The following is a 42,746-nucleotide window of genomic DNA, read 5'->3' on the forward strand; positions in this document are numbered from 1 at the left end:
TTATATATAAAATATTAATATTCAATATCAAAAATAAACCACTAAGAAAGTAACAATAACAATGAAATTTTATACTATTTTAAACATTCTATTTATAAGCTTTATGTTGAGCGCTTGTGCTGTTTTACAAAAACCATCTCCACTTCAAGAAAATAAAGATTTTTATATACTTGATACTCATACTCAAAAAAAGATTTCTTTTGAAGATATGATTTTAGAATTATTAAAAGCAGATGTGATACTGCTTGGTGAAAAACACGATGAAACAAAACACAAGATAAGTCAAGTTATGATTTTTAATGCTTTAGAAGGAAATTTAAGTTCTCAAAATATAAGCTTTGATGTGGCTTTAGAAATGTTAGCAAGCACAGAGCAAAATCACTTAGATAAAGCTTTTAAAAATAAAAAAACCATTAAAACCAATGAACTTACTAATGCGTTAAATTGGGATAAGGGCTGGAAATGGAAAGATTATGATCAATTTGTCAATGCAGTTTTTTATTCAAGAGCAAAAATATTAGGCGCAAATCTTTCACGCTCAGAAATTACAAGTATTTATAATGGAGTTCAGCCTTTAAAGGGCTATGTTTCAACCACAAATGAAGTAAAAAAACAAATTTTTGACATTATATCCTTAAGTCATAAATTAAATCCTCAAGAAAATAAAGAATTACTAGATAAATTAGTAGAAATTCAACAATTTAAAGACAGGCGAATGGCTGATGTATTGGTTCATCATACAAACAAGGTTTTATTGTTAGCTGGGAGCTATCATACAAGCAAGAAAATAGGAATTCCTTTACATATACAAGATTTTAAAAGTGATAAAAAAATAGTCGTGGTGAATTTAAACTATGGAGAAAGAGATTTAAAAGACAGTGATTATACTTTTATTTATTATTAAAGGAGAATAATGAAAAAATTAAGTTTATTTTGTGTTATGGGTTTATGTTTTGCTAATTTTGCTTTTTCTGAAGAATTGGAATTTGATAGTCTTGAAATTTCAGGCTCAAAAATCAAAAACGATGAAAAACCCTTTGTAACTCCCGGAGCAACAAGCACAAGAGATAATTTAAATTCAAACACTCAAAGTATAGATTCTATAGTGCGTAGTGTTCCTGGTGCTTATACTCAAGTAGATCAAGCACAAGGGGGAGTTTCAGTAAATATTCGCGGTATGACAGGACTTGGAAGAGTAAATACACAAATTGATGGTGTAACTCAAACTTTTTTTGGTTCTGCAAGTGATGATAGCTTTCATGGGCAAATTGGAACTTCAAGTTTTACAGCCCCAATAGATAAAAATTTTTTAGTCGCCTTAGATGTTAATCGTGGAACTTTTAGCGGGGCAAATGGGGTTAATGCTTTAATGGGTTCGGCTAATTTTAGAACTATAGGTGTAGATGATATAGTACAAGAAAGAAGAGTTTTTGGTTTTTTGGGAAAATACTCTTATGGTAGCAATGCTATAGGACCTAATTTTATGGGTGCTATAGCAGGAAAAACTATGTTAGAAAATAATGCTAATTTAGGCATTTTATTTGCTTATAGTGGGCAAAATGTTTCTCAAAATTATAAAATTGGAGGTGGAGGCTATATAGGCGATCAAAAACCCCCATTTGACACTGATGATGATGGCATTCCAGATGATAATTTAGCAGCACCTATAAATCCAAACAATCTTTATAATCAGCCTAGAAGTCAGCTCTTTAAAGTAGAATACAAATCTGATATCAGTGAGGCGATTTTAAACTATAGAGCTTATAATAACAATCTTGCGGGTAGAAAGATTACAAATGATACTTATCAAATTGACTATCGTTTAAATCCTGATTCTAATCTTTTGGATTTAAAATTTTTATTTGCTTATAATGACGGAAAGCAAAAGTATAATCAAGACAAGACTTGGGGTTATCACGATATGAGTAGAATTAAGACTAAAAATCGAGCGGTAACTTTTGATCTTAGCAATACCATGAATAAAGAATTTTCACAAGATTCAAATTTGTATTTTACTTATGGGGTTAATATTTTAAATAATCATTATAGTAATGATTTTCCACAAGATAGAGTGCTTTTGCCTTATATTTTGACTAGTTTTTATCCTAAAGGAAAACAAGATATTAAAACCTTTTATTTGGATACGAGTTTTACAAAGGGAATTTTCACCCTAAATTCTAATGTCAATTGGATCAATGCACAATTAAGTGGATATAAGGGAGTTTGTAGTATGGCTAATCCTTATTGTCAGCCAAAAAATGCGACAAATTTAGAAAAGGATTACAATAATTTTAATTATTCTTTAATGCTTTCAGCAGATATCCATCCACTTTTTAATCCTTTTATTTCTTATTCTAAAAGCCATAGAATCCCAAATGTCCAAGAGTATTTTTTTACCCATGATGCAAGTGGGGAGCATAATATGAACACATTTTTAAGGGCTGAAAGTGCAAATACTTATCAAATAGGTTTTAATTCTTTTGCACATGAAATTTTAAACAATAATGATACTTTAGGTTTTAAAGTGCTTTATTATGATACTAAGGTAAAAAATTATATTTATAATAGAAGATATTGGCAAAAAGCTGACAATGCTATTTTTATTATGCAATTAAATGATGATGAAAAAGCTAAATTCCACGGAGTTGAGCTTGAATTCAAATATGATACAGGATTTTTTTATTCTATACTATCTTATACTTATCAAAAATCCAAGCATAAATTTTCAGATACAGAATCTTTAGAAACAGGTGGAGCGCAATCAGGCCAAAGCCAATTTGCCCAACTTCCAGAGCATTATGCTAATCTTGATATGGGTGTAAGATTATTTGAAGAAAAACTGACTCTAGGAGCTCTTGCCAAATACACAGGAAAAGCAAAGAGAGTAGCTCCTGTAGGCAGTTTGGAAGATGATCCAAGTAATCCTGATGCTATAGCTCCGCTTAAAACTACAGATGAATTACCAAAAATACCAACTATCGTTGATCTTTATGCAAATTATAAAATTTTGAAAAACTTTACAATCAAAGCAGAGATACAAAATTTATTTGACAAAAACTATATGGATGCGCTTTATACTTATAATACTGGTGATAGTCAAAATGCTGGAGGGTTATTTAATCCTATTTATATTTATAATAACTCTGCTCGCGGTCGTACTTTTATAGTAAGTTTTGAATATAAATATTAAGGAATATACAAATGTTAAAAAAAATGTTTTTATTTTGTTTTTTATTGTTAAATTTAAATGCAACAGATACAAATTTATCTTTTGATTCTTCTAAGATAGAAACCAAAGCACCTAAAATAGAGCTTTCTCTTTCTAGTCTTTATCAAAATGCTGATGAGGTGGTAAAAGGTGTTATTTATATATTGGTTTTATTTTCCATTTTAGCATGGGCAGTTTTTATTTCCAAGCTTATGCAATTTTATTTTATGAAAAAAAATTTAGACTCATCCATACAAAAGATAAAAGAATTAAAAAATCTCAATGAATTAGATCAGACAAAGGATTTTGCAGGTGTTTTATCTTTAGAAATTCAAGATGAGCTTGAAAAAAGTGAATATAAAAATGATCACATAAAAGAGCGTATAGAATTGCGTTTGCAAAATACCATCTCAAAGCAAATCACAGCAAGCAAAAATGGCTTGAGCTTGCTTGCGAGTATAGGTGCTAGCGCACCTTTTATAGGGCTTTTTGGAACAGTTTGGGGGATTATGAATGCATTTATAGGTATAGCAAATCTTGGCAATGCTTCTTTGGCAGTCGTTGCACCGGGTATAGCTGAAGCCTTGTTTGCTACAGCTTTTGGCTTGATAGCTGCTATCCCTGCGGTGCTTTTTTATAATTATCTTACAAGAAAAAATTTAAAACTTATGCACCATTTAGATGAGCTTGCAAATTTTGTCTATATACTTTTTCATAGGAGTTATTTTAATGATAAAAACTGAAATGGCTCACAAAGAAGAGGAGTTAAGTGAGATCAATATAACTCCTTTTATAGATATTATGCTTGTATTATTGATTGTTTTTATGGCTGTTACTCCTCTTATCACAAGTTCTATCAAAATAGAATTACCCAAGAGTTCGCAGCAAGCAGAGGATAAGCTTAAAAATCCCATCATACTTTATTTAAATACTGATAATACTTTGGCTATTAATGATGATAAATTAAGCCTAGAAAATCTTTCAAGTGCTTTAGATATAAAAACCAAAGGCAATAAAGAAGAAATTATTTATTTTCATATCGATAAAAGTGTAAAGTATGAAGATATTATGCAAGTAATGCAAAAATTAAAAGAGAATGGCTATGGAAAAATAGCTCTTTCAAGTAAGAAGGTGGATTAATTATGAAATCTGGTATGATTTTTGGGTTTGTGTTAAGTTTGATATTACATGCTTTAGTATTAATATTTTTCCTTTTTTCTTTTTATACTCAAGAAAAATCAAGTGGTGTTGATTTTAAACAAGGATTAGAATTTACTTCCATTATGATGGTATCAGAGCTTCCTATTGGAGAATTAAAAGAAGTTTCGATTGATCAAAAAAAGAGTAATTCTCAAGATAAAAACAAAAAACAAGATGAAAAAATGAGTCTTAACTCCCAAGATAAAAATGCTGTATTAAAAGCTCAAAAAAAGATAGAAAAACAAGATGAAAATCAAGCCCAAAAAGAAATAGCTAATGCAAGTGAAAATTCAAAATTTAAAAATGAATCACTCAGTGCTCCGCTACAAAGTAATGAAGATAAAACACAAACTATAATAAGTGGCAATGCTAAAGAACAAATTAAAAGCTATCAAGCCTTGCTTATGGCTCATTTGGCTAAATTTAAAAAATATCCTCAAGAAGCGATAATGCAAAAGCAAGAAGGTGTTGTAAGAATTCGTGTGAGTATCGATGAAAGTGGAAATGTCCTAAGTAAGGAGCTTAAAAAATCCTGCCCTTATGCAGTGCTTAATGATGAAGTTTTAAGTTTATTTAAAAGAGCTTCTCCATTGCCAAAACCACCTAAAGAAATGTTGAAAGATGGTGAAAAAATCAGTTTTGTTATGCCTATTGATTACAATATTAAAGACTATTTGGGCAAAAAATAAACTCTTGATTAAATAAAATTGATTAAAATTTTCGTTTTGAGATTAAGGCGGTGGTATGTTTTCTTCGTTTTTTGCAAGTAAAAAATGGGCTTTATGGGCTTATTTGGGGCTTTTTTTGCTTTTATTTTTCTTATATATGCAAACAAGCTTAAATGTTGCAATCAATTCATGGTATAGTGATTTTTATAATGTTTTACAAAAACCAAAAATAGAGCTTTTAGATTCTAATACAACGCAAAAGGCGGAAGAGAAATTTGAAAACAATGCAAGTTTAATCCAAGAGGCCAATCAAAAAGCACAAGAAAATTTCCAAAAAGCTAATATTATCAATAAAGGCGCACTTTATTATTATCAAAGTTTATTGGAATATTTTTTTAATTCTAGGGCTATGATTGAAAAAGAAAGCTATTCTGCGAGTGATTTTTATGCTTTGATTTTAGTATTTTTAGCTATTGCTATTCCTTATGTTTTAATTGCAACGATTAATATTTATTTTGCTAGTGTTTACGCCTTTAAGTGGCGTGAAGCTATGACTTTTTCTTATTTGAAATTTTGGAAAAATAAGGATGATAACATAGAAGGAAGTTCGCAAAGAATTCAAGAAGATACTTATAATTTTTCTAAAATTGTAGAAAGCTTAGGACTTAGTTTTATAAGAGCTTTAATGACTCTTGTAGCTTTTATACCGATTTTATGGACTTTAAGCGATGTTGTAAGCAAGGCTTTATTTGCAAATTTAAGTGAGAATTCTAGCTTTTATTTTTTAAAAAATATCGATGGCTTGCTTGTTTATGTTGCGCTTTTGATTTCTTTAGGGGGATTAATCGTATCTTGGTTTGTAGGGATTAAACTACCAGGACTTGAATACAACAATCAAAAAGCTGAAGCAGCTTTTAGAAAAGAACTTGTTTATGCTGAAGATAACCGCAAAGAATACGCCAAAAATGAAACCATGATAGAGCTTTTTACAGGACTTAAATTCAATTATAAAAGACTTTTTTTGCACTATGGATATTTTAATATTTGGTTGATTTTATTTGAGCAAATGATAGTTATCGTTCCATTTTTAATCATGGCCCCAGGACTTTTTGCAGGAGCTATAGGACTTGGTATTGTAATGCAGATTAACAATGCTTTTAATCAAGTAAGAAGTTCTTTTAGCGTTTTTATCACCAATTGGACAACCATCACTCAACTTAGAAGTATATATAAGCGTTTAAAAGAATTTGAAAAAAATATCGAATACGCGAAAAATAAAAATCATTTATAAAAATATCTGAATTTGCTAAAAATTATTAAGGCGATGAAAAGTAAAAAGGCTGTGAAGATACATAAAAATTCCCAGCCAAAACTTTCATAATAAAAACTTGGCAATACAGAACCCAAAGCACCCCCACTATAATAAAATGTCAAATAAATTCCATTAGCCAAGCCCTTTTTATCCGCGATCGAATTTAAAATCCCTGAAAATATACAATGACTTATAAACATTCCGCTACAAAATACAAACATAGCAAAAAAGGCAAAATAAAAATTCCCTACTATCATACAAAAACAACCCGCTATAAAAACCAAAAACCCAAATATAGCTGTGCGAATTTTTGAGCCTAAAATTTCTATGGTTTTACCTATAAGTAGTGAGCTTATTACTCCGGTTAAAAATCCCAAATAAACAAGTCCAATTTGTGTTTGAGTGATATCTTTTATACTTTCTTTAAGATGAAAAGGTAGAAAACTTACTATACTTTGAAAAGAGAAAAAGATAGTAAAAACACAAAATAATATCACCATAAATCTAAGCTCTTTAACAAAGGGTAAAAAATCCCTCAAGGAAGTTTGTGTGTTTAAGCTTATAGGATGTTCTTTAAAAAATAAAAACAAAAAACCACAAACCATCATCAAAATGCTAAAAAAATTCAAGGCAAAATGCCAAGAAAAGAGATCACTCAAAAAGCTCCCAAAAACCCTTCCAACAAAACCACCAAAAGTTGTAGCACCTACATAAATGGCTGTATTTTTTTGTATATTATCGCTTTCTAAGCGGCTAAGCAAGGTAAGAAGTGCTGTAAGTATGGCAGGTATACAAAGAGCTTGTAAAAATCTAAGAAATAGAAAAAAATAAAAATTATCGTTTAAGTTCCCAATAATACCAAAAATAGAACATAAAAACAATGAAACAACAAGAATTTTCTTTAAGGAAAAAATTTCAAGTAAATAACCATAAACCAAAGGCGCAACAGCCAGGGGAATAAGTGTAACACTGATTATCCAAGAAATTTGGTGCAAATTTACATGAAAATAATTAGATAATAAAGGTGCTATAGGTTGTGGAGCATAGACAATAGATAGGGTTAATGTAGCACAAAAAATAATCAGAATTTTAAGCATTTTCATGTCTTAAATTAAACTCCAATGCAAATTAATTTTAGCTTAAAAACCATTTTTAAGCTAAAATTTTACTTTTAATTGTGTATAATTAAATATTTTATTTATAAGGAGTTTTTATTGGACCCCAGTCAGGTTTTAGATTTAAACCAAACTTTACCTACAGCGTCTTTTGATGCAGGATATTCTATACTTATGGTTGTCATTGCACTAGCTTTAGTGCTTTTAAATGGCTTTTTCGTTTTGTCTGAATTTAGTATTGTTAAAGTGCGTCGTTCAAAACTTGAAGAAATGGTTAAGGAAAAAAAAGTAGGTGCTAAAAAAGCACTAGAAGTTACTTCAAGACTTGATACCTATCTTAGTGCTTGTCAGCTAGGAATTACTTTAAGTTCGCTAGCCCTTGGTTGGATAGGTGAGCCTGCTATAGCAAAAATGTTGGAAATTCCTCTTGCAAATCTTGGATTTAATGGAGTTATTATCCATACTATAGCTTTTATTATCGCCTTTAGTATCATCACTCTTTTGCATGTGGTTTTAGGCGAGCTTGTTCCAAAAAGCATTGCAATTGCTATTGCAGATAAAGCTGTACTTTGGGTGGCAAGGCCTCTTCATTGGTTTTGGATACTTTTCTTACCTTGTATTAAAATTTTTGATTTTCTTGCGGCTATAACCTTAAAACTTTTTGGCATCAAACCTGCCAAAGAAAGCGAATTAACCCATAGTGAAGAAGAGATTAAAATCATAGCAAGTGAAAGCCAAAAAGGCGGTGTTTTGGATGAATTTGAAACTGAAATTATCCGTAATGCGGTTGATTTTTCAGATACTGTTGCAAAAGAAATCATGACACCTCGCAAAGATATGATTTGTCTAAATAAACAAAAAACTTATGCTGAAAATATGCAAATCATTTGCGATCATAAGCATACGCGTTTTCCATATATAGATGGTTCTAAAGATACTATTTTAGGTATGATACATATACGAGATATAGTGCAAAATGAGCTTAGTGATAAGAGTGAAAATTTAGATACTTTTGTTAAGCCTTTGATTTTAGTTCCTGAAAATATTAGCATTTCAAAAGTTCTTGTGATGATGAATAAAGAGCGTTCTCACACTGCACTTGTGATTGATGAATACGGTGGAACAGCTGGAATTTTAACCATGGAAGATATCATGGAAGAAATTATCGGTGAGATTAAGAGTGAAAATGAAGAAGATAGCTATAAAAAACTTGCTGAAAATATCTATGAATTCCAAGGTCGTTGCGATATAGAAACCGTTGAAGAAATGCTTTTGATAAGCTACGATGAAGATTTAGAGCAAGTAACGATAGGGGGTTATGTGTTTAACCTTTTAGGACGCTTGCCTGTAGCGGGCGATCGCATTGAAGATGAGCTTTGTTACTATGAAGTTAAAAAAATGGATGGTAATTCTATAGAGCGTGTTAAGGTGGTTAAAAAAACCAACAAAGATGAAGAATAAGCCTTTTTGGCTTATTTCTTTCTATAAACTTTATTTTTAAGTTCTATACACTCAAAACCTTTTTTGTCTAAAGTTACTATACGCAAATGTCCCCCATCATCTACTTTACCTTCGCACAAAAATACTCTTTTTTCTATTTGCACAGGCAATTTTGTGCGGTTTCTATGTCCAAAGATTTGATAAACATTGTCTTTTGTAAATTCACAAAACTGACTTGCTACTTTTTGACTCTCTTCATAATTTCCTACGCCATAAATAAAATCATAACTTGGCATAAAGCTTATTTGATAAGCCTTAGAAGGTAAAAGATTTACCCCGCCATGCGAGCAAAAAACTTGTTTTTCATGAAATTTATAGTACAGACATTCTTTTAAGTAAGGATAAAACTTTCTAGCATCCCTAGGCGTGAGTTTTTCTTTTCTAAAATCTTTGAGTGTATTTTCGTTAAATTCTTTAGAGCTTGATAGTTCTCCATTGGCCCATTTTATCAAATGTCTTTCGTGATTTCCTTCAAGTAAATATACATTCTCTCTTTCGCAAATTTTAAGCAAGAATTTTAAGACCTTGCCATTTTCTATGCCTCTATCGATATAATCCCCTAAAAAGATATAGCATTCATCATCTTTGAGCTCTTGTAGATATTCTTTTAAGATGCTAAAGCAGCCTTGAATATCGCCTATGTGGTGAATTTTCCTATACTTACTAAGATTAGGCATTTGATAAAGGCATTTTTTCCAATCATTAGGATTTAAAATCGTATATTTTTTAGGAATTCTTTCAAGCAGGTGATGGGTTTTTTTTAAAAGTGATTGTGAGACTATATAGCCACGCTCTTTGGCTTTTTGCTCGTTTTTTCTAAGACATTCTTCTAAAGAGCTTTTAAAATCTATAATATAAATATCATAGCGATATTGCTTAGCTAGTTCTTTATAAACCTTAAGGGTTTCATTATAAGCGTTAATGATGCAAAATTCACCTTTTTGCATACGCATTTCTAAAAATTGGAGTAAAATTTTATATAATTCTTCATCATTTTTTAGATTTAAATTTTTATATTTACTTACGATTTTACTTACACTTCCTGAAAGCAAACGCAAAGAATTTAGATCAAGAGTGTAATCTTTTAAGCGATTTTCTTTGATAAATTCTTCTTGTCCTGCGTAGTAATTCCCCCTTAAAATAAGTAAAATACGCAAATTCTTTCCTAAATTTTCTTTAAAAATTCAGTCTTTAGTACAATAACGCCAAATTTATCTACTTTAGCTTCAATTTCATTTTCTTTAGAAGTAAGTTTGATATTTTTTATCGTTGTTCCGCGTTTTAAAGTAGTGCTAGCACCTTTAACCTTTAAATCCTTTATCACGCTTACACTATCTCCAGCATTTAATTCTGTTCCATTTGCATCTTTAGACATTTTTTTCCTTTTTAAATTTTTATATCATTGTATATTTTATCATCATTTTCTAAGATTTTTCTTGAGCTAAGCGCTTCTTTTTGATATAGATATTGATGGATTCTACACCCAAAGAAAAAGCCATAGCAAAATATACATAAGTTTTTGAAATATGAAAATCCAAACCTTCGGCAACTAAAGTTACACCAACTAAAATCAAAAATGCTAGAGCTAAAATCTTAATCGTTGGATTATCATCAACGAAATTTGAGATACTTTTGCTTGCAAGCATCATTACAAAAACAGCTACAACCACTGCAATCATCATAATTTCTATATTATTAACCATACCTACAGCAGTAATAACCGAGTCGAGTGAAAAAACAATATCTAAAACAGCAATTTGTATCAATATGCTAAAAAATCCTCTTTTAGCTCCCTCTTTTAAAACCTCTTCATCGCTTTTTTCTCCGGCATTATCGATATCATGATGAATTTCTAGTGTGGATTTTGCTATCAAAAATAATCCACCTAAGATCAAAATAATATCCCTTCCTGAAATTTCTTGTGAAAATACGCTAAAAAGCGGAGTTGTAAGTTTCATAATCCAAAATAAAGAAAGGAGCAATAACAAACGCGTAATCATCGCCAAACTTAAACCAAAAATTCTTGCTCTTTGTCTTTTTTCCTTAGGGAGTCTTCCTACCAAAATAGCGATAAAAATGATATTATCTATCCCTAAAACAATCTCTAAGCCAATCAAAGTCGCTAGAGCGATCCACATTTCAGCACTAAAAATCCACTCGAACATAAGCTTCCTTAAAATTTGAAATTTTTTAAAGTGTAATTTTATAACTTCAAAGCAAATATTAAATATTTTGATATAACATATAATTAAATTTTTACAAGGAAAAACAATGAAAACATTAGAAGATATTAAGGCTATGAGTTATGAGAGCAGCTCGCACTTGTGGAGCAAATAATAATGATTTTTCTATTTTAGATTATTTATTTGATGAGTATGGCTTAAGTCTAAAAGATCCTAAATATAATTTTCGCTTTGCAGATATGAAATATATCAAAGAAGCTAATGATAAATATATTGTAGTAAGATATATGGAAGATAATCCTAGCATTTACAAAGAAGCTTTAATCTATAGGTATATCCTAAAAGTTAGAAATCCAAACCCCCAAATTATCCAATACCTAGCAAATCATGGAGCTAAATTTGAAGTGTATCGCGAAGATACAGGCTGGTCTCCTATACATTTTTGGGCTAGTAATAATGATTATAAATTTCTAGAGCTTGCCATCAAAGGAGGGGCTAATGTGGATATGGAAGAATATGAGTTTGAATCAATCTATAAATATCAGGATACACCCTTATTTGAAGCAGTGAAAGAGTCAGGAAATTACAGAACCGTGCAACTTCTAATAGAGCTTGGAGCTAATGTTAATTTTGTTCCCTATTTAACGACACCTTTAGATCAAGCCGAAGGAGCTAGAAATAGAAAACTTTTAAAAGCTGCAGGTGCAATGACTTCCGATCAACTTGAAAAGAAATTTAATATCTTTTATAAGGATTATGAAGATCGTAATGAATATTGTGATTTATTAAATGAAGCTATAAGAAAGGATAAGAAAAAAGAAAACCTACAAAAAAATTAAAGGAGCAACAATGGAAAATAAAAAATTTATTAGATGAAGATATGCAACAAGTATTTGAATACTATCTTAAAAATGATAGTTATTTAAAAGGTGCCATAGATGGCTTAAAAAAACATGAAGCAAGAGCTTTTATAGGCAATGTTTTAAGCTATGAATATAAAAATCTAGTGGAAAATGGTAATTTAAAAGTTGATGAACAATATAAAGTTACCTTACCACCTAATCTAATCACTGTTTTAGAATACGATAAAAAAGATTTTGAAGGTGCAACTCTTAAAAATTTCATTGATGATGTAGAATGTGAGTTAAGTGATTGGGAAATTGAGCTTTATGATGATCCTCACTTTTATGGATATGATGAAGATGAGGAGGGATATGAAGATGATGAAGATGATGAAAAAATGAGTGTAGATGAATGGGTAACAGATCAAGTAAGCGATGTTAGAGATTTTTTATATGCTTTAAAAAATTTTAAAAGTAAATACCGATAAAACACTCAAGTAAATTTAATTTTCTAAAATTTAGCGATAAAATATCTTAACTTAATGACAATTTTCAAAAATTTCTACTACACTTAAGGGTAAAATTTCATGCTCTAGGCCATGAATTTTTGCTTCAAATTCTTCAAAGGTTAAATTTTGTTTTTCAAAAGCCTTTTGAGCGATGATTTTCCCTCCATCTAATTCTTCATTTACCCAATGCACACTCACTCCAGCTACTTTCATATCGCTTTCATAGCTTTCTTTGATAGCATGAGCTCCTTTAAAAAGGGGTAGTAAAGATGGATGAAGATTAATTGCTTTGATATTTTTTGTAAAAACAGGGCTTAAAATTCGCATAAATCCAGCCAAGATAGTAAGATCTGCTCCGCTTTCTTTGATTTTTTTTACCAAAATTTCGTCAAATTCTTCTCTGTTTTTATAATCTTTGTGTTCAATGATCACGCTTTCAAGGTCAAAGTTTTTAGCTCTTTGTATCCCATAAGCATCTTTTTTATTGCAAAGACAAAGCACGACTTCATAAGTGTTTTTACCTATAGTTTTTTTATGAAGTTTTTCTAAGATATTTTGTAAATTACTTCCATTTCCACTAAAAAGTACCGCTAATTTTACAAGCATTTTAATCCTTTTATAAGTTTTATTGCATCAAAGCTGTTTTTGTTAAATTTATATTTTTTAGCCACAAGAGCGTGTGCTAAACAAGCATTTTTAGCCGCTTCCAAAGCGCTGAATTTTACCCCTAAAAGCGTAGCTATCATACCGCTTAAAACATCGCCACTTCCACCTTTTGCTAAAGCTTCATTTCCCAGATTTACAACAAAGATTTTTTCTTTTTGTATGATGATAGGATTTGCACCCTTTAAAACAAGAACACAATCATAATTTTGTGCAAATTTTTTAGCATAAAAAAAGCGATTTCTTTGCAAATCTTCTATACTTAAATCCTCATCAAAACACATTTTATAAAGTCTTATAAATTCTTTTGGATGTGGGGTGATGACTACATCTTTTCTACTTAGATACCAAAGCACAGCTTCACTTAAAAAGCAATTTGCATCCAAAACCAAAGGAATATTTTGCAAAATCTCATCTTTTAAAATATCTAAATTTTCAAGTCCCATACCTAAGGCAATGGCACTTGCATTGTTTTCAATCTTTTCTTTTAGCATTAAAAGAGGTGAAAAACTTTTTTTTGCGACTAAGGATACAAGCCCACTGCCAAAATTTAAAGCTCCAAGTCCTGCTAGGGTTCCTGCACTTGCACTAGCTATTATATAGATATGACCGAAATTTCCTTTATTGGAGCTTGTATTTCTTTCTATGGTTTTTAAATCTTTTTCTTCAAGTAAAAAAGCTTTGGAATCAAGACTAAATTTTTTAGCATTAATACCTAGGTTTGCGAGTTTGATTTTGCCTACAAATTCTTTAGCAAAATCCTCAAGCAAAATTTCTTTTAAAGCTCCCATACACTGCGTGATATCAGCTTTAAAACAAGGAGTAAAACCCAAATTTGTAGGTATGTCACAAGCTATTTTTAAAGCTTTACTTTGATTTACCTTTTCTAAAATTTCTTTTGTTTTTTCATCTACTTCGCGGTTTGTTCCTGTGCCTAAGATACAATCAACAATAATATGAAATTTTTTAAATTTAGGCTCTTTTTTTGCAAATTTAAGACCAAAATTTTTTAAAATTTGCTCTTGTTTTTTAAAAATTTCATTTTCTTTAAAGCCTAGTTTATAAGCTTTTGCATGCTTTAAATTTCTTAAAGCTACTAGGCCATCAGCAGCGTTATTGCCTCCGCCCAATAAAAAAAGTATTTTTACTTTCTTTATCTTGTATTGTTTGCGAATTTTTTTTGCTTCTTTTTTAATAAGCTTAGCTAAATTTAATCCTGCGTTTTCCATTAAAATAAGCTCATCTAAGCCTTTATTTATAGCATTTTGTTCTAAAGTTTTAATATCATCAGTAATAGTTTTCATAATCTTTTTTCACCAGAAAATAAATATTTTTTTCTCGCTCTTCTTCAAATTTTTTCATTTTGGGTAAAAATTTCTGAATTAAAGCACGAAAATTTTTAAAGCCATAATTTTGCGGATTAAAATCAGAATATTTGCGGTTCATATTGGTGCGAATTTGCGCGTATTCGGCGCGTCCTTTTTCATCGATGAGTTGTTCTGTGATATTGATCAAAGCTCTTAAATAATCCTTGCTTAAAATATCTTCTTTTTTGTTTTCATCTTGATCAAGGTAAAAAAACTCACTAAAAGCGTTTACATAAGATTTTATAGACTTTTCAAGACCCATTCCTATAACTTGCTTTTTGTTTTCTCTTAGCTTTTGAATGAGCGAGGTATAGTCACTATCGCTAGAAACAATGACAAAAATATCAATATCTTTCTCATAAAATATACTCATAATTTCAGTGATTAAATACATATCACTTGAATTTTTATTTGCTGCGAAATTAAACTGCTGCATAGCGATTAAAGAATACTCAGCAATTTGCTCTTTCCAAGCTTGAATATTTTTTTGAGTCCAATCTCCATAAATACGCTTGATAATTATTTCACCATAATCCGAAGCGATATCAAAAATACTTTTTGCGTATTTTGCGGGTATATTTTCCGCATCGATAAAAATAGCTATGCTTTTATTTTCCAATTTAACTCCTCATCCTAAAACTCAAAGCTTCTAAAATATGATTTTTACTAAGAAGTTCTTTTTCTTCAAAATCTGCAATAGATCTTGAAACTTTTAAAATTTTATTTAAAGCTCTTTGTGAAAGATTATAACGCGAAATGGCTAAATCCAAAGTATCCTTGGCATCTTTTTCTAAAATACAAAATTTTTGCAATTCTGTATCGTTTAATTTGCCATTAAATTCTTTTTGGCCGCGTTTTTTGCCAAAGATAAAAGCCTTTAAAATTCTTTCACTCATTTCTTTTGAATTTATACTTGACTTATCATCTTTGCTGATCTCATCCATAGCTACATAAAGATCAATTCTATCCATAATAGGGGCTGAAATGTGATTTTTATATCTTTTAATCTCATTTTCACTGCAAACGCAAGACAGATTTTTAGAAAATAAATTTCCACAAGGACAAGGATTTTGAGCGGCAACAAAACTGAATTTGGTTTCATAAGTGGTTTTTGAATTGACTCTTGAAATATGAATTTTATGATCTTCTAGAGGTTCTCTTAGACTTTCGATAATCTGTTTGTTAAAATGAGGAAATTCATCAAAAAATAAAACTCCACCATTAGCTAGAGCGATTTCACCTATCTTCGCATTTTTTGCTCCACCACCAAAAATACTAGCTCTTGTAGAGGTATGATGAGGGTGTCTTAAGGCTCTTTTTTGCGTAAATTCGCAATCTTTAGAATTTAAAGACATATAAGCATTTTGCATTAAAACCTCATTTAAACTTTGTGGAGGCATGATTTCAACAAGGCGTTTTGCACACATACTTTTGCCACTTCCTGGACTTCCTTCAAAAAGTATATTGTGCATACCTAGTGCTGCTATCAAACAAGCTCTTTTAGCTTTTTCTTGTCCTTTGATATCTTTAAAATCAAGTTCAAAATGATGATTTTTAATAAAAATTTCATTTTCTATAATCAAAGGATTTGCAAATAAAGGATGGCTTTGGGTGAATTTGAATTTCTCATAGTTTTTTTCTTTAAAAAATTCAATCACTTCATTTAAATGCTCAAGTCCATAAATTTCTAGATTGGGTATCATAGAAGCTTTTAGAGCTATATTTTTTGGGACTACAACTTTTGCACTTTTTACCTTTGTGGATAAAAATAAAAGTAAAGAAAAAAGCTCATTGGTGCTTTTGATACTTCCATCAAGACCAAGCTCGCCTACCACAAAAAAATCATCAAAGTCTTCATTTTGCAACAATATAAGCGTAGCGATAACTAAATCAAAATGAGAACCTTTTTTTGGAATTCCTGAAGGGCTAAGATTGATGGTGATTTTTTTAGCAGGAAATGAAAAATTGCAAGTTAAAAGTGTGGCTTTGATACGCTCGATACTTTCTTTAATTGCAATATTTGCAAGTCCGACTATGCTTAAATTAGGTAAGCCTCTTGTAAATGTAGACTCTACATCGATGATATCTAAATTCTCATCAAAGCTTACACATTTTAATTTTTTCATTTAGATTTTTTTTGATTTTTAAGTTTCTTTTTAAATTCTTTATCAAATTTTTGTCTTTTTAAAAAAGAAATCTTTTCTATAAATAAATGACCATTAAGATGATCATTTTCATGCTGGATGGCCACAGCTAAAAATCCTTGAGCTTCTAATTCTTTAAAATTTCCAAAGCGATCTTGATATTTAAGCAAGATATGATTATAACGCTCCACTTCTTCAAAGAAGTCAGGCACGCTTAAACAACCCTCAGTGCAGGTGATTTTTTCTTCACCTAAAGGAATGATTTGCGGATTTATAATTTCTAGCAAGTCTTCTTTTTTCTGCTCTTCATTTTCATCTAAAATATTTACGATCAATGCACGAAGTGGGATATCTACTTGTATAGCAGCCAAACCCACTCCTTGACTAGCAATCATAGTATCATACATATCATCAAGCAGGGTATGAAGTTCTTGATCAAATTGCTTTACAGGTTCAGAATTTAAAAAAAGTCTAGAATTAGGATAAGTGATAATTTTTCTAACCATAAACAACCTTTATTTAAACGATTTTACTCATTTAAAACTTTTTTCTAAAACCTTATCGATCAAACCATACTCTTTAGCTTCTTGTGCTGACATGAAAAAATCTCTTTCTGTATCTTTTGCTATTTTTGCAACTTTTTGCTTAGTATTTTTTGCCAAAATATCATTAAGTATAGTTTTGAGTCTTAAAATTTCTTTGGCTTGAATTTCAATATCTGTGGCTTGACCTCTAGCTCCACCTAAAGGTTGATGAATCATAATACGTGAATTAGGCAAAGCAAAACGTTTTCCTTCTGCGCCACAACTAAGCAAAAATGCTCCCATAGAAGCAGCTTGTCCTATACAAATCGTACAAACATCAGGTTTGATATAGTTCATAGTATCATAAATACTAAAACCACTTGTAATTACACCACCTGGAGAATTGATATAAAGATAAATATCTTTTGTAGGATCTTCAGCTTCTAAAAAAAGAAGTTGTGCTACGATAGAAGCGGCAAGTTCATCATGAATTTCACCACTTAGCATAATAATTCTATCTTTTAAAAGGCGTGAATAAATGTCATAACTTCTTTCACCACGACTAGATTTTTCAATAACATAAGGAATAAACATTATTTATCTTCTTTCTCTTTTTTGCTCACTTTTTCCGATTTTTCTGTTTTTGGCATAAAAATATCATTAAAAAGTTTTTCTTCAATTAAAGCCATTTTCACAGCAGGCAAAGCTCCTTGTTTTTTATAGTTTTCTAAATGCTCTTTTGGATTCATACCATAGCGATATGCTTCAAAATAAATCGCTTGAATCAATTCTTGATCATTTACTTCAATCTTACGCAATTTTGCAAGTTCATCAATGATAAAAGTAAGTTTTACACTTTTTTGTGCTTCTTCTTTAAAAGAATCACGTTTTTCTTGATATTTTTCTTTACTTGCTTTAAGCTCTTCAATTTCTTTTTCGCTAAAAGTATTAAAAGCCGCACGCATCTGCATATCAGTTTCTTGTTCTACTATGCCTTTAGGTAAATCAAAATTATATTTTTCAATCAAAGCATCTGCAAATTTGCCTTTTAATTCATCATTTACAAGTTTGAAAAGTTTTTCATTTTTGATTTGCTCTTTTAATTTTTCATCTAAAACTTCAACACTAGCTTTTTCTTCTCCTGGTAAAAGTTTTTTAAGCATTTCATCATCAAGTTCAGGCAATTTCAATTCTTGAATTTCGTGTAATTTTACTTTAAATACCGCATCTTTTCCAGCTAAATGTGCTGCGCCGTATTCTTTAGGAAAAGTTACTTTTATATCTTTTTCTTCTCCGCTTTTCATTCCTACCATACCTTCTTCAAAGCCTGGTATAAATTGTTTAGAACCTATTTCTAAAACATAATTTTCAGCTTTACCCCCATCAAAAGCTTTCTCATCTACAAAACCTTCAAAATCAAATTTTGCAAAATCACCCTCTTTTAAAGCTCTTTTTGTTTTTATAGCTTCAGGAGTAGCAAAACGCTTTAAAAGTTCATCTTTTTTCTCATCAATTTCTTTTTTACTTACTTTTGGAGTTTGATATTCAGGGATGAGTTTTTCATAACCCTCAAGTTTGATTTCAGGTTTAAAAGAAAGTATTAATTCAGCAATAATTTCTCCATCCTTGCGATCAAATTTTTCAAAATATGGTTCACCCACAAGCTCTTTTACTTCTTTTTTTAATTCTTTTAAAGCACTATCAACAGCAGATTTAAAAAGATTTTGTTCTGCATCTTGAGTTAATTCTTTTTGGTATCTTTTAAGCACAGCAGCAACAGGAACTTTTCCTGGTCTAAAACCATCCATTTTTACATTTTTAGAAGCTTTTTTAGCCAAATTTTCCACTTCACTTTTAATCATCCCTGAAGGAATTTTTACACTAGCAGTCGCATTAACAGAGTCTAATTGCTTTGCTTTTACTTCCATAACATTTTTCCTTATAAAATAAAATTTGCTTTAATCATAGCAAATTTTTCCTTATTAGTTGCATAAAATTTTAAAGCATTTTATGTTAAAATGAGCCAAGAAAAAAATACGGAGAATAATTTGCAAGAAAAATTTGAAAATTGCATAAAAACTATGCTTGAAATTATGGGGGAAAATCCAACTAGAGAAGGACTTGTAAAAACACCTAATCGTGTTTTTAAAGCTTATGAGTTTTTAACAAGTGGATATAAAAAAAATGTCAAGGAAATACTAAATAATGCTTTATTTGAAAGCTCAAATAACGAAATGGTTCTAGTGCGTGATATAGAATTTTACAGTCTTTGCGAGCACCATCTTTTACCTTTTTTTGGCCGCGTGCATGTGGCTTATATCCCTGACCAAAAAGTGGTTGGGCTTAGCAAAATTCCACGTCTTGTAGAAGTATATGCGAGAAGACTTCAAATTCAAGAACAACTTACCGAACAAATTGCTGAAGCTTTGATGGAAAATGTTGGTGCAAAAGGTGTTGGTGTGGTTATAGAAGCAAGACATATGTGTGTAGAAATGCGTGGGGTGCAAAAAGCAAATTCTACCACTACCACTTCGGCTCTTCGTGGACTTTTTTTAAAAAATGAAAAAACACGCGAAGAATTTTTTTCACTCATTAATTCTCCTAAGCAAGTTCGTTTTTGATGAATTTAGAAAAACTTCGTTCTAAGCTTGGCAAAGAAAATTTAAGTGCTGTTTTTGGAGAGATCACTAAAATTTCTGCTACAAGTATAGAGGTTCGAGGACTTAAAACGGGTGTGGGTGATATCATTAAACTTGTTTCAAATGAAAATGAAAATTTAAACACCTTAGCTATGGTTGTTGAAATCAAAGAGCAATTTAGCTATCTAAGCCCTTTTTCTTTCATAGAAGGTTTTAAAATAGGCGACCGTGCTTTTATAAGTGATGCAGGAATGCAAATAGGCGTTAGTGATGAGCTTTTAGGAAGAGTGGTGGATCCTTTTATGCGCCCTAAAGATGGCAAGGGTGCCATAGAAGCAACTAAATATATGCCTATCATGCGTGCACCTATTGATGCGATGAAAAGAGGACTTATAGAAGAGGTTTTTCCTGTGGGAGTTAAAACCATAGACGCGCTTTTAACTTGTGGCGTGGGACAAAAATTAGGCATTTTTGCAGGAAGTGGCGTAGGAAAATCTACTCTTATGGGTATGATAGTTAAAAATTCAAAAGCTCCTATTAAAGTCGTCGCACTTATAGGCGAAAGGGGGCGCGAAATTCCTGAATTTATACAAAAAAATTTAGGTGGAAAGCTTGATGATACAGTGATTATCGTTGCAACGAGTGATGATAGTGCTTTAATGCGAAAATATGGGGCATTTTGTGCTATGAGTGTGGCTGAATACTTTAAAGAACAAGGTAAAGATGTACTTTTTATCATGGATAGTGTAACGCGTTTTGCTATGGCGCAAAGAGAGATAGGACTTGCTCTTGGTGAACCCCCTACTACAAAAGGCTATCCTCCAAGCGTTTTAAGTCTTTTGCCTCAACTTATGGAAAGAACAGGAAAAGAAGAAGGTAAAGGAACTATAACAGCATTTTTTACCGTTTTGGTTGATGGAGATGATATGAGTGATCCTATCGCCGATCAAAGCCGTTCTATCTTAGATGGGCATATTGTTTTAAGTCGTGAGCTTACGGATTTTGGAATTTATCCTCCTATTAATATACAAAATTCAGCCTCAAGGGTAATGGGCGATATCATAAGTCCTGAACACAAACTTTGGGCTAGAAAATTTAAACGCTTAAATTCGCTTTTGAAAGAAAATGAAGTATTACTTCGTATCGGTGCTTATCAAAAGGGTAGTGATAAGGAGCTTGATGAAGCTATAGCTAAAAAGGAATTTATGCAAAAATTTTTAGGACAAAATCCCGAAGAAAGCTTTGAATTTGAAGAAACTATAAGACTTTTAAGTCAAATTGATGCTAATGTCGCTCCTAATGCTATGCAATAAAATATCAACATGGGAAGTTCTAACGCAACACTGCCTAATCCAAACCTTAAATAATCTCATTTTGCATCAAAAAAATTTCAATCCATAAAAACAAATCAATACCTAACCAAACAAGGTATTGATAAGCATATCCATTCAAATCTTTTCTTTGAAAGTAAAATTGAATTTTTTGCTATAAAATACCAAAATTCTTTCTAATAAATTCTCTACGATTCTTTTATCAATAGATATAAAAAATTTAGAAATTCTATTTATAAACTTAATATTGTTATAATTTTTTAAAATTTCATTCTCTTTAGGATATAAAATAATGAAAAAAATATTCCTTCTTTTTATATTTTTAGGACTTTTTAATTCCTTTCTTTGCGCTAAAACCTTACAACCAAGTGAAAATCTAAATTTACCTTTAATCAGCGTAAGCATAGCCCCACAAGCTTTTTTTGTTAAAAAAATAGCAGGTGATACTCTAAATATAAACATCTTATCCACAAATACACACAAGCCAAAATCCAAATCAAACCCTATGAAAAAGCTTGAAAAAAGTGAGCTTTACTTTACCATAGGCTTAGAATTTGAAAAGAAATTAACAGATAAACTAGAACAAAAATTTCCAAAAGTTAAAATCATAGACATGCAAAAAGATACTCCTCTAGCTAAAACTAGTTCTAGCAACTCCAAAGAAATTTTAGATCCTTTTACTTGGCTTGATCCCATTTTAGTTCAAAACATAGCCTTAAATACCTATAATGCTCTAGTAGAAAAATACCCTCAAAACAAAAGCTTATACAAGCATAATTTAGATAAATTTTTAACAGAGTTAGATGTCTTAAATTTACAGATCTCTTCAAAATTACAAAAAGTAAAAAATAAAGAATTTATAACATATCATCCCGCTTGGTCATATTTTGCCAAGCGTTATGATCTTGTGCAAAATCATATAGAATTTTTAGGAAAAAAACTAAAAAGTAAAGATATAAAAAATTTGGGTGCGTTGATTAAAGAAAAAAATATTAAAGTTATTTTTGTACAGACTCGTTTTCCTGAAAAAACAGCAAAAACTTTAGAAAAAGAATACAATGTAAAAATTTACAAGATAGATTATTTATCTTATGATTGGGAAAATGAACTTTTAAAAACAGCAAATGCTTTTTATGAAAATTTATAGTTAGGTTTTTTAATGCTTTTTTTTGAAATATCAAATCTTAATTACGCTTACAATAACGAAACAATCTTAAAAAATATCAACTTAAGCTATGATAGTAAAGATTTTCTTTCTATCATCGGCCCTAATGGTGCGGGAAAATCTACGCTTGTAAAACTCATCCTAGGGCTTTTAAAGACTAAAAAAACTATCAGTTTTCATGGGATTAAAAAAAATGAAATCGGCTATGTCCCTCAACACACTCTAGCTAATCCTAACTTTTGCCCAAGGGTTATAGAAATCGTTTTAATGGGACTTGTCAATAAAAAAATTTTTGGTTTTTATAGTAAAAAAGATAAAAACAAAGCCTTAGAAGCTCTAGCAAGTGTAGGTATGCAGGATTTTTGGGATAGAAAAATCAATGAATTAAGCGGAGGTCAAAAACAACGCGTTTTTATTGCTAGAGCTTTAGTCGATGAATGTAAAATGCTGATCTTAGATGAGCCTACAGCAAGCGTTGATAGCAAATCCGCGATTCAAATTTTTGAACTCCTAAGTTCTTTGCATGAAAAGGGCATAGGAATTTTACTCATTTGCCACGATATCAATCTCGTGCTTGCTTATAGTGATAAAATCGCGTATTTAAACAAAGAACTCTTTTTGCATACCAATACCAAAGAAAAAGACAAAAGCGTATTTTTAAAACACCTTTATGAAAATCATTCGCATTTTTGCGATGTAGAAATGAGTTTAAATTCTTGCTTTTGCGATGAAGAAAATTGTGAGAAGAAAAAAATTTGTGAACAAGAATTTGCAAGAAGAAATTTAAAAAAATCAAATTTTAAAAAAGAAAATTTTTGTTTGAAATTTTCAAAGGAAAGCCATGTTTGAAATTTTAAATTTCACCTTTTTTCAAAATGCTTTATTGGCTGCGGTTTTAGTCAGCATTGCTTGTGGAGTCGTAGGTACGCTTGTGATGATAAATCGACTCTTTTCCATAGCAGGAGGCATCACGCATGGGGCTTTTGGGGGTATTGGTATAGCGTTTTATTTTTCTTTGCCTATATTGATCAGCACAGGTATTTTCACGCTCTTTTTAGCCTTTTTGGTAGCATTTTTATCGAAGCATTATGAGCACAGAAGCGATAGCATAGTCGCTGTGATTTGGGCTTTTGGGATGGCTTTTGGGATCATACTTATAGATTTAAGTCCAGGTTATAGCACGGATTTGATGGCTTATCTTTTTGGAAATATTTTAGCAGTAGGAATGCAAGATCTATGGCTGATGGCGATAGTAGATGGGGTGGTGATTGTTTTAATGCTTTTATTTTATAGACAATTTGAAGCTTTAAGCTTTGATGTCGAATTTGCAAAAGTGCGAGGGATAAATACAAGCTTTTTTCATTATCTTTTAATCGCACTTATGGCATTTTGCATAGTGATTTCTATACGCCTTGTGGGGATTATTTTGATCATGGCTTTACTTAGCATACCTAGCTTTATAGCTGAAAATTTTACAAAAAAACTAGGTTTAATAATGATTTTAGCAAGTGTATTGAGTATGATTTTTTGCATTTTAGGGCTTATAATAAGCTATTATTTTAATCTCTCAAGCGGTGCTTGTATCATAGCTGTAGCTTGCTTTGGCTTTTTGATACACTTGCTAGCAAAGTTTTTACTAAAAAGGTAAAGGTGCAAAAATCACTTGCACTTTTATATTTGTTTTCAAAGGGCTATTATCATTTAAAAATGCCAAATGCTCATTTGCATTGAATTCTAATTCTTTTATTGTATTTTGCAAACTCATCGTTCTTTCACATAAAGGATAGATCAATTTAATATCATGAATTTTAAATTTACAAGCATAAGCAAACATTTGATACAAATCACTTTGCGCTATGCCATGCTTTTTATCTTCATTGCTATCTGGAATTTTCCACTTGGTATCTAAAATCGTTTCATTTTCTATATACAAATCAGGCTTTAACATAAAGCATTTTTCACCCTTTTTTGAGATCAGGTATTTTCCGCTGCTTTGAGTTTTGATATTTTGAGTCGGATTTGCTTTTTTTAGCATATGAGCTACATAATCTTCAAAAAGTTTTTCCATAGGAAAAAGCAAGGCAAAAGCTTCATTTTTGCCCTTATAAGGTGCAAAAGTTTGATTTTGCAAAAAGATCTTACACCAAGAAAGTAGATTTTCATAATAATCAAAATGTCTTGAAATTTTATAAGTGAAATCTTTTTCATAATTTGTAGAAAATCCCACCTCATCAAACATTTCCAAAGCTTTGATGATTTTAAATTTATGGTGAGTGGTTTTGGATTTTAAAAGATTGAGAGTGGATTTTATAAGGCGATTGGGCGCAATATCGAGCATAAATTCATCACTTTGAGTGAAAAATCTTTCTTTATGAACTAAATTTTGTTTTAAATGTTGGCTAAATTGCAATTTTCCTTTAAGAAAATTTCTATTTTCTTCAATGCTTATATAATCCTTTTTCAAACCCTTTTTATAAACCCCGTCCAATTCGTCCAAAAACATTGCGATAAATACCTCTAGCAAAGGCATTTTAGAAATTTGCAAAGATGAAATTTGGGATTTTTTAAAAGGAGAATTTTTTAAGGTTTTTAGCATATTGATTAAAAGGGTTTTGGGATTGAAAGCAAAATCCTCTCCATAAAAATTCTCACTGGTTTTAGCTTGACTTATTTGATTTAAAATATAATTTTTTAGTAGTTTTTCTTTCGAGATAGTAGATAATTTGCACTCTTTATCTTTATAACCGTCCAAATTTGTACATTTTGGTAAAATTTCTAAAACTCCACTTTTGGTTTGGATAATGCCTACATAATTTTTAGCTGTTAGGGTGTTTTTGTTTTTAAAGCCTAGAAAATTTTCATTATTTTTAGCAAAGTCTTCTAGCTCTTGATAGAATTTTTTAGCCTTTTCTTTGAAAATTCCTTGCAAATCTTCTTTAGAAAAAGCTTGGTGCTCGATGATGGAAAAGGTGTTATTGTTTATCATTTTTTGATTGATTTTCCCCATCATTATAAATAGCTTGATAAGTTTTTATATCGTTCCAAATTTTATTATCAAATGAAGCAATATTATAAATAATCTTCTCGCTATCTACATTGTCCAAATTTTTTATTTTTTGTAGATATTTATCATCTTTTTCACATTTTTCAATCATACCATTATCATTTAAAACTGCGCTAATTAAAGCATAGTCATTGTAAAAATACTCTTGCAAAAGCGGGATGATTTTATTTTGAAAAATACTTTTTAATTTTGAGATACTTAAAACATACCAATCTTCTTCATATTCATCTGGTTTACACCAATTATCTTTATTAAATTTAACAGCTTCACTCATAAAAAATGCGTGTCCTATGGTTTTTTCCCTATCCAATAAAAACTCAATTCTTTTATTTATACTTATTAAAATATTTTGAAGTATCTCTGCAAAACCTTCTGTTTTAGCATCATCTCCTAAATAATCTTCATCTTTATTTGGATTTTCTACATCTTTGCAAATAAAAACATTCTTAAGCAAATCAGGATCAGGCATCATCTCTACAAATTCAAATCTTCTTCTTAAGGCTGTATCAAGAGAAGTGATACTTCTATCAGCTGTATTCATAGTGCCTAGGATATATACATTTTTAGGTACTCCAAATTTTTTACCGCTAAGGCAAAGTAACTTTTAATTCCTCGCTTTCACCTATCCTTTTACTAGGTTCTATTAAGGTGATAAGCTCACCAAAAATCTTACTTACATTACCACGATTGATTTCATCAATGATGATTATGTAAGAATTTAAAGAATTGCTACTAATTTTATTATCTTCGGTTTTTAATACTGCTTGTTTTTCATACTCTTTAAATTTATTTACCAAATTAAAATAATAAGTATGAGTTCTATCAGCATAATCTCTATCAAATACTTTTTTAAACATTTCAACAGCGCTATTAAATTCAATATTAGATTTTAATAATGTTATAAATGTAGACAAACTTAATTTAAAAATACCGTCAAACCTTTCTACATCTTCACTATAAATTTCAATTGTATTATTATTGAAGCTATTGATAAAAAAATTTCCACCTTTTGTTTTGCTAATAGGCTCATTTGTTTCTAAAAGTCGATTTAAAAATTTTTCAACTTTTTCCCGTAGCTTTATCTTTTCTCTCAACTCTTCTGTATTTAAATTGCTATTTTCATAATTTTCCAAAGCCCTATTACATATATCTTTAAAAATTCCATCTTTTATTTCATATTGTATTTCTTGTGAATTTGCTTCATTATTCATCATAGGTTTTATACCCTCGACAAATTCTTCATATCCATAGCTTTGATGAAAAGTTGTAAAGACTATTTGTCCATTTTTTACATACTCATCAAATTTAGCTTTTTTCTCATCTCTACTTTCTAAATTTTCACCCAAGATTTCCAAGGCCTTATCTATAGTATGGTAAGTTTTTCCTGTTCCTGGAGACCCATAAAGAATTTGATTTAAAGATAGATTTTGATTTTCGCTTAGTATCTTTTCATTTTCAAAATGCTGTTCTTTATAAATTTTTTCATTTTCGCTTAGCTTGATTATGCTAAGGTTTGAATTATTTAATATATCTTCAAACAATGGTTTAGCATAGCTTGAATCTTCTTCAATTTTACCTAAAACGCTATATCTTAAAAACCTTTCCAAAGAATATGTTCTAATAATATTATCAACACTGGCAATAACTTCTATTTTTTGATTTTTTATTTCTACCTTAAATTCTTTATCTCCGCCTCTTGTTTTTAAATACTTAACCATATCTTTTGAGGTATATTCTTTATAGGCATTGACATATTTTACAAATTCTAAATAATGGGAATTAATGCAAGCATGCGGACATCCATTACCACTTTTATTATTGTATTCTTGCAACAATCCTTTTTTTAATTCAAATAATAATTTTTTTAAAAGTTCTATAGAGTTTATTTGAAATGTATCAAAATCATCTCTATTAACGATATTTAGTCTTTTGCATTCTTCAATTATCCCTTTTGTAGCTTTGATATATTGATCAAAATTCTTTAGTCTTTTTTCTAAAAATGCTCTAAAGTTTTCTTCATTTGATTCTTTTATTTGGGTTTGTATTTTTTCTCCATTTGAAAAATTAAACTCGACAAATTTCATACCATTTCCTTTCAATCCACAATCGCAAAAAATTTACAATTTTTATAATATCTATGAAAATATTCTCCATCTTTGTGCATATTTTTCAAAGTAACCAAAAATAGGAATTTTCCATTTATAACCTCGACTTTTTGTATGAAATTCATCTATCAATCTACCCTCTTGATAAACATACACACTCATACCACCATTTTTCACAACTGCTTCTTTAAATTCATCCTCATCTTTTGGAAAATAATAATACACATTACCATTTTGATCTGCCTTACTTATTTTCCAATCGTATTTATCTTCTAGCATTGTATGCCTTTTGAATTTTTGTGTTTAATTTTAATTATATAAAAGATAGGTAAAAATTTAAAAATCTAAATTTTTACCATTGTATGAAGGTTCTGGCTTTTTTAATATCGCTAAATTTTAAAGTAGTTTTTTCTTGATTTTCTAAATTTTCTAAAGTGATATTTTCATCCTCTACGCTGATGATTTTTGCTTCGATTTTTTCTTTTTCACCTGTTGTGATTTTTACAAGCTCATTGATACTTTTTGCAAAATGCTCTATCTTGCTAAGTTTTCTCTCAAGTCCTGCTGAAGATACTTCTAAAAAATACTCCCCACTTACAGGTGGTTCCACATCGAAAATAGGTGATAAAATTTCACTAAGCCTTGCACAATCATCCAAATTCACACCCCTTCTTTCACCCTTTTCATCTAAGGGCTTCATCACATAAACGCGGTAAATTTTCTTGCCATTTTCGCTAGTTAATTCGCTATCATAAAGCTCTAAATTCACTTCTTTGCAAAGGGCTTCAAGATTCATTTTTATCCTTTTTTATTTTTTCAAAAAGTGCATCCATATGGTTTTGATACTCAAGCCTATCATCAAATTTAAAATGAAAATTCGGACACCTATACCAACCCTGCTCACTCATGCAGTAATTTTGCAAAGCTCTACTTGCCTTTTTTAAAGAAGATAAAATTTTTTCTTGCTCATGAACATTAAAAAACATCTTATCAAGATACACAAAAGCATCATATCTGCCTTTTTTACACTCTACATCCACTACACACAAATTTTTCAAATTTTCATCATCTAAATTTGCTAAAGCTTCAGGGATCAGCTCTTTTAAGATACTTTCAGTGCGTAGTTTTTTAATCTCACTTGGGTTCATAGACTTGCTTGTTCCTCTACTTCTTTATAGCTTTCTATATAATCACCCACTCTCATATCATCGCACCCTTCTATACCTACGCCACATTCATAGCCTTTTGCCACTTCTTTAGCATCATCTTTAAAGCGTTTAAGTGAGCTTACATTTCCCTCATAAACCACAACTCCATCACGGATAAGGCGAATTTTAGCCCCACGGTTAATCACCCCTTCGGTTACCATACAACCTGCAATTTGTCCGATTTTTGGTACATTGATCACTTGTCTAATCTCTGCTTGTCCAAGTTGTTCTTCAGAGATGATAGGGCTCATCATACCACCTAGCAAGGCTTTTACATCATCAAGTAGATTATAAATAACATTATAAGTTTTTATTTCCACGCCTTTATCTTTAGCACGCTCTTTGATCTCTCCGGTTGGGCGTATATTAAAGCCTAGTACGATGGAGTTTTCACTTGCACTTGCAAGCTCTATATCGCTTTGCGTGATCCCCCCTACTCCACTGTGTATGATATTGACTTTAATTTCATCATTTCTAAGCTTTTCTAAGCTTGCTTTTAAGGCTTCTAAAGATCCTTGTACATCAGCTTTTAAAATAACAGGCAAGGCTTTTAGATTACCTTCTTTGATCTTAGCTCCAAGCTCATCAATGCTAACTTTAGTGGATTTGCTAAGTTCTTTTTGGCGGTTGTATTCGTGGCGCTTGTTAGCATACTCTCTTGCTTCTTTATCACTCTTTACTGCGATTAAAATTTCACCCGCATCAGCCACTTCACTAAGCCCTACGATAACACCACATTCACCCGGTTTGATCTCTTTTAAAGCCTTGCCTTGATCATCGCTCATTGCGCGCACTTTTCCATAAGCCTCGCCTGCAACCACAGTACTTCCTACAGTAAGTGTTCCATTTTGCACGATAATAGTAGCTACCGCACCACGCCCTTTTTGCACAGAACTTTCTATAATGCTTGCTTTAGCAAAACTTTTTGGATTGGCTTTAAGTTCTAAAATATCAGCTTGTAAAAGCACGATCTCAAGTAAATCTTCAATCCCCATTCCTGTTTTAGCCGAAACTCCTACAAATTCATAAGATCCGCCCCATTCTACTGGCATAATTTCCATTTCTGCGAGTTGAGTTTTTACCATATCAGGATTTGCCGCTTCTTTATCCATTTTATTAATAGCAATAATAATAGGCACACCTGCTGCTTTAGCATGATTTATCGCTTCTTTGGTTTGTGGTTTTACCCCATCATCTGCGGCTACAACGATGATTACAATATCAGTGATACTTGCACCCCTTGCACGCATAGCAGTAAAAGCTTCGTGACCTGGAGTATCGATAAAAGTAATTTTACGCCCGTTTTTTTCTACCATATAAGCACCCACGTGTTGGGTAATACCCCCTGCTTCTCCACTTGCAACGCGTGATTTTCTGATATAATCTAACAAAGAAGTTTTACCATGATCAACATGCCCCATGATAGTAATCACCGGTGCTCTACTTACCAAATCTTTCTCATCAACTTCTTCTTCATAGTCTTTTACATAATCAAACTCATCTGCTTCGTTGATGATATTGATCTCTATACCAAATTCAGCAGCTAAAATTTCAATCGCATCTTCATCTAAAAAATCATTTTTAGTTGTCATCATACCCAGCATGAAAAGTTTTGAAATCACTTCACTCACGCTTTTGCCTATCTTATCTGCAAATTCATAAACACGAATTTCTTTTGAAATTTCTACGCTCGAAACCGCTTCATTTTCTTTTTTCTCAACTTTTTTAGGTGGTTTTTTACGACTTCTTCTTTGAATTCCACCCTCAAGCCCAAGATTTGCTGAATTTCCTACTGCTTGACGCAAAAAGTTAGGTGGTTTTTTCATAGTATTTTGTGGTTTTTCTTGTTCTTTTACACTAAAATCAGGTAAAACCACCACATCTTCATCTTCTAAAGAAATATCAGCAAAATCATGGCCTTCTAAAAAGTCCATTTTTTCAGCACTTTCTTTCTTAGTCGCTACAAAAGGCTTTTTCTCTTTTTTCTTTTTCTTTAAATTTTCATCCGCATTTGAAAACATGGTTTTTAAGCTAAGACGCTCATCATTTGAAGGAGTGCTAGCCTTTGGCTCTTCTTTTTTCGCAGCTTCTTCTTCATCTTTTTTCTTTTTGACAATCACAAGCCCTCTTCTTTTAGCTAGAGTCGCACTCGCTAAACTCTCTTGAATGTTTTCTTTAGGCTCTTCAGGAGTTTTTGGCTCAGGCTTTACTTCTTCTACGACTTTAGCTGGAGCTTTTGTTTCTACTTCTTTAGGTGATTTTTCTTCTTTTTTTTCTTCTTTGGGTGCAGCTTTGGCTTTTTTTACAGGATCTTGTTTTAAATTTTTCTTGAAAGCCTCGGGTATAATTTTAGTTTGTATATACTCATAAATTCCTGCTGCAACTTCGGGTTCTACAGCATTAGATGCGGTTTTGATATTCAATCCCAATTCATTTGCTTTCTCGATAATTTCTTTGCTATCATAGCCTAATTCTTTCGCAATTTCATGAATTCTAATTTTTGCCATTTAAAACTATCTCCTTTAAATTCTGCTGAGTGATTTTTGTATTTAAATTTTTGCAAGATTTAAAAAATGCTTTTTGCAAGACTTTGCCTTCACTCAAAATACAAGTCTCACACAAATAAACACTGCGTCCAAAAGCAAAGTCTTTATAAAGCTCACCTTGAAAATGTTTAAATCGATGCATATTTTTTTGTAAATATCGATTTTTACAGACTATACACATTCGAATGGGCTCATGTTTATCTTTTACAAAATTATATCTTTTTTTTTCTTCTTTTAGCAAATTTTAAAGCCTTTATTATCAAATTCTAAACAAAGAATTTTAAAATTTCTAAATTTTTGCTCCATTTTTTGAGCTAAATGCTTTGCATCATCCTTGTATGCTAAATTAAAAAAGCTTGAGCCTGAACCCGAAAGCGTACTCATTAAAGCCTTATTTTCAAGAGCAAATTTTTGCACCTCAAAAAGCTCGGGTAAATTTTGCATTCTACGCGTTTGGTGTAATAAATCTTTACTAGCAAGAGCGAGCAAATCATACTTTTTTTCTAAAAAACAAGCCGTAAGAAAAGAAGAATGACAAAGATTAAAAACACAATCTTTCAAACTTAAATTCGAAGGCAAGGCGTTGCGACTTTGTTCTGTACTCATCGCCACATTAGGTATAACCACAACAGCATTTAAATTTTCATCCAAATCTTTTTTTATACTGAAAACTTTTTCATTTTCTACCATGGATACTACAAAGCCCCCAAGTGCTGCAGGAGCTATATTGTCAGGATGATTCTCGTATTTTAACGCTTTATTTAAAATTTTCTCTTTTTCTGCTTTAAAACCTGCCATCTCATAAGCACTTGCAATAGCACCGATAATCACTGCTGAAGAGCTGCCAAGTCCGCGAGATAAAGGAATGGCATTATCAAAAATAAATCTAAAATGATCTTTTCTACCACTTAATCTTTGATAAATTTCATTAAAAATACTTACAAAAATATTATTTTTTTTAAGGCTTAAATTCTCGCTTCCTTCACCATTGACGCTGATACTAAAAAAATTTGACTTCTCGATAATAGTATGATTAAAAAGTGCTAAACTCAATCCCAAACAATCAAACCCAGGGCCTAAATTTGCACTTGTAGCAGGTACTAAAATTTTCAATTTTTTTCCTAAATTCTTTAAATTGCAGATAAAAAGTAAAAAGGTAGATTATCATCTTTTTTATTAAGCTTGCTTAAATTTGGAGGTAAAAAAAACTCTCCAGCTGTATTTTCCTCGAAGATGATCTCATCTTCTTTTTTTACAAAACACATATTTTTATGAGCGGCAATGGGTTGATTGTTGTTAAGCTCAAAGGCACTGATAGCAAAAAGAGGGATATTTTTCACTATACTCAAAGTCCTAAGACTTACATAAGAAATTTTAATCCCCATATAAGAGCCTGGACCATTGGCATAAATGAATTCATCAAAGCTAAATTCTTTTAGCAAAATCTTTAAAATTTTGGGTACAAACTCGCTTGCCTTTTCTTCACTCTCTATGCTTTTTACAAGTTTATCATCTTGATAAATCCCAATCATCAAAGGCTTAGATAAGGCATTAAGCAATAATGAATTTTTTATGCAAAAACCTTTTCATAAGCTTTTTCATTTGCTTTTTCAAGGGTCACTATCTCATAAGCATCTTTATCTTTTAAAACTTCTTTAGTAAGTAAATGATTTAAATGATGGCTTCCAGCATATGAAATATAATCTCCAAAAACACGGTACCCAAGCAAAGTCAAATCTCCAATCGCGTCTAAAATTTTATGTCTTACAAATTCATCTTTAAAGCGCAAACCTTCAGGATTTAAAATACGATTTTCATCTACCACTATAGTATTTTCTAAACTTCCACCCAATGCTAAATTCATATCTCTAAGGGCTTGAACATCTTTTAAAAAGCCAAAAGTCCTAGCTCTTGCTATATTTTCTATATAGTTTTTCTTACTGAATTCAAAATTATAGCTTTGTTCGCCTATAACAGCATTATCAAACTTGATAGTATAATTAATACGCGGTTCTTTGGTCGGAGTTAAACGCACATATTTATCACCGTCTCTTACCTCTATAGGCTTTTTAATCACCATAATTTTTTTAGGTGCATCAAGCTCTTTAACCCCTGCTTCATCAAGCATCATACAAAAGCTAATGCTTGATCCATCCATTACGGGTGCTTCATTAGCATTTAAAACGATGCGGACATTATCTATCCCATAAGCATTGATTGCACTCATTAAATGCTCTATAGTAGAAATAAATCCCCTTTCATCGCCCAAAACCGTTGCCATTTGAGTATTGATAACATTTTCAGGGCTTGCTTTATAAGTAGCATTTAAATCGCTTCTAAAAAAAACTATCCCACTATTTGCTTCTAAAGGCTCTAAAGTGATTTCTATAGGCTCACCTTTGTGAAGTCCTATACCTACGCCTTTGACAGTTTTTGCTAAAGTTAATTGTTTCATTAATTTTTTCCTAAAATTATTTTTTTACCTTCGTTTAAAACATTGTAAATATTATTTTCTATCCATTTTTTATCTTGCCATTGCTCAGGGCGTGTTTCAACACCTTGAACTAAAACACCAAAGTGCAAATGATCCCCCAAAGCCAATCCACTTACACCTGTTCTACCTATTACACTTTTTTTGCTTAAAATATCATCAAGTTCAACACTTTTAGAAGAACAATGCCCATAAAGACTATAAACTCCAAAACCATGATAGACGATTAAATTGAGTCCATAAATTCCATTTTCTTCTGCAAATACGACTTTGCCTGAATTATTACTTATAATAGGAGCTTCTGCCACGCTTGCTAAATCTATACCCATATGATAAGAATCGCTTACAAATTGTCCATTGTAAGAATAATACCTATGATCAGCAAAATCTGCTACCTTCATACCATTTCGAAGTGGTAAAAATAAATCGATTTTAAAATCATCGATTTTACTTTCAGGCACTTCTGAAGTGATTTTATGTATCAAAATTTCATTATTGCCTCTTAAGGTTTCATTTACAAATTTAAATTTCTCAAAACGCGTAAAATTGTTATCCTTTGGCGCATATTCTTGTGCTAAATCTTCTATTTTGCCATCTAAAAATCTATCTGTAAGATTGATATTTGAAACGCGGTATTTGCGATTGACAAAATAATACCTTATGCGCTCTTTGGTTATATTTCCTGCCTTATCTGTAGCAATGATATAAGCACGAAATTCTTCATCTCTTGCATCCCAAGCTATAAGAGCTGCGTAATAGCCTTCTTTTAAATAAGGAGTAGCTTGAAAAATTTTTCCTGTATTTGTTTCGATATAAACCTTATCTAAATTTGCATCACTAGCTGAAAACACAACACTAGCAGCACCTCCTTGCTCAATCTGATAAGAATTGCTCAATACATTTACCTTTGGAGCACTATCATCAATCATGATAAGGACTTGTTTGCTCGCTTCATTGCCACCGAAAAAATTCCAAAAACTCTTATCTTTGGCTTTAATTTCCATGATAAAAGATTTTACTTTTTCTTTATAGGCAAGTTTTGGTAGAGCAACTTGTAAGGTAATATCATTTGAATTTTGAATTTTTTCATCCGCTATAGGCATACCTGTTTCATTGCCTTCTTTTTGCAAGAAAATCTGAACACTTTCAATAGAACCTTCATCATCTTTTACATGAACTGAAATAGGTTTTTTAAGATCACTATAAATGATATCTGGCATAAGGATTTTAGGAGGTGTTGTTTCAAAAGCATTCGTTTTTGAAATAAAAAACGCCAAAACACCGATTAAAACCAAAACTAACAAATATAAATAAATTTTTCCTTTTTTTCTCGCCATATTTTTTCCTAAATATATTTTTATTTTAACAAAATTTATTTTTTCTTAAAAAACTTAAAAAAATTTTATTATAATTTCAGTAAATATCCAGCAAATTTCACAAAATTTCTCTTAAAGTATTGGCTTTTTGCATCCAAGACTTTAATTCTTCATTTTTATCCTCTTCAATCATCTTTTTGCAAAATTCTAATTCTTTTTGAAAAAATTCAATAGAACTTAAAACATTATCTTTGTTTTGTTCAAAAATACTCCCCCACATAATAGGAGATGATTTAGCAATCCTACTCATACCCTTAAAAGAACCACCCGCTAAATGAACGATATTTCTTTTATCTTCTTCTTTCATCACAAAATTTGCTAAAGAAAAACTAATCACATGCGGCAAATGCGAAATAATAGCGGCATGATGATCATGAGCTGTGCTATCCATAAAAACAATCCTCATACCCAAATGCGAAAAAATTTCTACTGCTCTTTTTTGGTGCAAATCATCAGCCACTTCACTATCACACAACACACAAACAGCATCCTTATAAAGCTCTTTAAAAGCCGCTTTTGGGCCGCTGTTTTCAGTTCCTGCCATAGGATGGGCAAAAAGAGTTTGTTTGGTAAGCTTTGCAGGCAATTTTTCTATGATTTTTCTTTTTGTACTTCCAAGCTCTATAATGGTTGTATTTGAAGGCAAATTTACTAATTTTTGTAAAATCTCTATGATAGCATTTACAGGCGTTGCGATAAAAATCATATCGCACAAATGCAAATTTTCAAATTCTATAAGCTCATGAACAAGTCCTAAATTTAAAGCATCTTGCTCATTTTCCTTGCTTGAATCTAAACCATACACACAAGAAATTAATTTATTTTCCTTTAAACAAAGTCCTAAAGAACCCCCTATCAATCCAAGCCCTATAATTACTACTTTCATAATATTATCTCAATCTCTTTGTTAAATTTTTTCTGCTATTATACAAATTTTTAATAAAGCTTTAGGTAAAAATAAATGAAAAAAATCATCAGCATTTGTGCCTTAGTTGCACTAAGCAATGCAGCAGTAATTAAAGAAATTAAATTTAACGGATTAAATCATCTTTCAAATGCAAGTGCTTTAAATCTTACAGGATTAAAAATCGGCGAAACAATAAATCTTGATAAAATCAATACCGCCATACTTAACCTTTATAAACAAAATTATTTCGAAAATATTGCCGTAGAGGAAAATAATGGTATTTTAAATATCATTGTCACAGAAAAACCAAGCATAGCTAAAATAAGCATTACAGGAATTGCATCTAATGATAGAAAACAAGTAGAGAGCATTTTGGGTATAAAAAGAGGAACTTTATTTGATGAAGCAAGCGCTAAAGAAGCAAGCGAACGCATCAAAGCTTATTATGAGGCTAAAAGCTATTTTGATACCATAGTAGAATACAGAAAAAAAACTCTAGAAAATACCGAAGGACTAGAGCTTGAATTTATAGTCAATCGCGGAGAAAATATCATCATTAATAATGTCAATTTAAGCGGGGCAGAGAAATTTTCGTATTCAGATATTGAACCTGCTATAGTCAATAAAGAAAAAGAATTTATGGGCTGGATGTGGGGAAGAAATGATGGAAAACTCAAAATTTTTGAATTAAGCAATGATAGCGCAAGAATCAGCGATGAGTACATGAAAAAAGGATATCTTGATGTACAAGTATCCTCGCCTTATCTTAAAACCTATACCGATACTTATCAGGCCAATCTGACTTATTTTATCAAAGAAGGCAAGCCTTATAAAATTGAGAATATAAGTATAGAAAATCCTTTATTTAGCGAGGAAGAAAATATACAAAATGTAAAAAACCTACGCTCAACCCAAGGCAAACTTATCAATATAGAAGACATTCGCAAAGATGTAAAAACCATAGAAACACAAAGTGCTGATTTAGGCTATGCTTTTGCAGAGGTTTATCCTGATATTCAAAAAAATGATCAAACCCAAGAAGCTAGCGTTGTATTTAAGGTCATTCCTCACGATAAAGTCTATATAAGAAATGTTATCATTTCTGGAAATTCTCGCACGGTCGATAGAGTAGTACGTCGCGAACTTTATATCACCGAAGGAAATTTATACAATCGCACCGATTTAAGTGAATCTACAAATGCTTTAAGAAGAACTTCTTATTTTGATGATGTAGAAATTAAAGAAGAAAAAGTAGATGATACACATATAGATTTAATCGTCAATGTTAAAGAAGCTTCTACGGGTGCTATTTCAGGAGGCATTGGTTATGGTTCAAGCGATGGTTTGTTACTCAATGCTTCATTATCAGATACCAATATTTTTGGTTCAGGTATTAAAAGTTCTGTGAGTGTAGATAAAAGTGATGATACCCTATCAGGGAGAATCAGTCTTATAAATCCACGCATTCTTGATAGTCAATACAGCTTGGGCGGAACGCTTTATTCTAATGATTATGAATGGGATAATTACTCTGAAAAAAATTACGGTTTTGATATCACCCTAGGTCGTCAATTTGCAAGATATTATAATGTAAGTTTAACTTACAATCTTGAGCAAAGTGATATCTATCATCTAAGCCCAACACTTTTAAGAACAGGTTATGAGCTTGGCAAAACTATAAAAAGCTCTATTACTCCTGCTATTACTTTTAACAACACTGATGATTATTATCTCCCAAGAAAAGGTATTATCGCTTCAACAAGCTTAGAATATGCAGGACTTGGAGGAGATCAAGAATTCCTTTCATCGAGTTCAAAATTTAACTTTTATCAAGGTTTGCAAGATTATATAGGTTATGATCTTATTTATCGTTATAAAGCAAGTTTTTATAAAGTTTGGGATGAAGGCTATCTTCCAATCAATCAAAGAATCTATTTAGGTGGTATTCGCTCTCTTCGCGGTTTTGAAAGTAGAACTGTAAGCCCTAAAAATGAATGGGGAGATGAAGTGGGTGGAACTATAGCTTTTGCAAATTCTGTAGAGCTTAGCTTTCCTTTAATCGATAGAATTAAACTTCGCGGTAGTGTATTTTTTGATTATGGGATGATAGGAAATAAAAATCTTGATGAAATTCAAAGAATGAGTACAGGTTTAGGTATAGAATGGATCACTCCTATTGGGCCATTGCAACTTGTATTTGCTAAACCACTCAACGATAAAAAAGGTGATGATACCAATACTTTTGAATTTAACCTAGGAACACGCTTTTAATGAAACAATTTCTAGATGCTTGCCTAAAAGCAAATTTGCAAATTAGCGAGTATCTTAACAATATTTGCGAAAGCGATCTTAGCTTTTGTCCCGAACTTGGCTTTGATAATAATCAAAGCTATAAGCTTGATCTAAAATGTGAAAAAATCTTTATAGAGCACCTTTGCAACCTAGGTCAAATTTTTTCCGAAGAAAGTGGCTTGATCGGAGAAAATAGTCCTTATAAAATCATTCTTGATCCCTTAGATGGAAGTTCAAATTTTGTTTCTAAAATACCCTTTTATGGAACATCTGCAGCACTTTTTAAAGATGAAGAAGCTCAAAGTGCTTTTATTTGCAATCTAGCAAATCATGAAATTTTAATTTTTGATGATAATAAAAATTTAAAATCAAATCTTTTCAATCCTAACTATTCTCCTTTTTTGCCTAATCATTTTTCTCAAATTGGAATCGTAGAAAAAATAACGCTTTGCCCAAGTCTTATCAACCACCTTGCACAAAATAAGCTTAAATTTCGCTCTTTGGGCGCTACAGCTTTAAGCATTGCTTATGCTCCATATTTTAGCTTTGTTTTAGTTTTAGGAAAAACTCGAATCTTTGATACTGCAGGAGCTTTGATGTTGTGTAAAAATTTATATATAGAAAACAATGAAAATTTCCTTCTCATAAGTAAAGATAAGAAAATTTTTGATATAATCTTGGAATTTTTAAAATAATTAGGTGAATTATTATGAATTTTGCAGATATTTTTTCAAAAATCAGAAGACAACAACCCAGCACCAAAGAGGCTCCAAATCATTGGGTAAAATGCCAGAGTTGCCATGCTTTAATGTATTATAAAGAAATAGAATCTTGTTTTAATGTATGCCCTAAATGTTCTTATCATATGAGAATTTCTCCTATGGATAGGATAAAACTCCTAAGTGATGAAAATACCTTTGTTGAATATGATGCAAATTTAGAAGCCATAGATCCGCTCAAATTTGTTGACAGCAAGTCCTATAAAAAACGCTTAAGCGAGGGTGAAAGCAAAACCGGTAGAAAATCTGCGGTCATTAGTGGAGAATGCCTTATAGATGGCCTTAAAACTCAACTTGTGGTATTTGATTTTTCTTTCATGGGAGGATCTTTAGGCTCCGTAGAAGGCGAAAAAATCGTTAGAGCAATCCAAAGAGCCATCACAGATAAAACTCCTGTTGTTATTGTAAGTGCAAGCGGTGGAGCTAGAATGCAAGAAAGTACTTATTCTTTAATGCAAATGAGTAAAACAAGCGCTGCTTTAAAACTTTTAAGCAAAGAAAAACTCCCTTATATCAGTGTATTAACCGATCCTACTATGGGTGGCGTGAGCGCTTCTTTCGCTTGGCTTGGAGATTTAATCATCGCTGAACCAGGCGCTTTGGTGGGTTTTGCAGGAGCAAGAGTAATTAAACAAACCATAGGTGCAGATTTACCCGAAGGCTTCCAAAAAGCTGAATTTCTACTCGAACATGGACTCATAGATGCGATAGTAGAGCGTTCAGATATGAAAAAATACCTTAGCGATACTCTTAAATTCTTTTGTGGAAAATAACTTGCAAGTTAATATTTTTCACATACAAAAAAACGATGAATTTAAAATTTGGGGTGAGAAGTACGCAAAACTTATCTCCAAATTTGCAGATCTTAAAGAACACAATCTCTTTAATAAAAAAATAGCTGCGGCGCAGAATTTAAATGCACAAGCTGCTAAATTAAGCTATGAAGAGGCATTTGCTCCTTATACAAAAGGCTTTTGCATAGTTCTTGATGAAAGAGGCAAGGAGCTTACAAGCGTAGAATTTGCAAAACTCATAGCAGATAAAAATAATTTAAATTTTTTTATAGGTGGTGCTTATGGCCTAAGGGATGAATTCAGCCAGAGTTTAGATTTTAGACTTTCATTAAGCAAACTCACCTTAGCACATCAATTTGTAAAAATTTTACTTTTAGAACAAATTTATCGTGCTTTTTGTATCAACTCAAATCATCCTTATCACAAATAAAAGGTTAAACAATGAAAAAGAATGAAATACAAGTTTTTAAAACTATCTTAGAAAATAGAAAAAAAACTATATTGGAAAATTTGCAAAGCAATTCTAAAGAAATTGAAGCCTTACATAATAGCGTCCCAAGTGATAGTGTGGATTTTTCTGTTATTGAAACAGGATCGCAAATTGATTTTGCTATCAGTGCTAATTTAAAACAAGAATTAGAAGAAATAGAAGATTCTTTAGAAAAAATCAAAGATGGCACTTATGGAATATGCGAATCTTGCGATGAAGAAATCGCCATAGAAAGACTTAAAATCAAACCTCATGCAAAATACTGCATCGTATGCCGCGAAAATTTAGAAAAAGGAGAGTTATGAAAATTAGATTATTTTTTATAGCAAGCTTTATTTATATAGCTCTTATATTTGCTCTTGCTTGGTATTTAGAATTAGGAAATTATACTTTAAATTTCAATACATATAGCTTCGAGCTACCTATAATGATATGGCTTATTTTACCTTTGATACCTTTAGTGTTTTTTGCCATCATTCATATGGGTTTTTATTATTTTTTACTCACTTTAAAATTTAAGCATTTTTTCAAAGATTCTACCAAATTTGAAAATTTTACCCGGGACCTTCTTTTGGAAAAAGAATCAAATATCAGCTTTCAAACAAAGGAATTTAGACAAGTAGCACAGCTAGCTAAAACCCTAAAAACACATGAAAAAATCCCTAATGCAAATAAAATCAATGAAATTTTAGATCTTATAGACGGTATTAAAAAAGAAGAATACTTCAATCTTAACAAATTTAAACTCGAAAATAATAATATCTTATTTCTAGAAAATGAAAAAAATCATATCAAAAATGATATAAATTATGCTTATTCCAAAATCAAAAACCTTAGTCAAACTCAAGACGAATTCCAAGATCTGGCTTTTGAAAGTTTGATAAAAAAAGGAACTTATGAGCAAATTAAAAATATCAAAATCACAAAAAAACCTTGTCATATCCTTACACTCATCAAGCGTTTTAAAGAAGGAAATTTAGAGCTTAATGCTGCTGAATATGAAGTTTTACTTTCTCACAATATCCTTAGTGAAAAAGACTATCTTGATATAGCAAAACTAAGTACTAAGCTTTTAAATCCTGACGCAGTTATAGGAATTTTTAACAAAATCAAAAATGAAAAAAGTGAAGCTTTAAGAGCGTATTTATATCTTTTAGCTGAATTTGGACTTTTAGATGAACTCAGAGAACAAATTCATAATGATGACAAAAAATTCAATGATTTTAAAGCCTTTTTAATCCTGCGTGAAAAAAATATCAAAATCGATTTAAATCAGCTTATACAATGATAGATTTTAGCAAAAAGCCTTTATTTTTAGCTCCTATGGCGGGTTTTTCAGACCTGCCTTTTCGCAATGTGGTAAAAAAATTTGGTGCAGATATCACAATAAGTGAAATGATAAGTTCCAATGCTTTAGTTTATGAAAGCTCTAAAACCTTACATATGCTAGAAAGAGCTGAACTTGAAAACCCTTATATAGTCCAAATTGCAGGGGGTGATAAAGAAGTGCTTAAAAAAGCAGTTCAAATGCTTAATGAAATGGATTTTGTAGATGGCATTGACTTTAATTGTGGTTGTCCTGTAAATAAAGTCGTCAAACAATGTGCAGGAAGTGCTCTGCTAGAAAATTTAGAGCTTTTTAAAAGCCTTGTGGGAGTGATTAAAGAAAACAATAAAAAAAGCCTTACAAGTGTTAAATTTCGCTTAGGCTTTAATGAAAAATATCCCGAAAAAATGGCTAAAATTTGCGAAAGCTTGGGGGTGGATTTTGTAAGTATTCATGGACGCACAAAAAAACAGCTTTATAGTGGAAAAGCCGATTATGACTCTATTGCTAGTGCTAAAGCAAGCGTGAAAATTCCTGTGATCGCAAATGGTGATATCAATGCTCAAAATGCTAAAGAGGTTTATGAGATCACAAAATGTGATGGACTTATGATAGGGCGTGCAAGTGTGGGAAATCCTTGGATATTTTATGAAATCAAAAGTGGTAAAAATGTAGATGAAAAACTCAAAAAAGAAATCATACTCACTCATTTTGACGAAATGATAAAACACTATAAAGATCAAGGTGTGAGTATATTTCGTAAACATTTACACGAGTATTCCAAAGGCCATAAAGATGCTTCAGCCTTTAGAGATAGTGTTAATCGCATCGACAATGTCGAAGAAATGCGAAAAAAAATAGAAGAATTTTTTTAGTTTAACTTGATTTTTATAATTTAAAAAATCTTAAGCCTTAATATCTATAATTTTTGCCGAAGTGTTTTGAGAAAGAAATTTATTAAATTCTCCTATATCATCATCGCTAAATTTCATACCAA

41 protein-coding genes and 4 pseudogenes are annotated in these 42,746 nt (G+C 31.1%); 21 read left to right on the forward strand and 24 right to left on the reverse strand.

Annotation, left to right across the window (positions count from 1 at the left end):
• The first annotated feature begins 61 nt into the window (after nt 1–61).
• The 6 genes from CCO88_RS02415 to CCO88_RS02440 are packed head-to-tail and all read left to right on the forward strand — an operon-like array spanning nt 62 to nt 6,367.
• Nucleotides 62–904 carry a ChaN family lipoprotein gene (locus CCO88_RS02415; RefSeq protein WP_002785468.1) on the forward strand — a complete coding sequence of 281 codons (843 nt, stop codon included), beginning with the start codon at nt 62–64 and terminating at the stop codon, nt 902–904.
• Between the two features lie 9 nt (nt 905–913).
• Complete coding sequence (locus tag CCO88_RS02420; protein WP_002813052.1) at nt 914–3,190, forward strand: TonB-dependent receptor domain-containing protein; 2,277 nt, start codon at nt 914–916, stop codon at nt 3,188–3,190.
• 11 nt (nt 3,191–3,201) lie between these two features.
• Nucleotides 3,202–3,951 carry a MotA/TolQ/ExbB proton channel family protein gene (locus CCO88_RS02425; RefSeq protein ID WP_002780076.1) on the forward strand — a complete coding sequence of 250 codons (750 nt, stop codon included), beginning with the start codon at nt 3,202–3,204 and terminating at the stop codon, nt 3,949–3,951.
• A complete protein-coding gene (locus CCO88_RS02430) occupies nt 3,938–4,348 on the forward strand; it encodes a biopolymer transporter ExbD (protein ID WP_002780077.1) in 411 nt (136 codons plus the stop codon). The genes CCO88_RS02425 and CCO88_RS02430 overlap by 14 nt, the downstream gene beginning before the upstream one ends.
• 2 nt (nt 4,349–4,350) lie before the next feature.
• A complete protein-coding gene (locus tag CCO88_RS02435) occupies nt 4,351–5,097 on the forward strand; it encodes an energy transducer TonB family protein (protein WP_002814824.1) in 747 nt (248 codons plus the stop codon).
• A gap of 55 nt (nt 5,098–5,152) precedes the next feature.
• Complete coding sequence (locus CCO88_RS02440; protein WP_002783584.1) at nt 5,153–6,367, forward strand: putative transporter; 1,215 nt, start codon at nt 5,153–5,155, stop codon at nt 6,365–6,367.
• Here CCO88_RS02440 and CCO88_RS02445 read toward each other — a convergent pair.
• A complete protein-coding gene (locus tag CCO88_RS02445) occupies nt 6,358–7,485 on the reverse strand; it encodes an MFS transporter (protein WP_002783583.1) in 1,128 nt (375 codons plus the stop codon). The genes CCO88_RS02440 and CCO88_RS02445 overlap by 10 nt on opposite strands.
• A gap of 117 nt (nt 7,486–7,602) precedes the next feature.
• On the opposite strand from CCO88_RS02445, the gene CCO88_RS02450 reads away from it, so the two are divergent.
• On the forward strand, nt 7,603–8,964 hold the full coding sequence (locus CCO88_RS02450) for a hemolysin family protein (RefSeq protein ID WP_002839254.1): 1,362 nt from the start codon (nt 7,603–7,605) through the stop codon (nt 8,962–8,964).
• Nucleotides 8,965–8,975: 11 nt separating this feature from the next.
• Here CCO88_RS02450 and CCO88_RS02455 read toward each other — a convergent pair whose 3' ends face one another.
• The 3 genes from CCO88_RS02455 to CCO88_RS02465 are packed head-to-tail and all read right to left on the reverse strand — an operon-like array spanning nt 8,976 to nt 11,168.
• Entirely contained in the window at nt 8,976–10,160 is a 1,185-nt protein-coding gene (locus tag CCO88_RS02455) for a serine/threonine protein phosphatase (protein WP_002788776.1), read from the reverse strand.
• Between the two features lie 8 nt (nt 10,161–10,168).
• Nucleotides 10,169–10,378, reverse strand: a complete 210-nt coding sequence (locus tag CCO88_RS02460; protein WP_002806318.1) for an alkylphosphonate utilization protein — start codon at nt 10,376–10,378, stop codon at nt 10,169–10,171.
• A 49-nt stretch (nt 10,379–10,427) separates the two neighbouring features.
• A complete protein-coding gene (locus CCO88_RS02465; protein ID WP_002778542.1) occupies nt 10,428–11,168 on the reverse strand; it encodes a TerC family protein in 741 nt (246 codons plus the stop codon).
• Between the two features lie 140 nt (nt 11,169–11,308).
• Between CCO88_RS02465 and CCO88_RS02470 the strand changes: the two genes are divergently transcribed.
• The gene (locus CCO88_RS02470; protein ID WP_002806314.1) at nt 11,309–12,025 is read left to right on the forward strand and encodes an ankyrin repeat domain-containing protein; all 717 of its coding nucleotides are present in this window, start codon (nt 11,309–11,311) and stop codon (nt 12,023–12,025) included.
• A gap of 167 nt (nt 12,026–12,192) precedes the next feature.
• Nucleotides 12,193–12,430, forward strand: a pseudogene (locus tag CCO88_RS11060) (hypothetical protein).
• A gap of 137 nt (nt 12,431–12,567) precedes the next feature.
• Here CCO88_RS11060 and purN read toward each other — a convergent pair.
• Genes purN through tig form a run of 7 tightly spaced genes read right to left on the reverse strand, consistent with a single transcriptional unit; the run spans nt 12,568 to nt 19,163 of the window.
• Entirely contained in the window at nt 12,568–13,143 is a 576-nt protein-coding gene (gene purN / locus CCO88_RS02480) for a phosphoribosylglycinamide formyltransferase (RefSeq protein ID WP_002778539.1), read from the reverse strand.
• Complete coding sequence (locus CCO88_RS02485; RefSeq protein ID WP_002785452.1) at nt 13,134–14,504, reverse strand: bifunctional ADP-dependent NAD(P)H-hydrate dehydratase/NAD(P)H-hydrate epimerase; 1,371 nt, start codon at nt 14,502–14,504, stop codon at nt 13,134–13,136. The genes purN and CCO88_RS02485 overlap by 10 nt, the downstream gene beginning before the upstream one ends.
• Entirely contained in the window at nt 14,488–15,186 is a 699-nt protein-coding gene (locus tag CCO88_RS02490; protein ID WP_002778537.1) for an NYN domain-containing protein, read from the reverse strand. Before CCO88_RS02490 ends, CCO88_RS02485 begins: the two co-directional genes overlap by 17 nt.
• Before the next feature lies 1 nt (nt 15,187).
• A complete protein-coding gene (locus tag CCO88_RS02495) occupies nt 15,188–16,693 on the reverse strand; it encodes a YifB family Mg chelatase-like AAA ATPase (protein ID WP_002778536.1) in 1,506 nt (501 codons plus the stop codon).
• A complete protein-coding gene (gene def / locus CCO88_RS02500; protein WP_002778535.1) occupies nt 16,690–17,217 on the reverse strand; it encodes a peptide deformylase in 528 nt (175 codons plus the stop codon). Before def ends, CCO88_RS02495 begins: the two co-directional genes overlap by 4 nt.
• 27 nt (nt 17,218–17,244) lie before the next feature.
• Nucleotides 17,245–17,829 (reverse strand): ATP-dependent Clp endopeptidase proteolytic subunit ClpP, encoded by a 585-nt coding sequence (clpP, locus tag CCO88_RS02505; protein ID WP_002806309.1) that lies wholly within the window; start codon nt 17,827–17,829, stop codon nt 17,245–17,247.
• Complete coding sequence (gene tig / locus CCO88_RS02510) at nt 17,829–19,163, reverse strand: trigger factor (RefSeq protein ID WP_002806305.1); 1,335 nt, start codon at nt 19,161–19,163, stop codon at nt 17,829–17,831. The genes clpP and tig overlap by 1 nt, the downstream gene beginning before the upstream one ends.
• A gap of 120 nt (nt 19,164–19,283) precedes the next feature.
• On the opposite strand from tig, the gene folE reads away from it, so the two are divergent.
• The 5 genes from folE (at nt 19,284) to CCO88_RS02535 (ending at nt 24,018) form a co-directional block, all read left to right on the forward strand.
• Nucleotides 19,284–19,856 carry a GTP cyclohydrolase I FolE gene (gene folE, locus CCO88_RS02515; protein WP_002806303.1) on the forward strand — a complete coding sequence of 191 codons (573 nt, stop codon included), beginning with the start codon at nt 19,284–19,286 and terminating at the stop codon, nt 19,854–19,856.
• Nucleotides 19,856–21,187: a flagellar protein export ATPase FliI gene (gene fliI / locus CCO88_RS02520; protein ID WP_002780097.1), complete on the forward strand. Its 1,332-nt coding sequence runs from the start codon at nt 19,856–19,858 to the stop codon at nt 21,185–21,187. Before folE ends, fliI begins: the two co-directional genes overlap by 1 nt.
• Before the next feature lie 310 nt (nt 21,188–21,497).
• Nucleotides 21,498–22,352 carry a metal ABC transporter solute-binding protein, Zn/Mn family gene (locus tag CCO88_RS02525; protein ID WP_002783792.1) on the forward strand — a complete coding sequence of 285 codons (855 nt, stop codon included), beginning with the start codon at nt 21,498–21,500 and terminating at the stop codon, nt 22,350–22,352.
• 12 nt (nt 22,353–22,364) lie between these two features.
• Nucleotides 22,365–23,219, forward strand: a complete 855-nt coding sequence (locus CCO88_RS02530; RefSeq protein ID WP_002780105.1) for a metal ABC transporter ATP-binding protein — start codon at nt 22,365–22,367, stop codon at nt 23,217–23,219.
• Entirely contained in the window at nt 23,212–24,018 is an 807-nt protein-coding gene (locus CCO88_RS02535; RefSeq protein WP_002803979.1) for a metal ABC transporter permease, read from the forward strand. Before CCO88_RS02530 ends, CCO88_RS02535 begins: the two co-directional genes overlap by 8 nt.
• Here the strand turns inward: CCO88_RS02535 and CCO88_RS02540 are convergent.
• The 12 genes and pseudogenes from CCO88_RS02540 to CCO88_RS02595 form a co-directional block, all read right to left on the reverse strand.
• A complete protein-coding gene (locus CCO88_RS02540; RefSeq protein ID WP_002803980.1) occupies nt 24,007–25,380 on the reverse strand; it encodes an McrC family protein in 1,374 nt (457 codons plus the stop codon). The two genes, CCO88_RS02535 and CCO88_RS02540, sit on opposite strands and share 12 nt — an antisense overlap.
• Nucleotides 25,343–27,518 (reverse strand): annotated as a pseudogene (locus CCO88_RS02545) (McrB family protein). The gene CCO88_RS02540 and the pseudogene CCO88_RS02545 overlap by 38 nt, the downstream one beginning before the upstream one ends.
• A gap of 11 nt (nt 27,519–27,529) precedes the next feature.
• Nucleotides 27,530–27,818: pseudogene (locus CCO88_RS02550) on the reverse strand (hypothetical protein).
• 73 nt (nt 27,819–27,891) lie between these two features.
• Entirely contained in the window at nt 27,892–28,335 is a 444-nt protein-coding gene (rimP, locus tag CCO88_RS02555; protein WP_002778643.1) for a ribosome maturation factor RimP, read from the reverse strand.
• A complete protein-coding gene (gene rbfA / locus CCO88_RS02560; protein ID WP_002778650.1) occupies nt 28,325–28,687 on the reverse strand; it encodes a 30S ribosome-binding factor RbfA in 363 nt (120 codons plus the stop codon). The genes rimP and rbfA overlap by 11 nt, the downstream gene beginning before the upstream one ends.
• Nucleotides 28,684–31,254 carry a translation initiation factor IF-2 gene (gene infB / locus CCO88_RS02565; protein WP_002839260.1) on the reverse strand — a complete coding sequence of 857 codons (2,571 nt, stop codon included), beginning with the start codon at nt 31,252–31,254 and terminating at the stop codon, nt 28,684–28,686. The genes rbfA and infB overlap by 4 nt, the downstream gene beginning before the upstream one ends.
• A complete protein-coding gene (locus CCO88_RS02570) occupies nt 31,241–31,474 on the reverse strand; it encodes a YlxR family protein (protein WP_025399319.1) in 234 nt (77 codons plus the stop codon). The genes infB and CCO88_RS02570 overlap by 14 nt, the downstream gene beginning before the upstream one ends.
• Before the next feature lie 53 nt (nt 31,475–31,527).
• Nucleotides 31,528–32,406, reverse strand: a complete 879-nt coding sequence (gene thrB / locus CCO88_RS02575) for a homoserine kinase (RefSeq protein ID WP_002806289.1) — start codon at nt 32,404–32,406, stop codon at nt 31,528–31,530.
• A 17-nt stretch (nt 32,407–32,423) separates the two neighbouring features.
• The gene (locus tag CCO88_RS02580) at nt 32,424–32,852 is read right to left on the reverse strand and encodes a hypothetical protein (RefSeq protein WP_002839263.1); all 429 of its coding nucleotides are present in this window, start codon (nt 32,850–32,852) and stop codon (nt 32,424–32,426) included.
• Between the two features lie 11 nt (nt 32,853–32,863).
• Nucleotides 32,864–33,748, reverse strand: a complete 885-nt coding sequence (gene lpxC / locus CCO88_RS02585; protein ID WP_002778660.1) for a UDP-3-O-acyl-N-acetylglucosamine deacetylase — start codon at nt 33,746–33,748, stop codon at nt 32,864–32,866.
• Nucleotides 33,748–35,121 (reverse strand): peptidoglycan metallopeptidase Pgp6, encoded by a 1,374-nt coding sequence (gene pgp6, locus CCO88_RS02590; RefSeq protein ID WP_002783805.1) that lies wholly within the window; start codon nt 35,119–35,121, stop codon nt 33,748–33,750. The genes lpxC and pgp6 overlap by 1 nt, the downstream gene beginning before the upstream one ends.
• Before the next feature lie 97 nt (nt 35,122–35,218).
• Entirely contained in the window at nt 35,219–36,046 is an 828-nt protein-coding gene (locus CCO88_RS02595; RefSeq protein ID WP_002780118.1) for a prephenate dehydrogenase, read from the reverse strand.
• Between the two features lie 75 nt (nt 36,047–36,121).
• On the opposite strand from CCO88_RS02595, the gene bamA reads away from it, so the two are divergent.
• From bamA to CCO88_RS02630, 7 genes are read left to right on the forward strand one after another with little or no spacing between them, the layout of a single operon-like run.
• Entirely contained in the window at nt 36,122–38,338 is a 2,217-nt protein-coding gene (gene bamA / locus CCO88_RS02600; RefSeq protein WP_002780120.1) for an outer membrane protein assembly factor BamA, read from the forward strand.
• Complete coding sequence (locus tag CCO88_RS02605) at nt 38,338–39,054, forward strand: inositol monophosphatase family protein (protein WP_002780122.1); 717 nt, start codon at nt 38,338–38,340, stop codon at nt 39,052–39,054. Before bamA ends, CCO88_RS02605 begins: the two co-directional genes overlap by 1 nt.
• A gap of 14 nt (nt 39,055–39,068) precedes the next feature.
• Nucleotides 39,069–39,911: an acetyl-CoA carboxylase, carboxyltransferase subunit beta gene (gene accD, locus CCO88_RS02610; RefSeq protein ID WP_002780124.1), complete on the forward strand. Its 843-nt coding sequence runs from the start codon at nt 39,069–39,071 to the stop codon at nt 39,909–39,911.
• Nucleotide 39,912: 1 nt separating this feature from the next.
• Complete coding sequence (locus CCO88_RS02615) at nt 39,913–40,362, forward strand: 23S rRNA (pseudouridine(1915)-N(3))-methyltransferase RlmH (RefSeq protein WP_002780129.1); 450 nt, start codon at nt 39,913–39,915, stop codon at nt 40,360–40,362.
• Nucleotides 40,363–40,373: 11 nt separating this feature from the next.
• On the forward strand, nt 40,374–40,727 hold the full coding sequence (gene dksA / locus CCO88_RS02620; RefSeq protein WP_002780131.1) for an RNA polymerase-binding protein DksA: 354 nt from the start codon (nt 40,374–40,376) through the stop codon (nt 40,725–40,727).
• Nucleotides 40,724–41,710 carry a hypothetical protein gene (locus CCO88_RS02625; protein WP_002806274.1) on the forward strand — a complete coding sequence of 329 codons (987 nt, stop codon included), beginning with the start codon at nt 40,724–40,726 and terminating at the stop codon, nt 41,708–41,710. The genes dksA and CCO88_RS02625 overlap by 4 nt, the downstream gene beginning before the upstream one ends.
• Entirely contained in the window at nt 41,707–42,624 is a 918-nt protein-coding gene (locus tag CCO88_RS02630) for a tRNA dihydrouridine synthase (protein ID WP_002806273.1), read from the forward strand. Before CCO88_RS02625 ends, CCO88_RS02630 begins: the two co-directional genes overlap by 4 nt.
• 30 nt (nt 42,625–42,654) lie before the next feature.
• Here the strand turns inward: CCO88_RS02630 and CCO88_RS10870 are convergent.
• Nucleotides 42,655–42,746 (reverse strand): annotated as a pseudogene (locus tag CCO88_RS10870) (hypothetical protein); the annotation flags it as partial.

The organism is Campylobacter coli LMG 9860, from assembly GCF_000254135.1.
Lineage (GTDB): Bacteria > Campylobacterota > Campylobacteria > Campylobacterales > Campylobacteraceae > Campylobacter_D > Campylobacter_D coli.

What these genes read in the sequence shown, in the direction of transcription:
- CCO88_RS02415 (WP_002785468.1), top strand. Translation starts at nt 62, where the DNA reads ATGAAATTTTATACTATTTTAAACATTCTATTTATAAGCTTTATGTTG.
- CCO88_RS02420 (WP_002813052.1), top strand. Translation starts at nt 914, where the DNA reads ATGAAAAAATTAAGTTTATTTTGTGTTATGGGTTTATGTTTTGCTAAT.
- CCO88_RS02425 (WP_002780076.1), top strand. Translation starts at nt 3,202, where the DNA reads ATGTTAAAAAAAATGTTTTTATTTTGTTTTTTATTGTTAAATTTAAAT.
- CCO88_RS02430 (WP_002780077.1), top strand. Translation starts at nt 3,938, where the DNA reads ATGATAAAAACTGAAATGGCTCACAAAGAAGAGGAGTTAAGTGAGATC.
- CCO88_RS02435 (WP_002814824.1), top strand. Translation starts at nt 4,351, where the DNA reads ATGAAATCTGGTATGATTTTTGGGTTTGTGTTAAGTTTGATATTACAT.
- CCO88_RS02440 (WP_002783584.1), top strand. Translation starts at nt 5,153, where the DNA reads ATGTTTTCTTCGTTTTTTGCAAGTAAAAAATGGGCTTTATGGGCTTAT.
- CCO88_RS02445 (WP_002783583.1), bottom strand. Translation starts at nt 7,485, where the DNA reads ATGCTTAAAATTCTGATTATTTTTTGTGCTACATTAACCCTATCTATT.
- CCO88_RS02460 (WP_002806318.1), bottom strand. Translation starts at nt 10,378, where the DNA reads ATGTCTAAAGATGCAAATGGAACAGAATTAAATGCTGGAGATAGTGTA.
- CCO88_RS02465 (WP_002778542.1), bottom strand. Translation starts at nt 11,168, where the DNA reads ATGTTCGAGTGGATTTTTAGTGCTGAAATGTGGATCGCTCTAGCGACT.
- CCO88_RS02470 (WP_002806314.1), top strand. Translation starts at nt 11,309, where the DNA reads ATGAGAGCAGCTCGCACTTGTGGAGCAAATAATAATGATTTTTCTATT.
- purN (WP_002778539.1), bottom strand. Translation starts at nt 13,143, where the DNA reads ATGCTTGTAAAATTAGCGGTACTTTTTAGTGGAAATGGAAGTAATTTA.
- CCO88_RS02485 (WP_002785452.1), bottom strand. Translation starts at nt 14,504, where the DNA reads ATGAAAACTATTACTGATGATATTAAAACTTTAGAACAAAATGCTATA.
- CCO88_RS02495 (WP_002778536.1), bottom strand. Translation starts at nt 16,693, where the DNA reads ATGAAAAAATTAAAATGTGTAAGCTTTGATGAGAATTTAGATATCATC.
- def (WP_002778535.1), bottom strand. Translation starts at nt 17,217, where the DNA reads ATGGTTAGAAAAATTATCACTTATCCTAATTCTAGACTTTTTTTAAAT.
- clpP (WP_002806309.1), bottom strand. Translation starts at nt 17,829, where the DNA reads ATGTTTATTCCTTATGTTATTGAAAAATCTAGTCGTGGTGAAAGAAGT.
- tig (WP_002806305.1), bottom strand. Translation starts at nt 19,163, where the DNA reads ATGGAAGTAAAAGCAAAGCAATTAGACTCTGTTAATGCGACTGCTAGT.
- fliI (WP_002780097.1), top strand. Translation starts at nt 19,856, where the DNA reads ATGAATTTAGAAAAACTTCGTTCTAAGCTTGGCAAAGAAAATTTAAGT.
- CCO88_RS02525 (WP_002783792.1), top strand. Translation starts at nt 21,498, where the DNA reads ATGAAAAAAATATTCCTTCTTTTTATATTTTTAGGACTTTTTAATTCC.
- CCO88_RS02530 (WP_002780105.1), top strand. Translation starts at nt 22,365, where the DNA reads ATGCTTTTTTTTGAAATATCAAATCTTAATTACGCTTACAATAACGAA.
- CCO88_RS02535 (WP_002803979.1), top strand. Translation starts at nt 23,212, where the DNA reads ATGTTTGAAATTTTAAATTTCACCTTTTTTCAAAATGCTTTATTGGCT.
- CCO88_RS02540 (WP_002803980.1), bottom strand. Translation starts at nt 25,380, where the DNA reads ATGATGGGGAAAATCAATCAAAAAATGATAAACAATAACACCTTTTCC.
- rimP (WP_002778643.1), bottom strand. Translation starts at nt 28,335, where the DNA reads ATGAATCTTGAAGCCCTTTGCAAAGAAGTGAATTTAGAGCTTTATGAT.
- rbfA (WP_002778650.1), bottom strand. Translation starts at nt 28,687, where the DNA reads ATGAACCCAAGTGAGATTAAAAAACTACGCACTGAAAGTATCTTAAAA.
- infB (WP_002839260.1), bottom strand. Translation starts at nt 31,254, where the DNA reads ATGGCAAAAATTAGAATTCATGAAATTGCGAAAGAATTAGGCTATGAT.
- CCO88_RS02570 (WP_025399319.1), bottom strand. Translation starts at nt 31,474, where the DNA reads ATGTGTATAGTCTGTAAAAATCGATATTTACAAAAAAATATGCATCGA.
- lpxC (WP_002778660.1), bottom strand. Translation starts at nt 33,748, where the DNA reads ATGAAACAATTAACTTTAGCAAAAACTGTCAAAGGCGTAGGTATAGGA.
- pgp6 (WP_002783805.1), bottom strand. Translation starts at nt 35,121, where the DNA reads ATGGCGAGAAAAAAAGGAAAAATTTATTTATATTTGTTAGTTTTGGTT.
- CCO88_RS02595 (WP_002780118.1), bottom strand. Translation starts at nt 36,046, where the DNA reads ATGAAAGTAGTAATTATAGGGCTTGGATTGATAGGGGGTTCTTTAGGA.
- bamA (WP_002780120.1), top strand. Translation starts at nt 36,122, where the DNA reads ATGAAAAAAATCATCAGCATTTGTGCCTTAGTTGCACTAAGCAATGCA.
- CCO88_RS02605 (WP_002780122.1), top strand. Translation starts at nt 38,338, where the DNA reads ATGAAACAATTTCTAGATGCTTGCCTAAAAGCAAATTTGCAAATTAGC.
- accD (WP_002780124.1), top strand. Translation starts at nt 39,069, where the DNA reads ATGAATTTTGCAGATATTTTTTCAAAAATCAGAAGACAACAACCCAGC.
- dksA (WP_002780131.1), top strand. Translation starts at nt 40,374, where the DNA reads ATGAAAAAGAATGAAATACAAGTTTTTAAAACTATCTTAGAAAATAGA.
- CCO88_RS02625 (WP_002806274.1), top strand. Translation starts at nt 40,724, where the DNA reads ATGAAAATTAGATTATTTTTTATAGCAAGCTTTATTTATATAGCTCTT.
- CCO88_RS02630 (WP_002806273.1), top strand. Translation starts at nt 41,707, where the DNA reads ATGATAGATTTTAGCAAAAAGCCTTTATTTTTAGCTCCTATGGCGGGT.